Below are 57,671 nucleotides of genomic sequence, written 5' to 3'. Positions count from 1 at the left end.
GGGCGAACAGGTCGTCGTCGATGGGTGGACAGGTGATTCCCGCGTGGGCGAGCGCGCGCTCGGTGGTGTCGACGTCGATGTCCAGATAGAGGCGGGCGCCACCCGCCATGTGTGCGGCGAAGGTGTCGAGCACGGGGAACAGCGCGTTACCGCGGTCGGCGCGTACCGTCGCCGCGAACTCCTCCCATGGCGTCTCCGTCAGGGCGTACCCGGCCGCGCCAAGGCGGTCGACCATGCTCCGGAAGCTGATCGGCGCCGGGTTGTACAGGTGGAACGTCCGGCCCGCCGCCGAATCCTGCTGGGAGAGGGTCACCACGGCGGCACTGGCGTAGTCCACGGGAATCATGGGGAACAAGGTGTCGGCCTCGTCGGGCACCATGCCGGCCTGCAGGATCCCCTTGAGGCTCAGCCAGACGAAGTCACGGGTCTGACACGCGCCGTGCCGCTGGTCACCGCAGACGACGTCGGCCCGGTACACGGACACGGGCAACCCGCGCTCCCTGGCCAGCCCGATGACCCGTTCCGCCACGTACTTGCTTTGGCGGTAGCCGGTCGACAGGTCCTCCGGCGGGCCCGTCGGGTCGTCCGGCGCCATGGGCTGGCCGTGCGTCGCAGGCGTGAAGACGCCCGTGGTCGAGATGTGGTGCACCGGCACGGTGCGGTGCCGGGCGGCGAGGCGCAGCACCTCCTGCGTGCCCGTGACGTTGGCCGCCTTCAACGACGCGTACGGCAGTAGCCAGTTCACGCTCGCCCCCGCGTGGTAAACCACGTCGGCGGTCCGGGCGAGCCTGTTGAAGTCCTCCTCGGACAGGCCGAGACGCGGCGCGGCGAGGTCGCCCACGACGACCGAGAGCCGGTCGGGGACGATCTCGTCCCAGAGCCGGTACCACGTCAGGTTGGCCCGCAGCCGCTCCCGGGCGCTCGCCGCGTCGGCGCCCCGCACCAGGCAGTGCACCGTCGCCCGGGTCGACCGCATGAGGTCGCGCAGCAGGAAGGCACCGACGAACCCGGTCACGCCGGTGAGAAGGACGTGTCCCGGATCGGCGGCCACCCGCAGGACCTCCTGCGCCGGGACGATGTCCTCGGCGAGCCGGATCTCCGCCGTGAAGTCGACGCCGGGCGCCGGGTGATCCGGACCGTCGAGCATCCCGAGGCGCAGCCGGGCGACCAGCGCGGTCACGGTGCCGCAGTCGAACACCACCGTCGCGGGCAGGGACAGGCCCGTCGCCGACGTCAGCCGGTTGCGCAGCTCGACGGCGGTCAGCGAGTCCAGGCCGAAGGCGGTGAGCGGGGTATTGGGGTCCAGGCCGCCGGTGCCCCCGCGACGCAGTACCGCCGCCGCTTCGGTCGTCACCAGATCGAGCAGCAGATTCTCCTGCTCGTCGGCATCCAGCGTGGACAGCCGCCCGGCCGTCAGGTCGGTGCGCCGCGCCCACGCACTGACCTTGCGCCGGACGATCGGCCTGGGGCGCGGGGCGCCGGCCAGCGGCTCCTCGGTCTGCCTGATCTCCCCGGTCTCCTCGGCCTCCTCGGGGGCGAGGCGCAGCACCACCGACCTGGCCTCGGCCACAGGTTGCCCGTACTCGTCGGCCGCCCGCAGACGACAGGCGTCCGGACCGTCGGGCGTGAGCCACACACGCAGCGCTGTCGCACCCGTGGCGAGCAGGCCGAACCCGCGCCAGGACAGCGCCAGCCGACCACCCCGTCCCGCGCCCGTCAGCAGCGGGCGGACGGCCGCATCCAGCAGCGTGGGATGCAGGCCGTACCGCGCCACGTCGTCCGCCGCTGGATCGTCCGCCGGCAGGCGGACGTCGGTGAACAACTCGCCGCCGCGCCGCCACACCGGACCGCGACCAGCGACGTCCACTGGCTCGGCGCCGTCAGGCGGCCATGCCTCCAGGATGAAATCCGCGGCCGGGACCCGGTCGGTGACAGTTCCGGTGGCGTGGCACCGCCACGGCCCCGTCCTGCCGTCCTGATGTGCGCGGGCGTGGATGGTGACCGGACGCGCTGAACCATCGTCGAACGGGGCGCCGACGGCTACCTGGAGCTGGACACGGCCATGCGCCGGTACCCGCACGAGCGCGTGGACGTCGAGGGACTCGACGGTGGAGCAGCCGGTCTCGTCGCCCGCGCGTATGGCCATCTCGACGAGGGCTGCGGTACCCAGGTGACCGGGGTCCGACGACCAGCCGGTGAGGACGACACCCTGGGCACCGGGGAGTTCGAGCGCGGCGGTCAGCAGGGGGTGCCCCGTCGACAGCAGGCCGAACGCGCCGGGTTCGGCGGGGGCGGACGTCGCCGGGGCGATCCAGTACCGTTCCCGCTGGAAGGCGTACGTGGGCAGCTCGACCCTGCGGGCACCGGAGCCCGCGAAGACGGCATGCCAGTTTACCCGTGCGCCGTCGACGTGCAGCCTGGCCGCGGCCTGCACGGACATCCCGGCCTCGGGCCGGTCACGGTGGTCCGGGCCCTGCCGGTTGGGGGCGAATCCCCGCCGTACGTCCGGGACGGGGACTGCCTCGGCGATCGCCCGCACTCCGGCCAGCAGGGCGGGTCTGCCGTCGGCCACCACCACGGCTCGGTGCTCGAACGCCGACCGGGCCGTCGCCAGCGAAAACCCGACGTCGACGACCCGCAGGTCCGGACGGCCCGCCAGATGGGACAGCAGGCGCCGGGCCTGGCCCCGCAGCGCCTCGGGCGTCCTGCCCGACAGCACCCACGGCACCACCGGCATCGGGGAGCCGCTGTCCTGCGGTGCCGGTTCCGGGTCGGGTGCCGGTTCCGGGTCGGGAGCCTGCTCCAGGATCAGGTGGGCGTTGGTGCCGCTGACCCCGAACGAGGACACTCCGGCGCGGCGCGGACGGCCGCTGTCCGGCCAGGGGCGTTCCTCGGTGAGGAGCCGGACGGTGCCCGCCGACCAGTCCACCTGCGGGGTCGGCTCGTCGATGTGCAGCGTACGGGGCAGCACCGCGTGCCGTAGCGCCTCGACCATCTTGATCACGCCGACCACGCCCGCGGCGGCCTGGGCGTGGCCGATGTTCGACTTCAACGACCCCAGCCACAGCGGCTGCCGCGGGTCGCGTGCTTGGCCGTACGTCTCCAGCAGCGCCTGGGCCTCGATCGGATCACCCAGCCGGGTGCCCGTGCCGTGCGCCTCCACCGCGTCCACCTCGGCGGCGGACAGCCCCGCGTCGGCCAGCGCGGCGCGGATGACCCGCTGCTGCGCCAGGCCGTTCGGCGCGGTCAGCCCGTTCGAGGCGCCGTCCTGGCCGAGCGCCGAGCCGCGGATCACCGCCAACACGTCATGGCCCAGGCGTCGCGCGTCGGTCAGCCGCTCCAGCAGGAGCATGCCCACGGCCTCGGCCCAGCCCGTACCGTCGGCGGCGGCGGCGAACGCCCGGCACCGCCCGTCCGGCGACAGTCCTCGCTGCCGGGAGAACTCCACGAAGCCGTCGAGACACGGCAGTACGGCCGCACCACCGGCCAGCGCCAGGGTGCACTCGTTGTTCCGCAGAGCCGCAACGGCCAGATGCGTGGCCACCAGGGAGGACGAGCAGGCCGTGTCGACGCTGATGGCCGGCCCCTCCAGGCCCAGCGCGTACGAGATGCGGCCCGAGGCCACGCTGGTCTGCTGTCCCGTCATGACGTATCCGTCTGTTCCGGCCACCGGCGTCGACGAGCCGTAACCGTCGAACGCCACGCCCGCGAAGACACCGGTCCTGCTGCCCCGCAGCGTGTGGGCATCGATGCCGGCGTGTTCCAGCGCCTCCCAGGAGGTTTCCAGCAGCAACCGCTGCTGCGGATCCATCGCCAGCGTCTCCCGTGGCGAGATCCCGAAGAACGCCGGGTCGAAACCCTGCACGTCGTCGAGGAAGCCGCCACCGAGGGCGTAGAACGTCCCCGGCACGTCGGGGTCGGGGTTGTACCCGCCCTCGAGGTCCCACCCGCGGTCGGTGGGGAACCCGCCGATCGCGTCGACCCCGTCGGCGACCAGGCGCCACAGCTCCTCGGGCGACGACACGCCGCCCGGCAGCCGACAGGCCATGCCGACGATCGCGATGGGCTCGTGCCGGGCCGCCTCCAGCTCGGTGACGCGGGCACGGGTCTTCTGTAACTCGGCGGTGACCCGTCGGAGGTAGTCGAGCAGCTTCTCCTGGCTCTCCATAGTGAGCCCCACCGTGGAGGCGGGCGAGGGCGCCCGCAACCCCTGCGCAACCCCTGCGCTTTAGGGGCTGCTCCGCCGCGCGGCCGGCCGCAGCATGGGCATGGTGCTCGTGTCGCGGGCACATGGCTCGGGTGAGGTGACCAGGATGGCGGCGGCTGGGAACGCCAAGGGCTGGGTGCGCTTTGGGGATTACCGGACGTGGTACCGGGTCACCGGAACCACAGACGAGGCACGGTCGGCGCTGGTGGTCGTGCACGGCGGTCCGGGCAGCACTCACGACTACCTTCTCAGCCTGTGCTGCCTGGCCGAGGACGGCCGGGCGGTCGTGCACTACGACCAGCTCGGCAACGGCGGGTCCACCCGACTGCCCGACGCAGGCCCCGAGTTCTGGACCCCGCAGCTGTTCCTCGACGAGCTCGCCAACCTCGTGCGGGAGCTCGGCGTCGCGAACGACTACGTGGTGTTCGGGCAGTCATGGGGCGGCATGCTGGCCGCCCGGCACGCCGCGGACCGGCCGGCCGGACTGCGTGGACTGATCATCGCCAACGCTCCCGCCTCGTATCCGCTGTGGCGTCAGGAGATGGAGGTGCTGCGCGCCGCGCTCCCACCCGGCGTGGACGCGGTGCTGCGCCGGCACGAGGCGGCGGGCACCACCGACACCCGCGAGTACTTCGAGGCGATGCGCGTCTTCTACGACCGCCACGTGTGCCGGATCGACCCGTGGCCGCGTGACTACCTCGCCTCGTTCATGGAGACCGCCGACAACCCGACGGTGTACGCGGCCATGAACGGCCCGAGCGAGTTCCATGTCACCGGCAGGTTACGGGACTGGTCGGTCGAAGACTGCCTGCCCGACATCGCCGTACCCACCCTGATCCTCTCGGGTCGGTACGACGAGGCGACGCCCGCGACCGTGCGGCCGTTCCACGACCTCGTCCCCGACGTGCGCTGGGAGATCTTCGAGGATTCCAGCCACGTGCCCCACCTCGAGGAGCCCGAACTCTTCCGCACGGTCGTGGCGGACTTCCTCACCAGCCTGGAGACATGACGACGCCATGGACGACCTCGACCGTACCGGCACCGCGATGGTGTTCCCGGGCATGAGCCCGTCCCGTTTCGCGGATGTCGCCCGGTTCATGCTGCTCAACCCCTACGCCAGACGGCTCGTCGCGGCCGCCGACGAACGCCTCGGGTACTCGCTGGTGGACCGCTTCGAGGAGACCGACGGCGACTACTCCGAGTATGCGCAGGTCGCGTTCTTTGTGAACTGCCTGGCGCTGGCCCAGTGGGCGGAGGCCGAGCTCGGCGTCGTGCCGGACGTGTGTACCGGGCCGAGCTTCGGAGAGAAGCCCGCGACCGTCCGCGTCGGCTCCCTGTCGTTCGACGACGGGGTTTCGATGACGGCACGGCTGGCCCGCTGCCTTCAGGAGTACTTCGCGGTCGAACACCGGGACGTGGTGACGCAGTCGTTCGTCCGCGTCCCGGAGGAACGGGTGCGCGAGATGCTGGACGACCTCACCACGCGCGGTGGGTGGAACGACATCTCCTGCCACATCGACCATGACTTCTTCATGGTGTCGCTGCGGGAGCGCGATCTGGAGTGGCTGCAACGAGCGGTGCGGGCACTCGGCGGCCTGCCCCTGTACACCATGCGCCCGCCGATGCACTCGGCCGCGTTCGGCGGACTGCGGCGCAAGGCCGGTGCGGAGATCCTGGCCGACGTGGACTTCGCCGACCCGACGCTGCCGCTCGTGGCGGATCAGGACGGCTCGGTGGTGGGCGACGCCGAAGGCGTCCGCACCATGCTGTTGGACAGCTTCGTGCGGCCGCTGCGCTGGCCGGATGTCGTGGCCGGCCTGCGGCGGTTGGGGGTGGGGACCGTCTGCGTCGCCGGGCCCGACAGCCTGTTCGGCCGGGTGGGCTGCACGACGAGCAACTTCGAGGTGATCGCCGTCAACCCGATGCTCGCCCTGCAGCCCCGGCGAGGAGCCGACCCGCCGGCAGCGTCAACCGGTCGGTGAGCGCATCGTCGACAGTGCCCTCCACAGCAACGCCGGCGTCGCGAACGTCTCCAGCGTCAACGCCTCCTCGGAGAACCGGATCCGATATTCGGCCTCAAGTGTGGAGAGCAGTTCGACCGTGCCCAGTGAATCAAGACCGTATTCGCGTAGCGAGGTGTTGTCATGAAGGGTCTCGTCGGCGGGGAGGAACGGCAGGTGCTGGCGCAGAAGTTCTTCGAAATGGATGTCCAACATGGTGTGCTCCAGGATTGATCGAAACTCGCGTTGACCTGGTGGTGACGCCTGATCCGGAGTATGCCAGTCCGCGTTGGGTTACTCAAGAGAAACGCTCGTTTCCGGACGCAGGAGAACGATGGACGGAATAACCGGGAAGGCGCTGTACTCGCGATTTCTGCGCGGGCTCGCGCTGGCTCCGCACGGCGTGGCGGTCCGGGCCGGGACCGAGTCCGTCACCTACGAGGAGGCGCACGAGCGGGCCCTGCGGTGGGCCGGAGCCCTGGGCCCGGCGCGGCCGCAGGCGGTGGGCGTTCTCGCGGGAAAGACCGTCACCGCGTACGTCGGCATCCTCGCCGCGCTCTACGCGGGCGCCGCCGTCGTGCCCCTGCGGCCGGACTTTCCCGTGACCCGCACCCGGCAGATGCTGGACGCCGTGGGCGCCACCGCGGTCCTGGTCGACGACCGCGGAGCGGCCATGCTGTCGCGGCTGCTGACGGACCGTCGGGATATCGCGGTGCTCGCACCCGACAGCACGTCGTCCACCGGGCTGGACCGGCCCCGGGCCGTCGAGCCGCACGATCCCGCGTACGTGCTGTTCACCTCGGGATCCACCGGGCGCCCCAAGGGCGTGGTCATCACCCACGGTGCCACCGACCACTACTTCGGGCTCCTGGACGCCCGCTACGACTTCGGTCCCGACGACGTCTTCTCGCAGACCTTCGACCTCAACTTCGACTGCGCCCTGTTCGACGTCTTCAACGCCTGGGGCGCCGGCGCGTCGCTGCTGGCCGTGCCGCCGCACGCCTACCGCGAGTTGCCTGCCTTCGTGCGGGAGCACCGGGTCACGGTGTGGTTCTCCACCCCCAGCGCGATCGGTCTGGTGCGCCGGATGGGCGGCCTCGGCCCGGGCACGATGCCGGGCCTGCGCTGGAGCCTGTTCGCCGGGGAGGCCCTGCAGTGCCGCGACGCCGCCGACTGGCAGCAAGCCGCGCCCGGCTCGGCGCTGGAGAACCTGTACGGCCCGACGGAGCTGACCATCACGATCGCCGCCCACCGCTGGTCCGCCCAGCGGTCGCCGCGGCTGGCCGTCAACGGCGTCGTCCCCATCGGCACCCTGCACGCCGGGCACGAGCACCTGCTGCTCGACAGCGACGGCGGACCCGCCTGGCACGAGGGCGAGCTGTGCGTCACCGGCCCGCAGATGAGCCCCGGGTACCTCGACCCCGGCGACGACCACGGCCGATTCGTGGCACGTGGCGGCCGCCGCTGGTACCGCACTGGTGACCGGGTCCGGCGGGTCGGCGGCGGCGAGCTGGCCTATCTGGGGAGGTCGGACTCCCAGGTCCAGGTGCAGGGCTGGCGGATCGAACTGGCCGAGGTGGAACATGCCCTGCGGACGTACGCGCCGGTGCGCGACGCAGTCGCGGTGGGCCTGCCGAGGGGCGGCAGAACGGAACTCGTCGTTTTCTACACCGGCCCGCCCGTGCCGCCCGTGGAATTCGCCAGAAGCCTACGCGAGGTGCTACCCGACGGCGTCATCCCACGCCATTACCACCGGGTGGAGGAGTTTCCCCTGAACGCCAACCGGAAAGTCGACCGTGCCAGGCTCGCGGCGCACGCGCACGACCTGCTCGCGCAGTCCCGGAACTAGCCAGAGAAAGTGGACGATGTGAATCCACCATCGGGTGGCCCGTTCATGCACTCCCTCCTCGACGAGGCGGTGGCCGAACTCCCGGAGTCCCCGGCCGTCCGCGACGCCGGGGGGATGTGGACCTACCGCACGCTCACCGAGTTCAGCCACGCGTTCGACGCCTGGCTCGCCGAGCAGGACGTCAGACTCGGCGACCGGGTACTCGTCCAACTGCCGACGACGCGGGAGTTGGCCGCCATGCTCTACGGCACCTCCCGGCGGGGCGCGGTGTTCGTTCCGATCAATCCGTCGATGAAGCCCTTCCACCTGCGGTCCGTCATCGACAACGCCGAACCGCGGCTCATCGTCGGCACCGACGGCGACCTGCGGCGGATCCGCGACCTGGGCGGACCGCCCTGCCACGGATTCAGCACGGTCTGGAACCGGGTGGAGAAGCTGCGAGAGCACGGCACCCGCGCCGAGCCGGTGGCGGCCCGCCCGGACGACGTCGCCGTGGTCGTCTACACCTCCGGCAGCACGGCCGCGCCGAAGGGCGTGACCGAGCCACACGCCCAGATCATCTTCGCCTCGTCCGCCATCAACGCCGTCCTCGGCTACCGGCCCGACGACGTGGTCTTCTGCCGATTCCCGATGTCGTGGGACTACGGCCTGTACAAGGTGCTGCTCGCCTGCCTCGGACGCTCGCAGATAGTGCTGGCCGGGGACGAGTCGGACCTCGTCCTGCTGCGGCGGATGCGCGAGGTGGGCGCGACGATCGTGCCGATCGTCCCCTCGCTCGCCACGATGATCGCTGCCCTCACCGAACGCGAGGACAGCACCGGCGTGCAGCGGGCGCCGGTGCGCATGTTCACCAACACCGGGGCCGCCCTGCCGCCGACCACCATCGACAAGCTGCGCCGGGCCTTCCCCACGGCCCGCGTGGTCCGCCAGTTCGGCCAGACCGAGTGCAAACGGATCTCCATCATGCCGCCGGAGGAAGACGGCGAACGCCCCGACTCGGTCGGCCGGCCGCTGCCCGGCACCCGGGTCCTGATTCTCGACGCCCGGGGAGACGAACTACCCGTCGGCCGGACCGGCGAGATCGTGGTGACCGGCCCGCACGTCATGCCCGGCTACTGGCGCGCGCCCGAGCTGACCGCCCGCACGTTCCGCCGCGACGTCCGTACCGGGAACCTGCGCCTGCACACCGGCGACTACGGGTGCCTCGACCAGGAGGGCTATCTCTACTTCGAGGGCCGCCGCGACGACATGTTCAAGCGCAAGGGCATCCGCATGAGCACTCTGGAGATCGAGGCCGCCGCCATGGACATCCCCGGAGTCCGCGCCGCCGGCGCCATCCCGCCGACCGAGGACCGCGACCTCGCCCTGTGCGTGGAGGCCGATCTGCCCGCGCACACCGTGCTGCGTGAGCTCGTGCGCCGGCTGGAACCGGCCAAGGTGCCGGCGATCTGCCACGTCGTGGCCGAGTTCCCGCTCACCGCGCACGGCAAGAACGCCACCGCAGAACTGACCCGGCTGCTGGACGGGGCCCGCGCATGACCCGGTTCGCCGAGCTCGCCGAGCGCTACGGCACGCCGCTGTACGTCTACGACCTCGACCAGGTCGTCGCCGCCCGCGACAGCCTTTTCGCCGCGCTGCCCGAGGGATTCGAGCTCTTCTACGCGCTCAAGGCCAACCCGCATCCCGACGTCGTCGGTGTCCTGCGCGAGGGGCCCGGCCGGACCTGCCGGGCCGAGATCAGCTCGACCGGCGAACTGCACGCAGCCCTGGCCACGGGCCACCGGGCGCAGGACTGCCTCTACACCGGCCCAGGCAAGACCGACGCGGAACTGGACGAGGCGATCGGCCGCGGCGTGCGGCTGTTCTCCGTCGAGTCCCCGTCCGACCTGCGGCACGTGGGCGCCGCGGCGGCGCGTGCCGGCGCGGTGGCGCAGTGCCTGCTGCGCGTCAACAGTCCCACGGCGCACGCCTCGACGGGTATCCGCATGACGGGGCGGCCGTCCCAGTTCGGCATCGACGGCGAGACCCTGGCCGACGTCCTGCCCGAGCTGATCCGAGCGCCCGGCACGCGGATCGTCGGTGCGCACTTCTACACCATGAGCAACGCCACCGACGAGGAGAACCTGCTCGCCGAGTACGGGCACGTCGCCGAGCTCGCCGCGGGGTTGGAACGCGACCTCGGGCTGCCGCTGGACCTGCTCGACCTCGGCGGCGGCTTCGCGGCTCCGTACGCGGTGCCCGGTGCCCGCACGCCGTACCCCAAGCTGCGTGCGGAACTCGCCCGAATCCTCGACCGATCTCTGCCGCGCTGGCGGTCGGGCTCGCCCCGGCTCGCGTGCGAGTCGGGCCGCTACCTGGTGGCCGAGAGCGGATATCTGGTGAGTCGCGTGGTCAACATCAAGGTCGGCCGCGGCAGCAGGTTCGTCGTGCTCGACGCCGGCATCAACGCGCTCGGCGGTCTGTCCGGGCTCGGTCGCCTGCTGCCGGTCGCCGTTACGCTCGACCGCCCGGAGCAGGCCACTGAGGCTGAGCAGGCCGCTGAGGCTGAGCAGGCCACCGAGCCGGGCACACTGGCCGGTCCGCTGTGCACGCCGGGCGACACCCTCGGACGCAACGTCGACCTGCCGCCGCTCCACGTCGGCGACCTCGTCACGATCCCCAACGTCGGCGCCTACGGCCTCACCGCGAGTCTGCTCGCCTTCCTGGGGCGCCCGGCGCCCGGCGAGGTGACCGTGCGGGGCGGCGAGGTGGTTTCCGCCTCCCGGCTGGAGCATCGGCGCACGTACCTCGCGGCGGTCGGCCGGTGAGTGCGCTGCGCGCCGCCTCGTACCCCGGCCGCACCGTCATCGTCAGCGGCCTGGCCTCCGACGCGCACACCTGGAACCTGGTCTACCTGCAGCTGCTGATCGAGGAACTGGGCCACGACGTGGTGAACCTCGGGCCGTGCGTGCCGGCCGACCTGCTGGTGGCCTCCTGCGACCGCCACCGGCCCGCCCTGGTGGTCCTCAGCAGTGTCAACGGCCACGGCTACCAGGAGGGGCTGGAGCTGATCCGCACTCTGCGCGGCACGGGACTGCGGGACCTTCCGGTCGTGATCGGCGGGCAGCTCGGTACCCGCGGCGGCCTGAGCGGGCGGCACATCGACGACCTGCTCGACGCGGGCTTCGACGCGGTCTTCGACGATCACGCCGACAGCACGGTGCTGTTCCGCCGGTTCGTCGCCGAGCTCGCCGAGGGAGCGCCCCGTGCACTTCGGTGAGTTCGTCCGCCGGCGGCACGCGGCCGGGGCACTGGTCGTGCAGCCTCGCATGGGCTTCGCCGACCCCGCCCTGATGCGCGCCGGCCTCGTCGCCACCCGGGGGGCCGCCGCCACCACGGTCGGCACGATCACGCTCGACAGCTTCACCCGGCTCGGCGACCCGGCCTCGGCCACCAGGGCACTGCGCGAGGGCACCGAGCTCAACGGGTACCCGATCCTCAGCCACGCCCTGTCCGCCACCCGCCGGGTGCTGGCAGGCGTGCATGACGGCGAGTTCCCCGTCCAGGTGCGGCACGGTTCCGCCCGGCCGCAGGACATCACCCGCGCCACCGTTGCGGCGGGTCTGCACGCCACCGAGGGCGGCCCGGTGTCGTACTGCCTCCCCTACGGCCGCACCCCGCTGACGGAGGCGGTCCGCAACTGGCGGGAGTGCTGTGAGCTGCTGCTCGGCGCCGCCGGAGAACCGCACCTGGAAACGTTCGGCGGCTGCATGATGGGCCAGCTTTGCCCGCCGAGCCAACTTGTGGCGATCAGCGTGCTGGAGGCCATGTTCTTCCAACGCCACGGGATCCGCAGCGTCTCGGTGAGCTACGCGCAGCAGACCCACCCGGCCCAGGACCGGGAGGCCGTCGCCGCGCTGCGACGGCTCTGCGCGGAACTGCTGCTCGGGACGGACTGGCACGTCGTCATCTACGCGTACATGGGGCGATTTCCCCGCACCGCTGACGGCGCACGCAACCTGCTCGCCCGGGCCGCCGAACTCGCCGTCAGCACCGGAGCGCAGCGGCTGATCGTCAAGACGGTGGCCGAGGCCGAGCGCATCCCCACCATCGCCGAGAACGTCGCGGCGCTCGAGCATGCCGCTGCGGCGGCCGACCGGGCTTTCGGGACCTTGGCTGCCGGGACCTTGGCGGGTGGGATCGGGGCGGCCGAACCGGACGGCGGCCAGGTGTACCGGGAGGCGCGAGCACTGGTGGACGCCGTGCTCGACTGCGCCCCGGACATCGGCAACGCGCTGGTCCGCGCCTTCGCGCGCGGTCTGCTCGACATCCCCTACTGCCTGCACCCGGCCAACGCCGGCCGGGCCCGCGGCCGGCTCGACGCCGACGGCAGGCTCGGCTGGGCCGACATCGGTGCCCTTCCCCTCGCCGGAGTGGTCGGCGAGATCCGCGGCCGGACGGTCAGCTCGTCGAGCTTCCTGTCGTCCCTGTCCTACGTCCGGGACACCTACGACACGGCGGCGCTCACCACCGGGACCCTGCCGGCGTTGTCCGCCGGACACCTCGTACAGACAGCGGAGCGTGGCGATGAGCACGACTGACGACACCCTCGCGGACCGGCTCGCCATGCTCCCCGCCGGCGAGCGGGACCGGTTCCTGGCCGATTTCGTCCACACCCGCGTGGCCGCGGTGCTCCGCGAGTTCCGGCCCGCGTCCACGGTTGCGGTGGACCCCGACCGGCCGTTGCGGGACCTTGGCCTGGACTCGCTGGGCGCCGTGGCGCTGCACGGCAGGCTGAGCGCCGACACCGGCCTGGCGCTGCCGGTCACCGTCGCCTTCGAGCACCCCACCCCGGCGGCCCTGGCCCGGCACCTGCGCACGCTGCTGGTCGGCGAGGAGGCGCCGGCTGACTCCACCACACCCCGGCGAGTCGCTGCCGCCGCCGACGACCCCGTCGCGATCGTGGGGATCGGGTGCCGCTATCCCGGGGGCGCGACGTCCCCGGAGTCGCTGTGGCGGCTCGTCGCCGACGGGCGCCACGTCAGCGTCGGGTTCCCTGCCGACCGCGGTTGGGACCTCGACGGGCTGTTCGACCCCGACGCCGACACCCCCGGCAGCAGCTACGTGCGCACGGGCGGCTTTCTGCCGGACGCCGCCGGGTTCGACGCCGACTTCTTCGGCATCGCCCCGCGCGAGGCCGCCGCGATGGATCCGCAACAGCGGCTGGTGCTCGAGACCTCGTGGGAGGCGCTGGAACGGGCGGGCATCGACCCGGGCGCGCTGCGCTCCACCGCGACCGGCGTGTTCATCGGCGCCGAGCCGCAGGAGTACGGCCCTCGGCTGCACGAAGCCCCGGACGGCCTCGAGGGCTACCTGCTGACCGGCAACGCGCCCAGCGTCGTCTCCGGTCGGGTCGCCTACGCGTTCGGCTTCGAGGGGCCGGCGCTCACCGTCGACACCGCGTGCTCCGGCTCGCTGGTCGCCCTCCACCTGGCCGACCAGGCGCTGCGTCGCGGCGAGTGCACGCTCGCGCTGGCCGGGGGCGTCGCCGTGATGGGCGGGCCCGGCACGTTCACCGCGTTCAGCCGGCAGCGGGGGCTCGCCGCGGACGGCCGGTGCAAGGCGTTCGCCGCCGCTGCCGACGGCACCGGATTCGCCGAGGGCGTCGGCGTGTTCGTGCTGGAGCGCCTCTCCGACGCCCTGCGCGCGGGGCACACCGTTCTGGCCGTCGTCCGGGGCAGCGCGGTCAACTCCGACGGCGCGTCCAACGGCCTGACCGCGCCGAACGGCCTGGCGCAGCAGCGCGTCATCCGCGCCGCGCTGGCCGACGCCGCCCTGGCGCCGCACGAGGTCGACGCGGTCGAGGCCCACGGCACCGGCACCCGGCTGGGAGACCCGATCGAGGCTCGGGCGCTGTTGGCGACCTACGGCCAGGACCGTGCGGATCCGCTGTGGCTGGGCTCGGTCAAGTCCAATCTCGGCCACACTCAGGCCGCGTCGGGTGCGGCGGGCGTCATCAAGATGATCATGGCTATGTGGCATGGGCTGCTCCCCGCCACCTTGCACGTGGACGAGCCCACACCCCACGTCGACTGGTCCGCCGGGGCCGTCGAGGTGCTGACCGAGGCGCGCGCCTGGCCGGCCGCCGACCGGCCGCGGCGCGCGGGCGTGTCGTCGTTCGGCATCAGCGGCACCAACGCCCACGTGATCCTCGAACAGTTCGAGCGGGCACCGCATGCCGACCAGGCCCGCACGCAGGTCCCGACCGCACAGCTCGCTGTCGACGACGCGGCACCGCTGCCCCTCGTCCTGTCGGCCAGAAGCGACGCGGCGCTGCGCGAGCAGGCCCGTCACCTCGCCTCCGTCGTCGCCGACGGGACGCCGGCGGTCGACGTCGGCTTCTCGCTGGCGACCACGCGGGCGTCCCTGTCGCACCGCGCCCTCGTCATCGCCGACGATCACACCGACGCGGTGCGCGGCCTGAACCTGTTGGCCGAGCGCGGCACCGGCCCGCGCATCGTGAGCNGCATCGTCGCCCCGGGCGGCCTCGGCCTGCTGTTCACCGGGCAGGGTTCCCAACGCCTGGCGATGGGCCGCGAACTTTACGAGACGCACCCGGTGTTCGCACGGGCCCTGGACGAGGCGATCGACCATCTGGACCTGCAACTCGACCGGCCCCTGCGCGACGTCCTGTTCGGCACCGAGCCGGGCGAGCTGGCGCAGACCCAGTACGCGCAGTGCGCGCTGTTCGCCGTCGAGGTGGCGCTGTTCCGACTGATCGAGTCCTGGGGAGTGCGCCCGGACGTCCTGCTCGGCCACTCGATCGGTGAACTGGCCGCGGCGCACGTCGCGGGCGTGTGGTCACTGGCGGACGCCTGCGCCGTCGTCGCCGCCCGCGGGCGGCTGATGCAGGCGCTGCCCGCCGACGGCGCGATGGTCGCCGTCACGGCCGGCGAGGACGAGGTCCGGCGGCTGCTGACCGATCGGGTGAGCATCGCGGCCGTCAACGGCCCGGCGTCCGTGGTCGTCTCCGGCGCCCGGGACGAGGTGGACGCTCTCGCCCGGCGCCTGGAGTCTGCCGGGCGCACGGCGACCCGGCTGCGCGTGTCGCATGCCTTCCACTCGGCCCTGATGGAGCCGATGCTCGCCGAGTTCCGACGGGTCCTGCGGGCTGTGGCCTACGAACGGCCCGCCATCCCGGTGATCTCCAACCTGACCGGCGCTCCGGCGGCGCCCGAGGATCTCTGCTCGCCCGACTACTGGGTGAGGCATGTGCGCGAGACCGTGCGCTTCGCCGACGGCGTCCGGAGCATGGCCGCTGCCGGGATACGTACAGTCATCGAACTGGGCCCGGACGCGGTCCTGTCGGCCATGGGCCGCGACTGCCTGACCGACGCCTGCCTGTCCGAGGACGGTGTGCCCGACGACAGTGTGCCCGAGGACGTGGTGTTCGTTCCCGCCCTGCGCCGGGACCGGCCCGAGGCAGCCACCCTGGTGGCGGCCGTCGCCGCCGCCCACACCCGGGGCGCCGCGGTCACCTGGAGCGCCTGCTACGCCGGGCGCGCCGCGCGGCGCGTCGACCTGCCCACCTACCCCTTCCAGCACCGACGATTCTGGCTCACCCAGTCGGCGGCCGGCCGGGTCGACCCGGCCCGGTTCGGCCAGCGATCGTCCCGACACCCGCTGCTCACCGCCGTCGTCGGCCTCGCGGGCGGCGACGGGGCCGTGCTCACCGGACGGCTGTCCGTACCGACGCTGCCGTGGCTGGCCGACCACATCATCGCCGGCTCGCTCGTGCTGGCGGGCACGGCGTTCGTGGACATGGCGCTGCACGCGGCGGAACACCTCGACTGCGACCTCGTCGAGGAACTGACCCTCCACGCGCCGCTGCTGCTGCCGGAGACCGAGGGCATCGCCCTGCAGGCCGTCGTCTCGGCCGCGCGCGCCGGCCGCCGCACCGTCGAGTTCTACTCCCGCGGCGAGCGCGGGGACGCCGATGGCGCGAGTGCGGACGGCGCGAGTGCCGGTTGGACCCGGCACGCCACCGCGATCCTGTCGCCGGCGGCGCGCTCGCCGCGGGACGCGCCCGCCGCCGCCTGGCCACCCCCCGGCGCGCGGCCCGTCGACATCGCGGACTTCTACGAGAACCTGGCCGACGAGGGCTACGCCTACGGGCCCGCCTTCCGGTGCCTGCGGGCGGTGTGGCGGCGCGGCTCGGAGGTGTATGCCGAGGTCGCCCTGCCGCAGGACGCGGACGCGGGGCCGCACCACCTGCACCCGGCGCTGCTGGACGCGGCGCTGCACGCCACGGACTTCGCCGCCGGCGAGGCCCGGGATGCCGGTGAGCTCCGACTGCCGTTCGCCTGGCAGGGCGTGACCGCGTATGCCACCGGCGCCACCGCCCTGCGGGTCCGGATCATCTCCCACCCGCGCGGCGGCGTTGCGCTGGAGCTGGCCGACCTCGCCGGCGCGCCGGTTGCCTCCGTCGCCTCCTTCCGGACCCGCCTCGTGCCGGCCGGGACGCTGACGTCAGCGCGGAACGAACCGCTCTACCACGTCAGGTGGCGGTCCGTGCCCGGTGGGACCCACGACACCGACCGCGTCACCGTGGCCAGGAGCCTCGATGACGTCGACGGCGTGACGCCGGTGCCGGACGCTGTCGTCGTCACCGTGGCACCGGCCGACGACCAGCCCGACCGTGCCGACCAGCTCGTTCAGCCCGACCAGCCCGACCAGCCGGTTCCGGCGGTTGCGCCCGTCCAGGCGGTGACGACAGCCACGCACCGGGTGCTGGGCCTGCTGCGGCGCTGGCTGGACGACGACCGTGTCGCGAGATCCCGGCTGGTCGTCGCGCTGGGCGGCGCGGTCGAGCCGGGCGGCGCGGTCGGGTGCGGTGCCGAGCTCGCCGCCGCCGCCGTGCGGGGCCTGGTCAGGTCGGCGCAGGCCGAGCATCCGGGCCGGTTCGTCCTGCTCGATCTCGACGGCGCCACGCCCGCCACGGACCATCAGGTGGCCGCCGCACTGGCCACCGACGAGCCCGAGCTACGCCTGCGCGGCGATCGGCTGTCCGCACCGCGCCTGACCCGGCTCACCCCCGCCGACGTTCCCGGCAGGCCGTGGGAGCCGACGGGCACCGTCCTGATCACCGGCGGCACCGGCGGCCTTGGTGCCCTCGTAGCCCGGCACCTCGCCGCGGCCCACGGCGTGCGGCAGCTGCTGCTCGTCAGCCGCCGCGGCCCGGCCGCACCGGGCTCCGTCGCATTGGCCGAGGACCTGACCGCCCTGGGCGCCACCGTCCGAATCGCCGCGTGCGACGTCGCCGACCGTGACGCGCTGGCGGCCGTCCTGGCCGAGATACCGGCCGAACACCCGCTGACCGGCGTCGTCCACGCCGCTGGAGTCGTGGACGACGCCCTGATCACCGCGCTGACACCGGATCAGATCGACGTTGTGCTGCGGCCCAAGGCGGCCGGAGCGTGGCACCTGCACGAGTTGACCCGCGACCTGGACCTGACGGCCTTCGTGCTCTTCTCCTCGGTCGCGTCCCTCGTCGACGGCTCGGGCCAGGGCAACTACGCCGCGGCCAACGCGTTCCTGGAGGCCCTCGCCGCCCACCGCGCGTCGGTCGGCCTCCCGGCGACCTCGCTGGCCTGGGGCCTGTGGTCAGGGGAACAGGGCATGGGCGCGCGGATGGACACCGCGGCGCGCAGGCGCGTCGAGCGGCTCGGCCTCGCGCCGCTGACCCCGCAGGCGAGCCTGGCCGCCCTGGACGCCGCACTCCGTTGCGGCGAAGCAGCCGTGGTGCCGGTGGCGGTGGATCGCGCGGTTGTGCGCTCCCGCCTGGACGGCGTGCCCGCGCTGCTACGAGAGCTGGTGCCGCAGCGCGCGGCGACGGCGGGCGCGTCCGCGCCTGGCCGGCAGCCGGCCGAACTCGCCGCTCCCGACCGCGACCGGGCCGTGCTGGACCTGGTCCGAACCCATGTCGCCGCGGTGCTCGGACACGACGGCGGCGCGGCCATCAGCCCGCGCCGCGCGTTCGCCGACCTCGGCTTCGACTCGCTCGCCGCCGTCGAGCTGCGCAACGCCCTGCAGCGGCACCTCGGGGTGACGCTGCCGGCCACTCTCGTGTTCGACCATCCGACGCCCCGTGCCCTGGCCGACCACATCCTGGACCGGCTGTCCGGTGAGCGTGCGCCGGTGGCAGCCACCCCCGAGGCGGCCGTCCGGTCCGACGAGCCGATCGCGATCGTGGGGATGAGCTGCCGGTTCCCGGGCGGCGTCGCCTCGCCGGAGGACCTGTGGCGGCTGCTGGTCGACGGCACCGACGCGATCAGCCCGTTTCCCGCCGACCGCGGCTGGGACCTCGGCGGACTCTACGACCCCGACCGTGTCCGGCCCGCCACCAGCTACGCCCGCGAGGGCGGATTCCTGCCCGGCGCGGCGGAGTTCGACGCCGGGTTCTTCGAGATCAGCCCGCGCGAGGCGCAGGCCATGGATCCCCAGCAGCGGTTGTTGCTGGAGGTCTCGTGGGAGGCGTTGGAACGGGCGGGCATCGACCCGCACACGTTGCGCGGCAGCCGCACCGGCGTGTTCGCGGGCGTGATGTACCACGACTGGGCGACCCGGCTCGGCGCCGTGCCCGAGGACCTGGCCGGACACCTCGGCAACGGCAGCCTGGCCAGCGTGGTCTCCGGCCGGGTCGCCTACGCGCTCGGCCTGCAGGGACCGGCCGTCACGGTCGACACCGCGTGCTCGTCCTCGCTGGTCGCCCTGCACTGGGCGATCCAGGCGCTGCGCGGCGGCGAGTGCACGCTGGCGCTGGTCGGCGGCGTGACCGTGATGTCGACCCCGGACACGTTCGTCGACTTCAGCCGCCAGCGCGGACTGGCGGCCGACGGACGGTGCAAGTCGTTCGCGGCGGCGGCCGACGGCACCGGGTGGGGCGAGGGCGTCGGTGTGCTGGCCGTCGAGCGGCTGTCCGACGCCCGGCGGGCCGGCCATGAGGTGCTGGCGGTCGTGTCGGGCTCCGCCGTGAACCACGACGGGGCCAGCAACGGACTGACCGCGCCGAACGGCCTCGCCCAGCAGCGGGTCGTCCGCCAGGCGCTGGCCGCGGCCGGGCTGCGGCCGGCCGACGTGGACGCCGTGGAGGGACACGGCACCGGCACCACCCTCGGCGACCCGATCGAGGTGGGCGCGCTGCAGGCCGTGTTCGGCCAGGATCGGGACCGGCCGCTGTGGCTGGGCTCGGTCAAGTCCAACCTCGGCCACACCCAGGCCGCCGCCGGAGTCGCCGGCGTCATCAGGACCGTGCTCGCGCTACGCGCCGGCTTGCTGCCCAGGACCCTGCACGTCGACGCGCCGTCGGCCCAGGTCGACTGGTCCGCCGGGGCGGTCGCCCTGCTGACCGAGCCGCGTGCGTGGCCGGCCGGAGACCGCCCGCGCCGGGCGGGCGTGTCCTCGTTCGGCATCAGCGGCACGAACGCCCACGTCATCGTCGAGCAGGCGCCGACCGACCCGGACCTCCCCGCCGGGCCCGGCCTCCCCGTCGGGCCCGGCCTCGCGGGTCCGGCGCCGCTCGTGGTGTCCGCGCGGACCCCGGCGGCGCTGCGGGCGCAGGCCACGCGGTTGCGCGCCTGGGTGGCCGAGCGCGAGGACCTCTCCCTCGCCGCGCTGGCCCGGTCGCTGGTGGGTACCCGGGCCGCGTTCGAGTACCGGGCCGCGGTCATCGCCGGGGATCGGGACGCATGCCTGCGCGGACTGGACGCCGTGGCGGCCGGTGCGTCCTCGCCCGACGTCGTGCGCGGCACGGCGCGGGACGGCGGCCGGCTCGCCTTCGTCTTCTCCGGCCAGGGCGCCCAACGCCCGGGCATGGGGCGCGGGCTGTACGAGGCGTTCGAGGTGTTCGCGCGGTCCTTCGACGAGATCACGGACGCGCTGGCCCCCGCGTTGGACCGACCCCTGCGGGACGTGGTGTTCGGCGACCGGGCCGCCGCGGGGCCGCTGCTCGACCGCACGCGCTACACCCAGCCGGCGCTGTTCGCCGTTGAGGTGGCGCTGTTCCGGCTGGCCGAATCCTGGGGGCTCGCACCGGATCTGCTCGCCGGGCATTCGATCGGTGAACTGGCCGCCGCCCACGTCGCGGGCGTGCTCTCGCTCGACGACGCGTGCCGGCTGGTCGCCGCCCGCGGCGCGCTGATGGACGCCCTGCCCGCCGGCGGCGCCATGGTCGCCCTCACCGCGACCGAGGCCGAGGTCCGCGACCTGCTCGCCGGCCGCGAGGACCTGGTCGGCGTCGCCGCCGTCAACGGCCCGAGGTCGGTGGTGGTCTCCGGGGTGGAGTCGGCCGTGCTCGACATCGCCGCCGCCGTGCGCGAGCGCGGCGGCGAGACGCACCGCCTGCCGGTGAGCCACGCGTTCCACTCGCCGCTCATGGAGCCGATGCTCGCCGAGTTCGGCCGGATCGCGGCGGGCATCGAGTTTCGGGCACCGCGCATTCCGATCGTCTCCGCGCTGACGGGCCGTCTCGCCACCGTCGAGGAACTGTGCGCTGCGCAGTACTGGGTGCGCCACGCTCGCCAGCCGGTACGGTTCGCGGACGCGGTGGACGGCCTCGTCGCCGAGGGCGTCGCCACGTTCGTCGAGATAGGCCCCGATCGGGTGCTGTCGATCCTCGGCGAGGAATGCCTGGCCGGCCGGGAGAGCGCCGTCTTCGTCCCGCTGCTGCACCGCGACCGCGACGAGACGGCGGCGGCGATGGCCGCGCTCGGTCGTCTGCACGTCCACGGCGTGCCGGTGGCGTGGCCCGAGCTGCTCGGCCGCGGCGGTGCTCGCCTCGACCTGCCCACCTACGCCTTCGAGCACACGCGGTACTGGCTCGACGCGACGCCCGCCCACGATGCCACCGGGGTCGGCCAGCTCCCGGCCGGGCATCCGATCCTCGGGGCGGTGGTCCCGTTGGCCGGTTCGCGGGAGGTGGTGCTCACCGGGCGGCTCTCCGTCGAGACCCAGCCATGGCTGGCGGACCATGCCGTAGGCGGGGCGGTGCTGCTGGCGGGTACCGGCTTCGTGGAACTCGCCCTGCGGGCGGCCGACCAGGTCGGCTGCGCGACGGTCGAGGAACTGACCCTGGCGGCGCCCCTGATGCTGCCCGAGCGGGGCGGCGTTGCGCTCCAGGTCGTGGTCGGAGCCCCGGACGGCGACCGGCGCAGCCTGTCGGTGTTCTCGCGTCCTGGCGACGCGTCGGAGGAGCAGCCCTGGACCCGGCATGCCACCGGCGTGCTCAGCCCGACGCGGCGCCCCGAGACGTTCGATCTGACCGCGTGGCCACCCGCCGGTGCCGACCCGATCGACGTGGCTGACGCCTACCAGCGGCTACGGACCCGGGGCTACGGCTACGGGCCCGCGTTCCAGGGGCTGCGGGGCGCCTGGCGGCGCGGCGACGAGGTGTTCGCCGAGGTCGCGCTCCCCGACGACGTCGCTGCCGCCTCGTTCGGCCTGCACCCGGCGCTGCTCGACGCCGCGATGCACGCCGACCTGCTCGGTGCCGTGGACGGTCCGACGCTGCTGCCGTTCGTCTGGAGCGGCGTGTCACTGCACGCGGTCGGCGCCCGCGCGCTGCGGGTTCGCATCCAGCGGCTCGACGGCGACGAGGCCAGCGCGATCCAGGTCGCCGATGCCGAGGGCCGGCCGGTCGCCTCGATCGACTCGCTGGTGTCGCGCCCGCTCACCGGCCGGCAGCTCGCGGCGGTCGCCGAGCGGGATGTCCCGTTGCTGCACGTGCAGTGGCGACCGCTGCCGGCGGCCCCGACGGTCGAGACGCCGACCGGGTGGGCGCTCCTCGGCGACGCGCGCTTGGGGGAGTTGGCGCGATACGCCGATGTCGGGGCCCTGGCGCGGGCTGTCGACGCGGGCGCGCCGGTGCCCGAGGTTGGCGTGTTCGCCTGCTTCACGTCCGGGGCCGACGCTGCGGCCGCCGCACGGGCCCTCACCACGCGGGTGCTGGCGACGGTGCAGGCATGGCTGGCCGACGACCGGTTCGCCGAGGCGCGCCTGGTCGTGCTGACCCGGGACGCCGTACCGGTCACGGGCGAGGTGGACCCGGCGCAGGCGGCGGTGTGGGGCCTGGTGCGGGCCGCCGAGGCGGAACATCCCGGCCGATTCATCCTGGTCGACCGGGCGGACGGGGCGTCGCTGGACGTCCTGCCTGCGGCGGTGGCGTCGGGAGAGTCGGAGTCGGCGATCCGCGGCACCACATGTCACGTGCCCCGGCTCGCCCCGATGCCCGGGCCGCAGCGGGATACCCGGCGGCCGTGGCGCCCCGACGGCACGGTACTGATCACCGGCGGCACCGGGGGCCTGGGCGCTTTGGTGGCGCGCCACCTGGTGCGCGAGCACGGCGTCCGGCACCTGCTGCTGGCCGGCCGACGCGGCTCCCACGCGCCGGGCGCGGCGGACCTGCGCCGGGAACTCGGTGAGGGTGGAGCCACGGTCACGCTCGCGGCATGCGACGTGTCTGACCGCGCGGCGCTGACCCGCCTGCTCGCGGACATCCCCGCACGGCATCCGCTGACCGCCGTGGTGCACGCCGCCGGTGTCGCGGACGGCGCCGTCATCGGTTCGCTCACCACCGACCAGCTCGACACCGTGCTGCAACCCAAGGCGGACGGGGCATGGCACCTGCACGAGCTAACCCGCGACCTGGACCTTGCGGCGTTCGTGCTGTTCTCCTCGGCCGGCGGCATGGTGCTCGCCGCGGGCCAGGCCAACTACGCGGCGGCCAACGCGTTCCTCGACGGCCTGGCCGCCCACCGGCGGCGCCACGGCCTGTCCGCCACGGCACTGGCCTGGGGGCTGTGGGCGCACGACACCGGGCTCGGTGGAGCGCTGCGCGAGGCCGACCTGCAGCGCATGGCCCGACTCGGCCTGCCCGCCGTGACCGTCCGGCAGGGCTTGGCGCTGCTGGACGCGGCGCTTCGCGCCGATGAGGCCGTCGTCGTGCCGCTGCCGCTGGACCTCGCCGTGCTGCGGGCTCGGACCGACGCGATTCCGCCGCTGTTGCGGAGTTTCGTCCCGGCCACCGTTCGACGTGCCGCTGCGGCTGCATCCACCGACCCGGCCCTGGCCCAGCGGCTTGAGCGGCTCTCCGAGACCGAGCGGGAGCGCGCTGTCCTCGACCTCGTCTGCACGCATGTCGCCGCCGCACTCGGCTACGGTGCCGCCGACGCGGTCGACGCGAACCGGGCGTTCAAGGAACTCGGCTTCGACTCGCTGTCCGCCGTGGAACTGCGCAACGCGCTCGGTACCGCCACCGGCCTGACCCTGCCCGCCACGCTCGTGTTCGACCACCCCACGGCCCGTGGGGTCGCAGACCATCTCCTCGGCAGGCTGGTCGGCGCCGTCGCGGCCGGCCCCGAGACCAGGCCGGCCAGGGCGGCGACGGCCCACGACGATCCGATCGTCGTCATCGGCATGGCCTGCCGCTATCCGGGCGACGTGGACACGCCCGAGGACCTGTGGCGGCTGCTGCTCGACGGCACCGACGCCGTCACCTCCTTCCCGACGAACCGAGGCTGGGACGTCGACGGTATCTACCACCCGCAGCCCGCCCGGCCGGGCCGCAGTTACACCCGCGAGGGCGGCTTCCTGCACCGGGCCGCCGAGTTCGACCCGGGTTTCTTCGGCATCGGCCCGCGCGAATCCCTCGCCATGGACCCGCAGCAGCGGCTGCTGCTCGAAGTGGCCTGGGAGGCCATCGAGCGGGCCAGGATCGACCCGCGTTCGCTGCGCTCCACCGCGACCGGGGTGTTCGCCGGGGCGATGTACGACGACTACGGCAGCAGGGCCAGGAACCCGTCCGCCGAGGTCGTCCCGTACCTGGCCAACGGCAGCTCAGGCTCCGTGGTGTCCGGGCGCATCTCCTACCTGCTCGGCCTGGAGGGACCGTCCATCACCGTCGACACGGCCTGCTCCTCGTCGCTGGTGACGCTGCACCTCGCCGCCCAGGCGCTGCGCGCCGGCGAGTGCTCGCTCGCGCTGGCCGGCGGCGTGACCGTGCTGTCGGTGCCGGACCTGTTCGTGGACTCCAGCCGACAGGGCGTGCTCGCACCCGACGGCCGGTCCAAGTCGTTCGCGTCGGCCGCGAACGGCGTGGGCTGGGCCGAGGGTGCCGGCCTGCTGCTGCTGGAACGCCTGTCGGACGCACGCCGCCACGGCCACGAGGTGCTGGCCGTCGTCCGCGGCAGCGCGGTCAACTCCGACGGCGCGTCCAACGGCCTGACCGCCCCCAACGGGCCGTCGCAGGAGCGGGTCATCCGCGCCGCGCTGGCCGCCGCGGGACTCGAGCCGTCGGAGGTGGACGCCGTCGAGGCGCACGGCTCGGGCACCCGACTCGGTGATCCGATCGAGGCCCAGGCGCTGCTGGCGACCTACGGCCAGGACCGCGATCCCGGCCGGCCGCTGTGGCTCGGCTCGGTGAAGTCGAACATCGGCCACGCGCAGGCCGCGGGCGGCGTGGCCGGGGTGATCAAAATGGTGCAGGCCATGCGGCACGGCATACTGCCGAAGTCGCTGCACGTGGACGCGGCGTCGCACCACGTGGACTGGTCGGCCGGGGCCGTCGCGCTCCTCACCGAGCAGCGGTCCTGGCCGCGGGCCGATCGACCGCGCCGGGCGGGCGTGTCCTCGTTCGGCATCAGCGGCACCAACGCCCACGTGATCCTGGAGCAGGCACCCGCGCCGAAGCCCGTCCCGGCAGTCGCGGCCGGGCCGACGGCGGTGCCGTGGGTGGTGTCCGGCCGCACCCCGGACGCCGTACGCGCGCAGGCCGATCGACTGCGCTCCCACCTGGCGGCTCGCCCGGACGTGCGCCCCGTCGACGTCGGGTTCTCGCTGGCGACCAGCCGCACGGCCTTCGAGTACCGCGGCGTCGCCCTCGGCGGCGACCGGGAGGAGCTGTTGGCCGGCCTGCGGGGCCTGACCGGCCAAGCCCCCGCCGCTCGATGGGTGACCGGTCTGGCGGACGTCTCCGGCGGCACCGTGTTCGTCTTCCCCGGCCAGGGCGGCCAGTGGGCGGGTATGGCGGCCGACCTCCTCGGCCGGTCCGCGGTGTTCGCGCGGCGTCTCGCGGAATGTGAACAGGCGCTGGCGCCCTTCGTGGACTGGTCGGTCACGGCGGTGCTGTCCGGAGCGCAGGGCACCCCGTCGTGGGAGCGGGTCGACGTGGTCCAGCCGGCGTTGTGGGCGGTGATGGTGTCGCTGGCCGAACTCTGGGCGCACCACGGGGTCCGTCCGGATGCCGTGGTCGGGCACTCCCAGGGCGAGGTGGCCGCCGCGTGCGTGGCCGGAGCGCTGTCGTTGGCCGACGGGGCGCGGATCGTGGCGTTGCGCAGCCGGGCGATCGGGCACCTGGCGGGCGGGGGCGGGATGCTGTCGGTCGGGCTTGCGGCCGACGACGTCCGCACCCGTCTGGTGAAAAGCGGGGAGGACCGCGTCTGCCTGGCCGCGGAGAACGGCACCCGGTCCGTGGTGCTCTCCGGGGACGCCGACGCACTCGACGCACTGGTGGGCGAGTTCGCCGCCGAGGGGGTCCGCACCAAGCGCCTACCGGTCGACTACGCCTCCCATTCACCCCAGGTCGAGGCGCTGCGCGAACGACTGCTGGCCGACCTCGCGCCCGTCGCCCCGACCGAGCCGCGGATTCCCATGCTGTCCACCGTCACCGGCGCCTGGCTCGACGGCCCCGAACTGGACGCCGCCTACTGGTTCGCCAACCTGCGCGAGACGGTGCGCTTCGCGCCCGCGATCCGCGCGCTGGCCGGTGCGGGATACGGCGCCTTCGTCGAGGTCAGCCCGCACGCGGTGCTGACGATGAGCATGCAGGAGACCCTGGATGACATCGACCATCCGGCCGCCGTGACCGGCACGCTGCGCCGGGACTCGGGCGGCATGGCCGCGTTCACCGAGGCCGCCGCCGCCCTTCACGTCCGCGGCGTGCCGGTGGACTGGGCCGCGTTCTGTCCCGGCGGCGAGTCCGTCGACCTGCCCACCTACGCCTTCCAGCGCACGTCGTACTGGCTGGACGCCGCCGCGACCGGCGATGCGACCGGTGACGTGATCGGCGATGTGGCTGCGGCGGGACTCGGAGCCGCCGGGCATCCGCTGCTCGGCGCCGTGGTGGAACTGCCCGACTCCGACGTGGTGGTCCTCACCGGCACCCTGTCGGTCCAGCGCCAGCCATGGCTGGCCGACCACGTGCTCATGGGCAGCATGCTGCTGCCCGGCACGGCGTTCGTGGAGTTGGCGCTGCGGGCCGGGAACGAGGTGGGGTGCGACGTGGTGGAGGAGCTGACCCAGCGAACTCCGGTCGTGCTGCCCGAGCGCGGTGCGGTGGTCGTCCGGGTCGTCGTGGGAGCCCGCGAGGACGCCACGGACCGTCGCCCGCTGTCGGTGTACGCCCGGTCCCAGGACACCCCCGCGGCCGAGTGGACACTGCATGCCGCGGGCGTTCTCGCCCCCGGTGCCCGGCCCGCCGAGATCGACCTGCCCACCGAGATCGATCTGGCCGCCTGGCCCCCCGCGGGCGCCGAACGAATCGACCTCACCGGCGTCTACGACGACCTAGCCGCCCTGGGCTTCAGCTACGGCCCGACGTTCCAGGGCATGCGGGCCGTGTGGCGCCGCGACGACGAGGTGTTCGCCCAGATCGCCCTGCCGCAAGGCGCTGCCCCGGGGGCGTACGGCGTCCATCCCGCCCTGCTCGACTCGGCGCTCGGGGCGATGGACTTCCTCGCGGGTGGCCCGGCGACGTTCACCGAGACGACGATCCCCTTCGCCTGGCACGGCGTCTCGCTGTACCGGGCGGGAGCGGCGGCGCTGCGGGTACGGGTCCGCCGTGCCCCCGGCGACAACGCCGCCGAACTGTTGATCGCCGACGACCAGGGTGCGCCAGTGGCCCGCATCGCGTCCCTGGTGACCAGGCCGGTAACGGCCGATCACCTCGGCGGGCCGCGCCCCTTGTACCGGATCGAGTGGAACCCGCCGGCGGCTGTCCCGTCGGCGTCCCTCCCGGCTGGGTGCGCGGTGCTGGGGGCCGACGGACTGGGCACCGACGGCCTGGGCCTGGGCCTGCCCGTCTTCCCGGACCTCGCCTCCCTGCTGGCGGCGGACCGCCCCGCGGACGTCGTGCTCCTGTCGTGCCCGCCGGACGACGGCGACGGCGACCTGCCCGCCGCCGTCCGCGCCGCCACGCTGCGGACGCTCGACGCCGTCCGGGCCTGGCTGGCCGAGCCGCGTTGCGCGGCGCAGCGGCTCGTCGTGGTGACCCGGCGAGCGGTGGCCACCGGGCCGGGGGAGAGCCCGGATCTGACGCAGGCACCGCTGTGGGGCCTGGTCCGTGCGGCGCAGGCGGAGAACCCGGGACGCCTGCTGCTGGTCGACGTCGACGACACGGACGCGTCTCGGCGGGCGCTGGCCGCGGCGGTGGCCTGCGGCGAGCCGGAGTCGGCCGTACGCGCTGGCGAGGTCCGCGTTCCCCGGCTGCGGCGCGCGTCCGCGACCGGCGCGGCGCCCGGCTGGAACCCGAACGGCACGGTGCTGATCACCGGGGGACTGGGCCTGCTGGGCGGGCTGCTCGCCCGGCACCTGGTGACCGAACACGGCGTCGGGCATCTGCTGCTGGTCGGCCGCCGGGGCATGCGGGCCCGCGGCGCGGCGCAGCTGTGCGCGGAACTGACCGATCTCGGCGCCGTCGTGACCGTCACCGCCTGTGATGCCGCCGACCGCGACGCGCTGGCCCGACTGCTCGGGCGGATCCCCGCGGAGCATCCGCTCACCGCCGTCGTCCACGCCGCCGGTCTGATGGACGGCGGTGTGCTGGACACGCTGACTCCTCGTCAGATCGACTCCGTGATGCGGCCTAAAGTGGATGCCGCGTGGCACCTGCACGAGCTCACCGCAGGCCTCGGCCTGGCCGCGTTCGTGACGTACTCGTCGATCGGCGGACTGGTGCTGGCGGCCGGTCAGGCGAACTACGCCGCCGCCAACGTGTTCCTCGACGCCTTGGCCGCGCATCGGCGGGCCCGGGGCCTGCCGGCCACCTCGCTGGCCTGGGGGCCGTGGCAGGGCACCGAGGACACCGTCGACCTCGACCGCCTGCGCCGCGCGGGCATCGTCGAGTTCACCGCCGCCGAGGGACTGGCCCTGTTCGACGCGGCCATGGATACCGGCGACGCGGTCCTGGTCCCGGTGAAACTGGAGGTGGGAGCCCTGCGCGGCCGATCCGAGCCGCCCGCGCTGCTGCGCGAGCTGATTGCCGGCCACGCGCGGCCCCAGGCCATCGGGCCGACCGACCACCTCACCGCGGCCACGTCGCTCGAAGATCGGCTCGCCTCGTTGTCCCGCAGGGAGCGGGAGCGGGCGGTACTCGATCTCGTCCGCGGTCACACCGCCGCCGTACTCGGCCACGCCGGCGCCGGGGACGTCCTGGCCACCACCGGGTTCACCGACCTCGGCATCGACTCGCTGGCCGCCCTGGAGCTGCGCAACCGGCTCGGTCCGGCCACCGGCCTGCGGCTGCCGGCCACTGTCGTCTTCGACCACCCCGACCCGGTGCGCCTGGCCAGGCACCTGCTGGCCGAGCTGTTCCCCGACGAGGACGTGACGGCAACCCGTCCGGAGGTTCGTCCGGCGGTTCGTTCGGCGATCGAGGACATGGACGTGGACGAGTTGGTGCGCTCGGCCTTCGCGCGGGACGACCGGACGGGAGAGCACGCGTGAACCAGACCACTGGCCGCGACGGAACCGGCCGCGACGGAACCGGCCGCGACAGAGTCGTCGCGGCGCTGCGTCGCACCCTGCTCGAGAACGAGCGGCTGCGTCAGGAGAACGACCGGCTCACCGCGTCGACCGCCGAGCCGGTCGCGATCGTGGGAATGGCGTGCCGCTACCCCGGCGGCGTGGCCTCTCCGGAGGACCTGTGGCGGCTGGTCACCGATGACGTGGTCGCCATCGGCGCGTTCCCGGACGATCGTGGCTGGGACCTCGCGCAGCTGTACGACCCCGAGCCGGGGGTGAAGGGAAAAAGCTGTTCCCGGCATGGCGGATTCCTCGATGGAGCGGGCGATTTCGACCCGGCGTTCTTCGGGATCTCGCCGCGCGAGGCGCTGGCGATGGATCCGCAGCAGCGGCTGCTACTGGAGATCGCCTGGGAGGCGCTGGAACATGCCGGGATCGTTCCCGACGCGTTGCGCGGCAGCCATACCGGTGTGTTCGCCGGCGTCATGTACCACGACTACGGCACCGGGAGCAGCGACGGCAGCCTGGTGTCGGGGCGAATCTCCTACACGTTGGGCCTCGAGGGCCCGGCCGTCACGGTGGACACGGCGTGCTCATCGTCGCTGGTGGCCCTGGACCTCGCGACGCGGTCGCTGCGCCGCGGCGAGTGCACCCTGGCCCTCGCCGGGGGAGTGACGGTGATGGCCGCACCCGACATGTTCGTGTACTTCAGCGAACAGCGCGGCCTGGCCCCGGACGGCCGGTGCAAGTCGTTCGCGGGCGCGGCGGACGGCGTCGGGTGCTCGGAGGGCGCGGGCATCCTGCTGCTGGAGCGCCTGTCGGACGCGCGCCGCAACGGTCACGAGGTCCTGGCGGTGGTACGGGGCACAGCGCTGAACCAGGACGGTGCCAGCAGCGGCTTCACCATTCCGAACGGGCCTTCGCAGCGGCGCGTGATCCGTGCCGCGCTGGCCGACGCCGGGTTGTCCGGCGCCGAGGTGGATGCGGTGGAGGCGCACGGCACGGGCACCCGGCTCGGTGACCCGATCGAGGCCCAGGCGTTGCTGGCGACCTACGGTCAGGACCGCGACCAGCCCTTGTGGCTGGGGTCGTTGAAGTCGAACATCGGCCATACCCAGGCCGCCGCGGGCGTGGCCGGGGTGATCAAGACGGTGCAGGCGATACGGCACGGCGTGCTCCCGCGCACCCTGCACGTGGACGAGCCGACCCCCCGGGTGGACTGGTCGACCGGGGCGGTCGAACTGCTCACCGAACAGCGGCCATGGCCGCGCACCGGCCGTCCGCGCCGCGCCGGAGTGTCGTCCTTCGGCCTCAGTGGCACCAACGCCCACGTCATCCTCGAACAGGCCCCTGATGCGGAAGTGACACCGGACGTCGGTCGGTCACCGCTGCCGATCGTGCCGTGGGTGCTGTCCGGCCATACCGCCGAAGCCCTGCGCGACCAGGCGGCCCGCCTGGCACCGCACCCGGCGGACCCGGCGGACACCGGGTTCTCGCTGGCCGTCGCGCGATCCGCGTTTACGCACCGCGCCGTCATCCTCGGCGCAGACCGGGACGAGCTGGCGGTCGGGCTGCGTGCACTCGCGGCGGGCGCAGACTGCCCGACGGTCGTCCACGGCATCGCTCGGCCGGACGGGATGACCGCGTTCCTGTTCACCGGCCAGGGGTCCCAGCGTGTGGGCATGGGGCGTGAACTGGCCGAGCACCACCCCGCGTTCCGCGACGCCTTCGACGAGACGTGCGCCGCCCTGGACCGGCATCTGGACCGGCCCTTGCGGGACGTCGTGGCGACGGACGCCGCCGCGCTCGACCAGACCGCGTACGCCCAGCCCGCGTTGTTCGCGCTGGAGGTGGCGCTGTTCCGCCTGGTGGAGTCCTGGGGGCTGCGGCCGGACTTCGTCGCCGGGCATTCGATCGGGGAGCTCGCCGCGGCACACGTGGCCGGGGTCTGGTCCCTGGCGGACGCGTGCGCGCTGGTGGCCGCTCGCGGCAGGTTGATGCAGGCGCTGCCCGAGGACGGCGCGATGGTGGCGGTCGAGGCCGCCGAGGATGAGGTACGGGCCCTGCTGCCCGACGACGTGGATGTGGCGGCGGTGAACGGCCCGCGGTCCGTGGTGGTCTCCGGGGCGCGCGAATCGGTGCTCGCCGTCGCCGCCCGCCTGTCGCGAGGTGGACGGCGAACCCGGCACCTGCGGGTGTCGCACGCCTTCCACTCACCGCTGATGGAGCCGGTGCTCGACGAATTTCGTGCCTTGGCCCGAGGGCTGGCCTATGCGGTTCCGCGCGTCCCGATCGTGACGAACGTGACGGGGAAACCGGCCGCGGCGGACGAGGTGTGCGACCCCGAGTACTGGGTGCGGCACGTGCGGGCGACCGTACGGTTCTGCGACGGCATCCGCCTCCTGGAAGCCGAAGGCGTCACCAGATTCCTGGAACTCGGCCCGGACGGGGCGCTGTCCGCCCTGGGACAGGACTGCCTGACCGGCGACCGCGCCGCCGTCTTCGTTCCGCTGCTGCACCGTTACCGTGGCGAGGCTCGGCAGACGGCCACCGCCGTCGCATCCGCGTACGCCCACGGCGCCCCTGTGTCGTGGGCGAAGTTCTTCGCCGCAAGCGGCGCACGCCGCGTCCCCCTGCCGACATACGCCTTCCAGCGGCAGCGCTACTGGACCGACGCCCGCACGGTGACCGATGCCCGCACGGTGACCGATGCCCGCACGGTGACCGATGCCCGCACGGTGACCGGCGGCCTGGCTCGCGCAATCGGACAGGCTCCGGCCGAACACCCGCTGCTGGGCGCGGTCGTCGAACTACCGGACGGCGGCGTCCTGATGACCGGCCACCTGTCCCCAGGTACGCAGCCGTGGCTGGCCGACCACGTCGTCCAGGGCATGGTGGTACTGCCCGGCACCGTGTTCGTGGAGCTGGCGATCCGAGCCGGTGAGGAAGTCGGTTGCGGGCACCTCGCGGAACTGACCCTCGAATCCCTGCTGGTGCTGCCCGAGGACGGCGGCGTGCGCGTTCAGGTCTCCGTCGGCGTCGAGGACGCCGCGGGCAGACGTCCCGTCACCGTCCACGCCCGCGCCGAGGACACCGCGCCGTGGGCGCGCCACGCCGGCGGATTCCTCACCGCGCAGCAGCGGGAACCGGCGCCCGTGTCCACGACCTGGCCGCCGCCGGACGCGACGCCCATCGATCTGACGGACCGTTACGACGAACTCGCCCGGCAGGGATTCGACTACGGCCCGGCCTTCCGCGGCCTGCGGGCGGCGTGGGCCCACGGTGACACGATCTTCGCCGAAGTCGGCCTGCCGCAGGCCGAACAGGACTCCGGCGCGCGCTTCGGCGTCCACCCCGCCCTGCTCGACGCCGCCCTCCACACGATCGGTCTCGCCGGCCCGACCGCCGACCGCCCCATGCTGCCGTTCGCCTGGTCCGGCGTGACCGCGTACCTGACCGGTGCGCCGATGCTGCGCGTGCGGATCGCGCCGGCCGGCGGCGGGAACGGTGAGAACGGTGGGAACGATGAGAACGCGGTCAGCCTGACCGCGTACTCCCCGAGCGGCCAGCTCGTCCTTTGCGCCGACTCGTTGACATTGCGTCCGATCTCCGCAGCGACCCTGACGGTCCGTCAGAAGCACATGTTCCAGGTCGACTGGATTCCCTGGACGGCGAGGCAGATGCCGCCCGCGATCGGTGACTGTGCGGTTCTCGGGCCGGACGTCCTCGGGCTGGCCGCGGCGATTGCGGACGCGGGCGGCGCCGTGCGCCCGTACGAGCAGGGCGTGGCGCCGGCGGTCGTGTTCACCCCCTGCGTCACACCGCACCCGTCCACGGCGGACGTGGCGGGTGCGGCGCGGGAGGCCGCGGACCGAGTGCTCGCCTCGGCCCAGTTCTGGGTGACCGACGAACGCCTCGCCCGCGCCCGGCTCGTCCTGGTTACCCGTGGTGCCATCGCGACGGCAGCGCGGGAGAACATCGCGGACCTGGTCCAGTCACCGGTGTGGGGCGTCATCCGGACGGCGCAGCTGGAGTATCCCGAGCGATTCGTCCTGCTGGACGTTGACGACCACGCCATCCCGATGTCGGCGGTGCTCGCCGCCGTAGGCGCCGGACAGTCGCAGCTGGCGGTGCGTGAAGGCCGGATCCTCGTCCCCCGACTGGCGCGGGCCGCGTCTGTCGAGCCGACCGCCCCGGCCCTGTCGGTCGGCGACGGCACGGTTCTGATCACTGGCGGCACCGGAGGCATCGGCCGACACGTTGCCCGGCACCTGGTGGCCGAGCATGGCGTGCGGCACCTGCTGCTGACCGGCCGTCGGGGCATCGCCGCCCCCGGTGCCGCCGATCTGCGTGCGGAACTGACCGCGCTCGGCGCCCGCGTGACCGTGGCCGCGTGCGATGTCGGCGACCGTGAGGCGTTGCGGCGGCTGCTCTCGCAGGTACCGGACACGACCCCGCTACGCGCGGTCGTCCACACGGCCGGCATTGTGGACGACGGCATCCTCACCGCACTGACCCCCCGGCGCATGGCCGACGTGCTGCGGCCCAAGGCCGACGCGGCATGGCACCTGCACGAGCTCACCCGCGACCTGGACCTGTCGGCCTTCGTCCTGTTCTCCTCCGGCGGCGGCACGCTCGGCGCCCCCGGACAGGCCAACTACGCGGCGGCCAACACGTTCCTGGACGCCCTGGCGCACTACCGCGCCGCACGGGGACTTCCCGCCGTCTCGCTGGCCTGGGGCATGTGGTCCGACGGCGGCATGACCGCCGGCCTCGGCGGAACCGACGTGATCCGGATGGCGCGCACCGGCGTGCTCGGGCTGGCCACGCCGGACGCGCTGGCCCTGTTGGACCGCGCGCTGCGTTCGGACCGGCCGACGTGGGTGCCGATGCGCATGGACCTCGCGACGGTGCGTTCCGGCCCGGATGGCGTCCCCACGTTGCTGCGCGAGCTGGTCCGCACGCCGGCGAGGCGTCGCTTCGACGCGGGCGACACCGACACCCAGCGGTCGCGGCTGGCGCAGCTGACCGGCAAGGACCTCGACGAGGCTCTGCTGGACCTCGTGTGCCGGACCGCGGCCTTCGTGCTGGGCCACGAGCGGCCGGACGCGATCGACCCCGACAGGGGCTTCGTCGATCTCGGTTTCGACTCGCTCACCGCGATCGAGTGCCGCAACCAGCTCGCCGCCGCCACCGGACAGCGCCTGCCCGCCACCCTGATCTTCGACTACCCCTCGGCCACGGCCCTGGCCGAGCGTCTGCGGCTCGGCCTGGCCGTGGACGAGACGGCGGGACCGGCGCGCTCGGTCGAGGAACACCTCACAGCCCTGGAGTCCGCACTGGCCGCGACGCGGCCGGACGGCGCCGACCTGTCCCGCATCGGTGAACGCCTGCGGCTGCTGGCCACCGTCTGGACCGATGCCCGCCAGGCCGCCAGCCATGACGACGACCTTCGCACTGTCACGGCGGACGAACTCTTCGACATCCTCGACGGCGAACTTGGACCGTCCTGACGCACGCCGAAAGCAAGGAGATCGAGATGACTCAGAGCGCCGTCGAGACGACACCGGTACCGGGTTGGCTGCTCGACATCTACCATGACATCGACACCCAGCAGTTCAGCGCCGGTTTCGCCTGCTACGCCGACGATGCCGAGATGTATTTCGGCACAACACACATCCGCGGGGTTGATGCGATCAGGGCGTTCCTGCGCGAGCTCGACACCCCGCTGACCACTCTGCACACCGTGTTCGAGTTCTGGGATCTGGGTGGAGTAAAGATTGTCCGAGGTGAGGCCCTCATCGCCGAGAAGGTCGCGCCGGAGAACGTGTCGACCATGCCCTTCGTTCATTTGTTCTACATGTCTGACGTCGACCCTGCCCTCGTGTGCGTGCACCGGGCCGTTGTCGGCCCGGCGGACACCGACGAATTGACGTGACCGGGCTATTCTTTATAGCTCCCGGGGGTGGTGAACGCGGCCTCACAGTGAGCCTTTCCCGGTAACCGTCCGGTACGCTTCGTGATTCACGGCGATGTGGCCGCGGTGTGGTGGTCAGGTGGTACGGCGGTGCTCGGTGTGGAGGATCACGAGGGNGGCGGCGGCGACCACTTCCCGCTCCTGGCGACCGGCACCGGGAGATCCCCGGCCTGGACTCGTGTCCTCCGATGGACGGGGCTGGCTTGTGGTCGGTGCTGCCGGCCAGCCAGCAGGCGGCGACGGATGTGATCCCTGCCAGGGGCTGGCCGCCGGTCGCCCGAAGAGCCTCGCCTCTGAGCCGAGATCGCCACGTGACGGCTGGCTGCTCGTAGCGCCTCACACACCGGACTCCTTGTCTCCCGTGCGCCAGTGGAGATCCAGGCCGATGGGTGAAACGTGCTCGACATCACCTCCAAGGCGTGCACAGAGAGACATGGCGCACCTACGGATTCCGACCGGCGCGCTATCGGTGTTAATGAGCCGTTGACATCTCCGGATAAGGCGTCATTAGAGCGTTAGTATCGCTGGCCGGCCAGCGCCGACAGCTCCATACTTGCGGCTGCCGCCGGATGGGCGGGACGTATGGGAATGGGTGAGCGGGGGTCCGACATTGTCAGCCTTGTCGGTTGACGCGGGACGACTTCCTGCAGTGTCGTGGCCACGAGTATCGCGGCGTCCTCCACGGTGCGCGGAGCTATTTCCGGAGGCTGGGAGTATGGTCTCCCGCGGATTTTCTCCAGGCGTGGCCGCCAATTCCGATATGATCGATCTTGAAAGTCAGGAGTTCTCGCGTGCGTGACATTGTCTTCGTACTGCTGACCCTCGCGGTCTTCGCAGTACTGGCGCTGGTCGTCAGGGCGGTGGAGAAGCTGTGAGCGCCGAGAACGTCGCGGGTCTCGTCATCGCCGTCGTCCTCACCGTCTTCCTGGTGGTGGCCCTGCTGTTTCCGGAGCGTTTCTAGATGGGCACGAATGCCGCGGGCGTCGTCTTCATCGTCTCGATGGTGCTGGCCCTCGCGCTGACCTATCGACCGCTGGGCGACCACATGGCCCGGGTGTACACGAGCAGGAAGCACCTGCGGGTCGAACGGGGTATCTACCGGTTGGTCGGCGTGGACCCGGACGCCGAGCAGCGCTGGGTGGTGTACGCCCGCAGCGTGCTGGCGTTCTCGCTGGTCTCCATCCTGTTCCTCTATCTCTTCCAGCGTGTGCAGAACCACCTGCTGCTGGCGCTGGGATTTCCGGCGGTCAAGCCGGCGCTGGCCTGGAACACGGCGATCAGCTTCACCACCAACACGAACTGGCAGGCGTACTCCGGCGAGTCGACGATGGGCCATCTGGTCCAGATGGCCGGGCTGGGAGTGCAGAACTTCGTCTCCGCCGCGGTGGGTATCGCGGTGGTGATCGCGCTGGTGCGCGGGTTCGCCCGGAAGAACACCGACCAGCTCGGCAACTTCTGGGTCGACCTGGTCCGCACCATCGTGCGGATACTGCTGCCGATCTGCGTGCTGATGGCGATCGTGCTGATCGCCGGCGGCGCGATCCAGAACTTCCACGGAAACCGCTCCGTGACCACCCTGACCGGCGGCAGCCAGTCGATCACCGGCGGGCCGGTCGCCAGCCAGGAGGCCATCAAGGAACTGGGCACGAACGGGGGCGGCTTCTACAACGCCAACTCCGCGCACCCGTTCGAGAACCCCACCACGTGGACGAACTGGCTTGAGATCTACCTGCTGCTCGCGATCGGGTTCTCGTTGCCGCGGACCTTCGGGAAGATGGTCGGCAGCACCCGGCAGGGACTCGCGATCGTCGCGGTGATGGCGGTCCTCGCGCTGGGCAGCCTCGGGGCGAACGAGGCGTTCCAGGCGCTCCATCACGGTACGGTGCCGACGGCGGTCGGGGCGGCTCGGGAGGGTACGGAGACCCGGTTCGGCGTTCCGGACTCGGCGCTGTTCGCCACGGGCACCACGCTGACGTCGACCGGCGCGGTGGACTCGTTCCACGACTCGTACACCAGCCTCGGCGGGGCGACGCTGCTGTTCAACATGATGCTGGGCGAGGTCGCGCCCGGTGGGACGGGATCGGGTCTCTACGGAATGCTGGTCCTCGCCGTGGTCACGGTCTTCGTCGCGGGACTGATGATCGGACGAACACCGGAATACCTCGGGAAGAAGATCGGCAGTCGAGAAATAAAGTTCGCCTCGCTCTACTTCCTGACGACGCCGACGATTGTGCTGGTCGGCACGGGTGTGGCGATGGCTCTGCCGGGTGAACGGGCGGGGATGTTGAACTCGGGCGCGCACGGCCTGTCCGAGGTGCTCTACGCGTTCACCTCCGCCGGCAACAACAACGGGTCGGCATTCGCCGGCATCACGGTGAACACCGACTGGTACAACACCGCGCTCGGGCTCGCGATGGCGTTCGGACGCTTCCTTCCGATGATCTTCGTCCTGGGTCTGGCCGGGTCGCTGGCCCGCCAGCAGCCGGTGCCCGCGACGGCCGGGACGTTGCCGACCCACCGGCCGCAGTTCGCCGGCATGCTGGTCGGCGTCACCGTGATCATCGTCGCCCTCACCTATTTCCCGGCGCTCGCGCTCGGCCCGCTCGCGGAAGGGTTGCACTAGATGTCCACCACGACCATGGCGCAGGCGCCGGCGCCCGCGCCGAACCCGCCGGCGGCTCCACGTCGGGTCTCCGGCGGCCTGCTCGATCCGAAGATGCTGTGGCGGTCGACCCCGGACGCGCTGCGCAAGCTGGACCCGCGCACGCTGTGGCACAACCCGGTCATGTTCATCGTGGAGGTCGGCGCGGTCTTCACGACCGTGCTGGCGATTCGGGACGAGTCCGCGTTCGCCTGGCTGATCGTCGTCTGGCTGTGGCTGACCGTGTTGTTCGCCAATCTCGCCGAAGCCGTCGCCGAGGGTCGCGGCAAGGCCCAGGCGGACGCGCTGCGCCGCACCAAGACCGACACGGTCGCCCGCCGGCTCGCCTCCTGGCAGCCCGGACAGACCGTGGACCCGGCCCTGGTCGAGCCGGTTCCCGCACCCCGGCTGGCGCAGGGCGACCTCGTGGTAGTCGAGGCGGGCGAGTTCATCCCCGGCGACGGCGACGTCGTCGAGGGGATAGCCAGCGTCGACGAGTCGGCCATCACCGGCGAGTCGGCACCGGTGATCCGCGAGTCCGGCGGCGACCGCAGCTCGGTGACCGGCGGCACCCGGGTGCTGTCCGATCAGATCATCGTCAGGATCACGCAGAAGCCGGGCGAGAGCTTCATCGACCGGATGATCGCGCTGGTGGAGGGGGCGAACCGGCAGAAGACCCCCAACGAGATCGCACTCAACATCCTGCTCTCAGCGCTGACGATCATCTTCCTGCTCGCGGTCGCGACCCTGCAGCCGCTCGCGATCTTTTCCAAGGCGCAGTTGCCGGGGGTGCCGGACACCGAGGCCCTCAACGGTGACGGCGTGACCGGAATCGTGATGGTCTCGCTGCTGGTCTGCCTCATCCCGACGACGATCGGCGCGCTGCTGTCCGCGATCGGCATCGCCGGCATGGACCGCCTCGTCCAGCGAAACGTGCTGGCCATGAGCGGGCGGGCGGTCGAGGCGGCCGGCGACGTGAACACCCTCCTGCTTGACAAGACCGGAACGATCACCATCGGGAACCGGGAGGCGCGAGCCTTCATCCCGGTCGGCGGCACCTCCGAGCAGCGGCTGGCCAGCGCGGCCCAGCTGTCCTCGCTCGCGGACGAGACCCCCGAGGGCCGCTCCATCGTCGTCCACGCGAAGAGCACCTACGGCCTGCGCGAACGTGGCCCGGGTGAGCTCCTCCACGCGCGTTTCGTGCCCTTCACCGCCCAGACCCGGATGTCCGGGGTCGATCTCGACGCCTACGGCGGGGACCCTGCCCGGCTGGTGCGCAAGGGCGCCGCGAGTGCCGTGATCAACTGGGCTCGTGAGCTGGGCGGCGTGATCCCCGCCGACCTCGGGGAGACCGTCGACGGCATCTCGGCGTCCGGCGGCACCCCCCTGGTCGTCGCCGAGTCGGTCGAGGGCACGGCCCGCGTCCTCGGCGTCATCCAGCTCAAGGACATCGTCAAGTCCGGCATGCGCGAGCGGTTCGACGAGATGCGCCGGATGGGCATCCGCACCGTGATGATCACAGGGGACAACCCGCTGACCGCCCGGTCGATCGCCGAGGAGGCGGGGGTCGACGACTTCCTCGCGGAGGCCACGCCCGAGGACAAGATGGCGCTGATCAAACGGGAGCAGGCGGGCGGCAAGCTCGTCGCGATGACCGGCGACGGCACCAACGACGCCCCCGCGCTCGCCCAGGCCGACGTCGGGGTGGCGATGAACACGGGCACGTCGGCCGCCAAGGAGGCCGGCAACATGGTCGACCTCGACTCGAACCCGACCAAGCTCATCGAGATCGTCGAGATCGGTAAGCAGCTACTCATCACCCGCGGGGCGCTCACGACCTTCTCGATCGCGAACGACATCGCCAAGTACTTCGCGATCATCCCCGCGATGTTCGCGGCGATCTATCCCGGGCTGGACAAGCTCAACATCATGCGGCTACACAGCCCGGAGTCGGCGATCCTGTCGGCGGTCATCTTCAACGCCCTCGTCATCGTCGCCCTGATCCCGCTGGCGCTGCGCGGCGTCCGCTACACCCCGAGCAGCGCGGCCGCGATGCTGCGCCGCAACCTCTACATCTACGGCGTCGGCGGGCTGGTCATTCCGTTCATCGGGATCAAGCTCATCGACCTCGTCATCCAGTTCATTCCCGGAGCGCGGTGACATGCCATCAACCCGTCTTCCCTCCGTCGTGCGGCAGCATCTCGCCGCGTTCAGGGCACTGCTCGTCCTGACCGTGCTGACCGGAATCGCCTATCCGCTCCTCATCACGGGGGTCGCGCAGCTGCCCGGCCTGAAGGACAGGGCGAACGGTTCGCTGGTCAAGAACGCGGCCGGGCAGGTGGTCGGTTCGTCCGAGATCGGTCAGCTGTTCACCGACGACAAGGGCAACCCGATCCCGAAGTACTTCCAGTCCCGCCCGTCGGCTGCCGGGGACGGCTATGACCCGACGTCGACCTCGGCGTCGAACCTCGGCCCGGAGAGCATCGTCGACGCCTTCGACGACCCGGCCACCAAGGACACCGACGAGAGCAAGCAGAGCCTGCTCACCCAGGTCTGTGCCCGCAGCAAGGCGATCGGCGACACCGAGGGCGTCGATGGACGCCGGCCCTTCTGCACCGCGGCCGGCGTGGGTGCCGTCCTGTCGGTGTTCCGGACCGAAGGCACCACGGGTCCGATCACCCGGGTCGTCAGCATCAACGAGGAATGCCCTGCAACGCCGTTCATGGCCACCTATCAGGGAGTCAAGGTCGAGTGCGCCGAGTATGGCAAGGACTACTCGGCCGGCATCACCGTCCCGATCAAGGGCCCGGGGCGGGGGACGGGCAACCCGGTGCCACCTGACGCGGTCACCGCCTCGGGTAGCGGCCTCGACCCCGACATCTCCCCGGCCTACGCCTACCTCCAGGTGAACAGGGTCGCCAAGGCCCGCGGTCTCGATCCGGCCACGCTCCACCGCTTGGTCCACGACCGCATCGACGGTCGGGCGCTCGGCTTCATGGGCGAACCGACGGTGAACGTGCTCAACCTGAACAGGGCCCTCGACGCGACGTCCAGGTAGCTGTCGGGCCGAGTGGCCGGTGCACGGACCAGGACCCCGTCCCGTGCACCGGTCGGCCACCTCCGCCGCGACCGCGACCGCGACCTCGACCCCGGCCTTGACCTCGAATCCGATCTTGACCTCGAATCCGACCTCACCCGTACCCTGCCTGGAGCCCTCATGACCGGTCGCCACGATGTCACCGGGAGATCGCGGTGAGCGCCTGGCTGCAGGCGGCTGTCGTGCTGGTCGTGCTCGCGGCGGTCCATGTGCCGCTCGGTGACCTGCTTGCCTGCGCCTTCACCTCGTCTCGGCATCTGCGGGCCGAGGCACTGCTCTACCGGGCGATGCGCGTCGATCCGGACGCCGACCAGCGCTGGTCCACCTACGCCGGCTGTGTGCTCGCGTTCTCCGGGATGTCGATCCTGCTGCTCTACGTGCTGCTTCGGGTGCAGGCGCACCTGCCGTTCGCGCTGGGCCATCACGGGATGCCGCCGGCGCAGGCGTGGAACACCGCGGTCTCCTTCGTCACCAACACCTCGTGGCAGTCCTACGCGGGGGAGGGGGCACTCGGGCACCTGACGCAGCTGGCCGGCATCACGGTGCACTCGTTCCTGTCCGCCGCGGTCGGTCTGACGGTGGCGCTGACGCTGATCCGCGGCCTGACCCGCAGCCGGACGGACCGGGTCGGCAACTTCTGGTGCGATCTGGTCCGCGGGGTCGTGCGGGTGCTCCTGCCGCTGTCCGCGGTGTTCGCCGTCGTGCTGCTGGCCGGCGGCGCGGTGCAGAACCTGCACGGATTCCACACGGTGCCGACGCTGGCCGGTCATACTCAGGCCGTTCCCGGTGGCCCGGTCGCCTCCCAGGAGGCGATCAAACTGATGAGCGGCGACGGCGGCGGCTTCTACAACGTCAACTCGGCACATCCGTTCGAGAACCCGAAGGCCTGGACGAACGTCGTCGAGATCATTTTGATGCTGCTCATCCCGTCGGCGATTCCCCGGATGTACGGGCGGATGGTGCGCGACACCCGTCAGGGCTGGCTGCTCCTCGGCGTCGTCGCGGTGCTGTTCACTGCCTCGTTGGCGCTGCTTTCCTGGACCGAGGCGGCGCACCACGGCACCGTCCCGCAGGCCGTCGGCGCCAGTCTGGAAGGCAAGGAGACCCGGTTCGGGCCCGCCGGCACGGCCCTGTTCGCGAATGCCTCGACCGCCAGCGCGGACGGCGCCGTGAACGGCAGCCACGACTCGCTCACCGCCTACGGCGGGGGCGTGACCCTGGTGAACATGCTGCTGGGCGAGGTGAGCCCGGGTGGGGTCGGCTCCGGCCTGTACGGACTCGTCTCGCTCGCGCTGGTGGCCGTCTTCCTCGGCGGCCTCATGATCGGGCGGACACCCGAGTACCTGGGTAAGCAGATCCGAGCGTCGGAGATCCGGCTGGTGGCGCTGATCACCCTCGCGACCCCGGTCGCCGTCCTGGTCGGCACCGGTCTGACGCTGGGTCTGCCGACTCCCCGACGCTCGTTCCTGAACACCGGCGCGCACGGGCTGAGCGAGGGCCTCTACGCGTTCACTTCGGCCGGGAACACCAACGGCAGCGCCTTCGCCGGACTGTCCGCCAACACCGACTTCTACAATGTCGGCCTGGCGCTGGCGATGCTCGTCGGCCGCTACCTGACGATGATCCTCGTCATCGCCCTGGCCGGTTCGCTGGCCCGGCAGAGCCCCGCGTCCGTGACCCGCGGGACGCTGCCGACCCACACACCGATGTTCGCCGCGCTCACCGCCGCCGTGGCGATTCTCGTCGTCGCGATCACCTACCTGCCCGCCCTCGCTCTCGGACCCCTCGCGGAAGGCGGGACATGACCCGGGGCCGGCTACGCGTGTACCTCGGGGCCGCGCCCGGGGTGGGAAAGACCTACGCGATGCTGGCCGAAGCCCATCGACGGGCCCGACGCGGCGCCGACGTTGTTGTCGGCTTCGTGGAGACCCACGGCAGGACGCACACCGCCGAACTCCTCGACGGCCTTGAGGTGATCCCGCGACGCACGCTGGCCTACCGGGACGGGACGTTCTCCGAGATGGACGTGGACGCGGTCCTCGCCCGCCGCCCGCAGGTCGCCCTCGTCGACGAGCTCGCCCACACCACCGTCCCCGGCAGCCGGAACGCCAAGCGCTGGCAGGACGTGGAGGAGCTGCTCGCCGCCGGGATCGACGTGCTGTCGACCGTCAACATCCAGCACCTGGAATCACTGAACGACGTCGTCGAGACGGTGACCGGGATCCGGCAGCAGGAAACCGTCCCCGACGACGTCGTGCGCCGTGCCGACCAGATCGAGCTGGTCGACATGAGTCCGGAGGCGCTGCGGCGCCGGTTGGCACACGGCAACGTGTACCCCTCGGACAGGATCGACGCCGCGCTCGGCAACTACTTCCGGGTCGGGAACCTCACCGCGCTGCGCGAGCTGGCGCTGCTGTGGGTGGCGGGCAAGGTGGACGAGCAGCTGGCGGACTACCGCAGCCAGCATGGCATCTCCCGGCGGTGGGAGGCCCGGGAACGGGTCGTCGTCGCGCTGACCGGCGGCCGCGAAGGGGAAACCCTCATCCGGCGCGCCGCGCGCATCGCCGCCGCGGCGGCCGGCGGGGAGCTGGTCGCCGTCCACGTCACCCGCAGCGACGGGCTGCTGCCCGCCGATGCCGGGGCGTTGCAGCATCAACGCGAACTGGCCGAAAGCCTCGGCGGCAGCTACCACCAGGTCGTCGGCCAGAGTGTTCCCGACGCACTTCTCGACTTCGCCCGCGGCGTCAATGCCAGTCAGCTCATCCTCGGCGTGAGCCGGCGAACCTGGCTGGGGACTCTGTTCGGTGGGCGGGGCGTGGCCGCGGAGGTCGCCCGCCGCGCCGAGGAGATCGACGTCCACATGGTGTCGCACGAGGCGGCCGGCAAGGGACGCCGACTGTCCGAGATCGGCAGTCATCTGACCCTGCGTCGCCGGCTTGCCGGGGTCGCGCTGGCCGGTGCCGGTCTGCCAGCCCTGAGCGCGGTCCTGACCCAGCTCCGAGGGAGCCTGGGTCTGGCCAGCGACCTGCTGCTGTACCAGCTGGTGATACTCGCCGTCGCTCTCGTCGGCGGGCTCTACCCCGCGGTGGTCTGCGCGGTCGGCGCGGGCCTGCTCGCCGACTGGTTGTTCATCCCACCTGTGCACTCGCTGTTCGTCCGCAGTGCGGAGAACGTCGTCGCGCTCACCGTCTTCCTCGTCATCGCCCTGGCCGTCAGCGGGGTCGTCGAGATCGCCGCCCGCCACATCGCCGAGGCCGCCCGGGCGCGGGCCGAGGCAGCGACCCTGGCGACCCTGTCGGGCAGCCTCGTCGCGGGGGAGGACGCCCTACCCGCCCTGCTCAACCGCGTCCGCGAGACCTTCGCCGTGACGTCGGCGACGCTGCTCGAGCGGCACGAGACCGCGTTGACCCACGCCTCGGACAGCTGGACCATCATCGGCGTGAGTGGATCACCGCCATGCCCGGAACCGGACGAGGCCGACACCGCGGTGCCGATCCGCCCGGACCTCACCCTGGCTGTGTCCGGCCGGGTGCTGCCCGCCGCGGACCGCCGCGTCCTCGCCGCGTTCGCTGCCCAGGCCGCCATCGCGCTGGAACACCGCCGGCTGTCGGCGCAGGCCGCGGACGCCGCCACCCTCGCCGCGACCAACCACGTCCGCGCCGGGCTACTCGCCGCCGTCAGCCACGACCTGCGCACCCCGCTGTCCGCGGCCAAGGCCGCTGTCTCCGGCCTGCGGTCCGCGGATGTCGAATGGACCCTGGCCGACCGGGCAGAGCTGCTCGCCACCGCCGAGGAGTCGCTGGATCGCCTCATCCGACTGGTGGAAAATCTGCTCGACGTGAGCCGGCTGCACGCCGGAGCACTCCAGATCTCCCCTGCGCCCGCCGGCCTCGACGACGTCGTCGCGCTCGCTCTCGACCAGCTCGGCGCGGCGGCCGGCACGGTACGGGTCCGGATTCCCGACGCCCTCCCCGAGGTGTCCGTCGACCCCGCTCTGCTCGAACGAGTGATCGCCAACCTGACGGCGAACGCGCTGCAGCACGCCCCGGCCGGTCAGCCTCCTCTCATCACCGCGAGCGCGATCGGAGACCGCGTCGAACTACGGGTCATCGACACGGGTCCGGGCATCCCGGAAAGTGACCGTGAGCGTGTCTTCATGCCGTTCCAGCGCCTCGGTGACCGGGACAACACGACCGGTGTGGGCCTCGGCCTCGCGCTGTCCCGTGGCGTCGTCGAAGCGATGGCCGGGACCCTCACCCCTGAGGAGACCCCCGGCGGGGGTCTCACCATGGTGCTCGCCCTGCCCACCGTCCCGGACCGTTCGAGTCGGCCGGAGTGAAAACCATGATCGTCAACCTCGGTGTCGCCCCATGACCCGGGTCCTCGTGGTCGATGACGACCCGCGGATCCTGCGGGCGCTCGGCATCACCCTGCAGGCCCGCGGTTACCAGGTCACCACCTCCACCCGCGGCCGCGCGGCCCTCGTCGCCGCGGCCGAGCTGGAGCCCGACATCATCCTGCTCGACCTCGGCCTGCCCGACCTCGACGGCACCGACGTCATCCATGCCCTGCGCGGTTGGACCGCCACCCCCATCGTCGTCCTGTCCGGCCGGGCCGGCAGCGACGACCAGATCGCCGCGCTCGACGCCGGCGCCGACGACTACGTCACCAAACCCTTCCGGGTCGACGAACTCCTCGCCCGGCTGCGCGCCGTCGCCCGTCGTACTCCGGTGCCGACCGAGCCGTGCGTTGTCGAGCTGGGCGACTATGTGATCGACCTGGATGCCCGGCGAGTCCGCCGCAATCCCGCCGCCGCGCACCAGTCGGGCGGCGGTGACCTGCGGCTCACCCCGACGGAGTGGCATCTACTCGACATCCTGCTTCGAAACCCCGAGAAGCTGCTCACCTACCGCCAGCTGCTTCCCCGCACCGGTGGACCCTCGCCCAAGGAACAGAGCCACTATCTACGCCAGTACATCGGCCGACTGCGCCGGAAGCTCGAACCGGACCCGGCCCGGCCGCGCCATCTCATCACCGAGCCCGGCGTGGGTTACCGGTTCCAACCGTGACGCTCGCCGGCGGCCGGGACCTCGGCGGCGGGCAGCGTCACCACCATGGTCAGGCCGCCGCCAGGGGTGTCCTCCGGTATCAGGGTGCCCCCCATCGCCTCGGTCAGACCGCGGGACAGCGCGAGACCCAGGCCGACGCCGATCTCGTTGTCCGTGTCGCCGAGTCGCTGGAACGGTGTGAACACCTGGTCACGATGCTCTCTTGGCAAGCCTGGTCCCCGGTCGACGACCCGCAGTTCGATCCGGTCGCCGAGCGCACTGGCCGCAATCAGCGGCGGTTGATCAGGGGGCGAGAAGCGGATCGCGTTGGCGACCAGGTTCGCCAGGACCCGCTCCAGCAGCGCCGGGTCGGCGTATGCGGAGGGGAGATCGTCAGAAACCTGCACCGCCACGCCGCGAGCCGCCGGCTCAAGGTCCTTCAACACGCCGGGAATCACGTCGTCCAGGCCGACGGGGCCGGGGAACACGCTGAGCCGCCCGGCCTGAAGCCGGCTCATGTCCAGCAGGTTCTCCACCAGCCGGGTGAGGCGCTCCAACGATTCATCCGTCAGGGCCAGCAGCTCCGTCCGCTCGTCGTCGGTCAATGTCACGTCGTCGCTGCGCAGGTTCGCGACGGCCGCCGAGGCCGAGGCGAGCGGGCTGCGCAGGTCGTGGCTGACGGCGGCAAGCAGGGCCGTGCGGGTGCGGTCCACCTCGGCGAGCGGCTTCGCCTCCGCCGCCTCCGCCGCCAGCCGGCGCTGCTCAAGCGCAACGGCTGCCTGCGCGGCGAAGGCGATGAGGACCCGGCGGTCCGCCGCCGCCAGCGGACGTCCCCGCAGCGCCAACGCGAGGCTCTCGCCCACCGGAAGGACCGTGTCGGCCTCCTCCGGTCGGCGGCACGGATCGGGGCCGACACCGTCGACCACCTGCCAACCGCCCCGGTCGGACTCCCCGCCCGGCGGGATCGGCCCGCGAACACCCTCGGTTGCGCGTTCGAGCAGCGCGACCGACGACATCCCGAACGCCTCCCGCACCCGCTCGAGCAGCGCCGGCAACGCCCGCTCGCCGCGCAGCACACTGCCGGCCAACGTCGAGAGCATCTCCGCCTCGCCGGATGCCCGAACTGCCTGGCTGGTCTGCCGGGCGGCAAGATCGACCACACCGCTCACCATCGCCGCGACCGCCAGGAACACCAGCAACGCGAGCAGGTTGTTGCGTTCCGCGATGGTGAGCTGATGCATCGGCGGGACCAAGTAGTAGTCCAACAACAACGAGCCGCCCACCGCGGCGAGCGACGCCGGCAGCAGGCCGCCCACCAGCGCGACCGCGACGACCACGACCAGGAAGGCCAGCGCGTCGCTGGTCAGGTTGAGCGTGGTCCGCGCGGCGGCGAGCAGGAGCGTCAGCAGCGGCAGGAGCACGACCGCGACCAGCACACCGGCGAGCCGCCTGCGAACGGTCAACCCGCGGGTCGGGCGAGGCAGCCGCCGTCCGCTCGCCACCTGCTCGTGGGTGACCGTGAGCACGTCGATCGGACCCGACATCGCGGTCGTGGTGACCCCGATGCCCGGATCCAGCATGTGCGCGAGCCGACCACGGCGGCTCGCGCCGAGGACCAGCAGCGTGGCGTTCTCCGCCCGGGCGAAGTCCAACAACGCCGTCGGAACGTCCTCCCCGACCACCTGGTGGTAGCTGCCGTTACCCAGACCCTCCAGCAGGGCCCGCTGCCTGGCCAAGTGCGCCGACGACGCGCCCGTCAGCCCGTCCGACCGGGTGACGTGGACGGCGAGCAGGTCCGCACCCTTCATCCGGTCCGCGATCCGCGCTGCCCGGCGGATCAGCGTCCCGCCCTCGGGACCGCCCGTCAGCGCGACGACCACCCGCTCCCGGGTCTCCCACAGCCCGGTGATCCCATGGTCGGCACGGTAACGATCGAGCTGGTCGTCTACCTTGTCCGCCAGCCACAGCAACGCCAACTCGCGCAGCGCGGTGAGGTTACCGACGCGGAAGTAGTTGCCGAGTGCGGCATCGATCTTCTCCGGGCTGTAGACGTTGCCGTGCGCCAGCCGGCGCCGCAACGCCTCCGGCGTCATGTCGACCAGTTCCACCTGCTCCGCGGCACGCACCACCGCGTCCGGCACGGTCTCCCGCTGCGCGACCCCTGTGATTGTCTCGACGACGTCGTTGAGTGACTCCAGATGCTGGATGTTCAACGTCGACAGCACGTCGATGCCCGCGTCCAACAGCTCGGCGACGTCCTGCCAACGTTTCTCGTTCCGGCCTTCCGGGACGTTCGTATGGGCCAGCTCGTCGATGAGTACCACCGCCGGCTTCCGCGCCACGATCGCGTCCACGTCCATCTCGCTGAACGTGGCGCCCCGGTACTGCACCGTCCGGCGCGGCACGACCTCCAGCCCGTCGACCAGTGCGGCGGTCCGTGGCCGGCCGTGGGTCTCGATCAGGCCGACGACCACATCCGTACCGCGGTCCCTACGTCGATGGGCCTCGCACAGCATGTCGAAAGTCTTGCCCACTCCCGGGGCCGCCCCGAGGTAGATCCGCAACCTGCCACGCGTCATACGGTCCAGTCTCCGCGCCCGAGCCGCTGGACACGAACCCACCGGCGCGAGACGAAACCAGCCGGACGGATGGCCGAACGGGCTGTCATGGAGCGGCTACCACCACCCTCGTCGCCTGGCCCACCGCAGCAGGCCGGCGGACATGGCCACCATCACCATCACCATCACCACCAGGACCGCCACCAGCGGCACGACCTTCGTGCGGTCGTTGACGATGACGTTCATCCCCGGATCGGTCGAGCAGGCCCGCGAGCGCCTCGACGGGATGCTCCTCGACACCCCCGCCGACAATCAGCCGAACATCCATCGACATCTCTCCCTTCCGGCACCCACCGGCGGGAGCGGTACTGACTGTCGTCTTCGCGTGTGTGGCGGTGGTTGGTATGGAACTGGGTGAGATGGACCGGGTGTGGACGGTTCTCGCCCGCGACACCGGCCTGCGAGCCGGGCAGGGAGAGCTCAGGGAGAGCCCCCGGGGAAGTCTTCCGCCGATCGCAAGGACGCCTGCGTCAAAGAGCTGTGATTATGCGCCGTCAGGGCGTCAACGTGCCGTGAGGTCCCGCCCACCATGCCGGCCGAGGGAGCAAGGTGGACTAGATCTGCTCTGGTGTATGCGCCCGGGAGACACAACCACCGTCGACCGGCCGTCGGGACAGGCAGCAGAAACTCGATGCCCGGAGGTCATGGTGCCGAGGTCAGCACGGCGGGGTCAGGAATGTCGGTCATTGATCCTGCCCTGGGAGTTCGCGTTCTTTGTCGGCTTCTCCGGTCTCCTGGCCCTTGCCGCCATCTTCGTCTCGTTCCCGCCCGGCTCACCGGTTGGGATCGGGGTCCTGCTCGCCTTCACCGCCGCAACGGGATGGTGGACCACCATCCCAGCCGGCTGCTCGGTCGGTGCCATGGCCTGGCCGTTCTATCTGGGATTCGTCATCCATACCGAGGGTGACCTCGGTGTTCACCGACCAGCCGACCTCCTTGTCCTCGCCGCGCTGGCCGCCGTGGGCGCCGGCGCCGCCGCGCTCCGCGCGTTGCTGAGCCGGCGATCGGGAACCAGGTGGGCGAGCCGTGCAATCTCGGAGCCGGCTCAGCCCGAAATGCTGATGATTTTGATCGTTCCGGCTTCCTCCCAGGGATTGCCGGGACGATCTACCCAGGTACCGGACACGTCTGCGACAGCGTTGCCCGTCCCCTCGTCCGCATCGTTGTCCCCGACGGACACGCGACCACATCGAGGCCCCTGCCATCCGACGATTACCCGGTGAACATCGTCATGCGGTCGACCGAACGGGTCAGCCACCTGCTCATCGGAGCCACGCCGACGGTGTGAGGCAGCACGGCCACTCTCGATCACTCCCATTCTCACCGCGACCAACGCGTCGACGGCTTCCTGGCGACTCGCGGGCAGCACGGGCACCTGGTCCCGCACCGTCGGACAGGCAACAGGCTGCCGTGACATGAGCGCCGTCAGCGGTGTGTTAGAAACGGCCCGATCTCCGTTAGCATTCCGTCAATGATCGCGAATTCCGGGGTCTGGTGCGGTTGACTCTGAGGTCAGTCAGAGACAATCGTCGACGTGAGGGCGTTTGCCATGGACACCAAGGTTCGGGTGCCGCCCCGTTCTGGCCGGGCCCACCCGACGGTCCGTCGGTGACATTCTCGCCAACCACCCGGATCGTCTCAGCCCCGTGGGGCCGGCACGCTGATCCAGGTGTCCGGCGGCTGGTGCGCGGTGCGAGGGGATGGGGCTCACGTGAGTCGTCTGCTGTTCGTTGAGGACGAGCCGCAGCTGTTGCGGGCAATGCGAATCACTCTGCGTTCCCAGGGATTCGAGGTACATACGGCGGCAGATGGCCGTCATGCCCTGTCGGAGGCGGCCGCCTGGCCCCCCGACCTGGTCGTACTAGACCTCGGCCTGCCCGATATGGACGGAGTTGAGGTTATCCGCGGACTGCGGGGGTGGAGCGGCGTCCCGATCATCGTGCTGTCCGGCCGGGTCTCGGGTCAAGACAAGGTGGCAGCGCTCGACGCGGGTGCCGACGACTACGTGACGAAGCCGTTCTCGATCGGCGAGCTGCTGGCACGAATTCGGGCCGTGACGCGTCGTGCGGCCGGCGCGGAATCGGTGCCGGTTGTCGAGCTGGGTCGGTACCGGATCGACCTCGCGGAAAGAAGGATCAGTCTGCGAGACGGTATCGGGGATGTCTCCCCGGAGGGGCCGGCGGTGGCCGGAGACGGGCCGGCCGGTCTGCGTCTCACTCCGACGGAATGGCGATTGTTGGAAGCCCTTGCCTGCCGTCCCGGCAGGCTCGTCAGTCACCGACAGCTTGTGCGGCAGGTGTGGGGACCTGGAATAGCCGAGGACAGCTCCTCCCTTCGACTTTATATCAACAAGTTGCGCCGCAAGCTCGAACCCGATCCTGCCCGGCCCCGTTACCTGACCACCGAACCCGGCATGGGTTACCGCTACCAGCCGTGACCGTCATCGGCTAGATCTCGATGTGTGAGCCCATGATGACGGTGCGGTCGCCCGGGAGGCCGAAGTGTTGGGCGGCGTCTGCGGTGATGTGGGACGTGGCGATAAACAGCCGTTTGCGCCAGCGGGCCATGGTCGGCGTGTCCCCGGTCCTGAGCTCGATCTTGGACAGATAGAAGGACGCGTGGTCCAGGTCCAGCCGGCCCTCGGTGGTGTCCGGGTCGAGCATCCGCAGAGCGCCCAGCACGTCCGGTTTCTCCATGTAGCCGAACCGGGCGGTGACGTGGCTGATGCCATCGTCGGCGTAGCCGAGGTCGTCCACGGCGATCCGCTGGTTCGCGGGGGCGCGAGGCACCGGCAGGGTCTCGACGGACAGGATCAGTACATGGTCGTGGCGCACGTGGTTGTGCTCGACGTTGGCCCGCAGCGCCAGCGGCGCGGTCTGCTTGCCCCGGTTGAGGAACACCGCCGTGCCCCGCACCCGAACCGCGCGGAACGTGTTGGTGCGCAGGTGGTCGACGAACTCGCGCAGCGATCCCTCGCGCCGTTGCCGCTGCGCGGTGACGATCTGTCGGCCGCGCTGCCAGGTCGTCATGACCGTGAACGCCGTCAGGGCGATGAGCAGCGGCAGCCACGCGCCGTGGACGAGTTTGGTCAGGTTGGCCGCGACGAACAGGAGATCGACCGACAGCAGCACGCTCGCCCCCAGTCCGAGCAGCCATCCCGGCGTGTGCCACTTCCACCGGGCGAGGTAGAAGAACATCAGGGTGGTGATGGTGATGGTCCCCGTCACCGCCATGCCGAACGCGAACGCGAGGGCCGCGGAGCTGCGGAAGGCGAAGACCAGGGTGAGTACCGAGATCATCAGTAGCCAGTTGATCCACGGGACGTAGACCTGCCCGATCGTGGACTCCGAGGTGTGAGTGACCCGCAGCCGAGGCAGGTAGCCGAGTTCCGCAGCCTGGGAGGCGACCGAGTAGGCCCCGGTGATCACCGCCTGGGAAGCGATCACGGTTGCGGCGGTGGCCAGCAGGACGAGGGGCAGCCGCGCCCATCCTGGTGCCAGGAGGAAGAACGGGCTGCTGACGGTGTTCGGGTTTCCCAGGATCAGCGCCCCCTGACCAAGGTAGCTGAGCGCACACGCGGGAAAAACCAGGAACAGCCAGGCCCGGCTGATCGCCGGGCGACCGAAGTGCCCCATGTCGGCGTACAACGCCTCGGCGCCGGTGACCGCCAGCACGACCGCCGCGAGAGCGAAGAACGCGGTACCGAAATGGTGGACCAGGAAACTGCCCGCACAGGTTGGCGACAGTGCCCGGAGGATGGCCGGGTGCCGGACGATGCCGGACACCCCGAACGCGCCGATGGCGACAAACCACACGATCATCACGGGTCCGAATATCCGGCCGACCGCGGCGGTGCCCCACCGCTGCACGAGGAACAGCACCACAATGATCACTGCGGTGATCGGCACAACCACCTCCTTCAGTGACGGACGCAGCACCTTGACGCCCTCCACGGCGGACAGNACCGAAATGGCCGGAGTGATCATGCTGTCGCCGAAGAACAGCGCCGCGCCGAAAAGGCCCAGGGCGGCCAGTACCGCGGTGGTCCGCGGGCCCCGTTGCGTTCCTAGCCGGCGCAGCAGGGTGATCAGCGCCATGATGCCGCCCTCGCCGTCGTTGTCGGCGCGCATCGCCAGCAGCACATAGGTGACCGTCACAATGATCATCACTGACCAGAACACCAGGGACACCACGCCGAACACGTTGTCCGTACCGACGGGGACGGGATGTGGGTCGCTCGGGTTGAACACGGTCTGCAGGGTGTAGATCGGGCTGGTTCCGATGTCGCCGAACACGACACCGAGCGCGCCGACGACCAGCGCGAGCCGCACCACCTCACGCGACTGCGGACCGTGGGGCGCCGACGTCACCGCCGATCCGGCGGGCGGTGCCGTCCGCCGCTGCCGATCCGTCACGACACCCCTCCCGAGCACCTGCGACCGCACGCCGGAAGCCCAGCGCCCCCACCGGACAGTACCGCCGTGACCTCGACGACCCCCGAGTGGAGTCCACGGACATCGTGTACTGAGTGTGCTGGTCCAGCAACTCGCCGGAGTGGCGGTCCGTGACGTAAAGCGACCACCGCGTGATCCTTTTCGAGAACAGCGAAGAACTCGAGGAAGAGGAGGAAACGCGATGGCCGTGCGTCCGACTGCGACTGACGCCGAGAGGTTCGGTAGGGCCCTCCTGCGCGGAGCCGGAGGTGTTCGGGCGACACTGTTGCATTACGGGGAAGCTGGACATGCCAGCGGCTGGGGCGAGCGCCGGTCAAACGGCTGCGGCGAGTTCGGTGAACGCGGCTGCCAGTCGCAGCGGCGGGTGGGCGTCGATGGCGAGTTCATAGTGGCCGCGGCGGATGTTCTGGATCAGGGCGTGTCCGGCGCTGACGGTCTGGACCGAGCGCAGCCGTTTCAGCCCGCGCCTAGGCCGCAGCCGTGCTTTCAACCGGCCGTGGTCGGCTTCGATCCGGTTGTTCTCCCGGGCGGCGTCGACGTGGCAGGCCTTCGGGAGCAGCTCGTCGAGGACCCGCGGGTAAACGGCGGCCTTGTCGGTGGTGACCTCGACCGGTCGAGGGCCATGAGACAGCGCCCGGGTGAAGAAGCGGCGGGCGGCGGTGTGGTCGCGTCGTTCGCTGGCGAAGACGTCGATGACCTGTCCGTGCTGGTCAACGGCACGGTACAGGTAGGTCCAGCGGCCGGCGACCTTCACATACGTCTCATCCACGAACCACCTGTCGTCCGGCCGATGCCGACACGGCCTGGCCGCCTCGGCAAGCAGGGGTACGAAGCGCTGCACCCACCGGTAGACAGTCACGTGATCAACTTCGAGGCCGCGTTCCGCGAGCAGCTCCTCGACATCCCGGTACGACAACGCGAACCGCAGATACCACCGCACCGCCAGGACGATCACCTCCGGCGGGAACCGGAACCCCGCGAACTCCGACACCGGAACCGGCGGACAGCCACGACGTCGACGCATCCCTCGATCATGACCGATCGACGGCCGCTGGACAGCGGACTCCGCCGATGCAACAGAGCCGTGGTGACCGGGTGGTAGCCGAGGGCCTGAGCAACGACCGGGGCCGGTGCTTGCAGGACGAGTTGGCGAAGCGCGGCGGTGCGTGCGGCCTGGTTCGGGATCCCAAGCGCGCGGATGTGGTCGAGCAGGCTGCCAGGGTGTATCGGTTGGCCGGCGCGGCGGCCGGGGAACAGCCAGCGGCTGTCTGGGTTCGTGGCGGTGTTCATGTTGCTCCGCTGGGCTGCGGCGGCCAGGAGGAGCGCGGCGAACGGTTTGGGCACCGGGACGGGCGGGTCGCCGAGCCGCAGCAGGACCTCGTCGCCGTCGTGGGTGATGTCGTCGATGGTGAGGCGCACAATCCGGCTGGCGGGCTGGGCGTAGAGCAGCATCAGGCAGGCCGCCGCGCGGGTCGCGGCCGACCCGGTCACGCTGGTCAGGACGGCTTTCACCAGGTCGAGGCGGGCGCGCTGGGTGAGCGGCTCGGCGCGCGGGATCCGAAGGTGGGGCAGGTCTCGGCGGGGCAGCTGGCCGCTGCTCATCGCCCAGGTCAGGAACGCCCGCAGGGAGCGTTTCGCGTGGTCGAGGTGGGTGGCGTGCCAGTCGTCGACGTCAGCCTGGGTCACGGCCTCCGGGGTCCGACCGCGCTCATCAACCCAGGCCAGGAAGAGCCGGGCCTGGGTGAACTGCTCGGCCGCCGCCCTGCGGATGTGCGTGGTCAGCGGGCGCGCCGCCGCCCGGCGACGGAGCCGGGGAAGCTGCGACCAGGTCGCGAACTGGCGCAGCAACCGGGCGTGGGGCTGGCCGTCGAGCTCGGCCAACTGGCGGTGGAGCCAGGTCTCGTGGTGCAACAGCTGCTTGGCGCCCCTGACAGTCACGGCCTGTGCCTGGATCCGGGGTGGACGGGGTCGCGGCCGCCGGCGGAGGGTCGCGCCGGCGCGACCGGGGCCGCGACCCGGTGTGGCCGGGATGAGCTGGATTGCCGGGTCCGGGTCGCGGGTCGCGGCGGGCTGGCGGTGTCGCCGGGCCGGGCGCCAGGGGGCGGCCCAGGGCCGGGGATGGCCGCGACCCGTGACCTCCCCGGCGGGCCGGAGCGTCCCGGCCGGCCCGGCGGAATGCGCGGCGATCCTGGTCCCGCCGGGCCCGGGCGGTGTGCACCATGGCGGCGCCGGTGAGGTCCTGGCGGTCGCGCCCGGTGGCATCTGGGCCGGCACGGCGGGCCCGACCAGGNGACGCCGGGNGGGTGTCCGTGGAGACGGGGGCCGGGCGCTACGGGCCGCCGGGACGGCTGTGCCCGAAACCCTCCCGCTCATGATCACCACGGCAGCAAGGCAGGCAACTGCTTATAAAACGGGGCGCTGCGGCGCCCTCGTGCGCCGGGGCGGGTGCACGGCCGGCGGGGGNGTCGACCCCGATCCGTGCGGGCAGCGCGCGGTGACGGGCGCGACCCGCACGGACCTACGTGAGGGCACCGCTCTCAGCGGCGCCGAACGCCGGGCCGGTAGACGCCGCCGGGCCGGTAGACCCGGGGCGGTATGTAGACCGCACCAGGCCGGTACACCCGGTGGGGCGCGGTAACGACACCGGGCCGGTAGACCCTGGCGCCTCCCAGGGGCCGTGCCTGCGCGGCCGCTGGGAAGAGCGCGAAAGCCGCGGCAGCGGCAAGAAACAGGGCGAGCATCGACAACGTCCGTTTGAGGATCATGTTCTGCTTCCCGTCGTTGGGTCGCGACTCGTGGAGACGCCGCTGGACACTGGACGGTGGCCACCTCGTCACGACGATGTCACCCATGGGAGGGATTCGATCGCCGCCGGTTACATCATGGGGGNGGGGNGGNGGGCCCGCCACTGGGGTCGGCCCTCGAGGAACAGCGGAACGAAGAGTCCCGGTAGGGGACCGCTCCTGACGGCACTGTTGCATCGGCGAAGTCCGTCGTCTCGGCCATCGCTCAGTCGTCATCAAACGATGCGTCGACGTCGTGTCCGTCCACCGGCTCCGACATCGGAGTTCGTCGGGTTCCGGTTCCTGCCCGAGGTGATCGTGCTGGCGGTCCGCTGGTACCTGCGTTTCGCGCTGTCGTACCGGGACGTCGAGGAGCTGCTCGCGGAACGCGGCCTCAAGGTTGATCACGTAACTGTGTACCGGTGGGTGCAGCGCTTCACGCCCTTGCTCGTCGATGCCGCGCGGCCCTGCTGGCACCGTCCTGGGGACAGGTGGTTCGTCGACGAGACGTACGTCAAGGTCGCCGGGCGCTGGACGTACCTGTACCGGGCGGTTGACCAGCACGGGCAGGTCATCGACGTCCTCGCCAGCACCCGCCGCGACCAGGCCGCGGCCCGAAAGTTCTTCACCGCGGCACTGACCCACGGCCGCCGGCCGGTCGAGATCACCACCGGCAAGGCCCCTGTCCACCCTCGAGTCCTCGACGAGCTACTCCCCGAGGCCTGTCACGTCGATGCCGCGCGGGAGAACAACCGGATCGAAGCCGATCACAGCCGCCTGAAAGCCCGGCTCCGCCCGATGCGCGGACTGAAACGCCTGCGCTCGGTCCAGAGGATCAGCGCAGGTCATGCGCTCGTCCAGAACATCCGCCGCGGCCACGACGAACTCGCCATCGACACCGACCCGCACCTGCGGCTGGCAGCCGCGTTCACCGAGCTCACCCTCACGATCTGATCACCCGATCGGCGGGGTCAACCACGCCCCGCCTTCCCTCAATGCAACAGACCCCTCTCGATCAATGGCCGGAACCGGTTCGATCACAAGATCTGCGCCAGATCCCGATCTCGCCTACGTAATCAGGGCCATCATCGGTGGGGGAGAGCATTATGTCGATGCCATCGATCCGGGCCAGCGGGTGGGGTTCTCCACCGACGGCCTGATTGTTTCCGGTGTGCCAGCACGGTGCGAGGCGTTTCCCTCCCTGTCCGGCGCCTCCGGTTAGGTGCCCGGGCGGTAGGGGGATGGTCCGGCCCCACGGGGGGCTGGACCTCGGCGTCGAAGTTCCCCGTCAGCCCCTTCCCGCCCGCCGACTGCCCAGCTCCTGACGGATCTGGGCGGTCCGACTGTCCGCATGGGTCAAGATAGTCAATTGTGTTGACCTAGCCCCACGGCACAATTTAAATCATGAAACGAGGGGTGGTGACCACCTCGCCGGCGGTCACCGGTCACCTGCCGGCCGAAGGGCAGGAAAGCGGGTGCGCTGGTCAAGGGCGTGGGCGTAGTGGCCGAGTCCCCCCTCGGACACTCTAAGTAATCAAACAGCTACCAAGGGTAGCTGTTTTTTCTTTGGCATGAGTTCCCCGGCACTGTTACACCCGTGGATTCCATCGTCGCGCAGCTGCCCATCAGTCATGATCGAGTAATGGGTCGGGGTGTGGTCCGTCCGCCAATGCCAGTGCCGGAGTTCGTGGGGTTCCGGTTCCCGTCGGAGGCGATCATGCTGGCGGTTCAGTGGTACCTGCGGTGAGCATTGTCGTACCGCGACGTCGAGGAGCTTCTCGCCGAGCGTGGCATCGGCGCCGGCCGGTCGAGGTCGCCACGGACAAGGCACCTGCCTATCCACGGATCCTCGATGAGCTGCTCCCCGAAGCCTGTCACGTCGACGCCGCCAGGAGAACACCCGGATCGAAGCCGATCATGGCCGGCTCAAAGCCCGGCTCCGGCCGATGCACGGGTTGAAACGGCTGCTGTCCGTCCAGACGGTCAGTACCGGGCACGCCCTTGGTCCAAAACATCCGCCGCGGCCACTACGAGCTCGCCGTCGACACCGACACGCGGCTGCGGCTGGCCGCCGCGTTCACCAAACTCGCCGCCGCCGTCTGACCGGCTCGCCATGACCGCTGCCATGCCGGCTCTTCGAAGTTAGGCGGGGTTGAGGCATCCGCGGGCTCGACGGGTGGTTGCGCAGCGTGTTCGTAGGCGCTGGTTGGTGGGGTTGCGGTATC

General features: G+C 71.8%; 28 protein-coding genes and 2 pseudogenes (1 of these 30 running past the window's edge). 22 read left to right on the top strand and 8 right to left on the bottom strand.

All coding sequences use genetic code 11. From position 1 onward, the window contains the following. A protein-coding gene (locus FF36_RS38655; RefSeq protein WP_052681284.1) for a type I polyketide synthase crosses the window boundary here: on the bottom strand, positions 1-4,168 show its 5' portion. Its footprint begins 53 nt before the window's first position; only the first 4,168 of its 4,221 coding nucleotides appear in the window; the start codon lies at positions 4,166-4,168; its stop codon lies beyond the left edge, outside the window. A gap of 145 nt (positions 4,169-4,313) precedes the next feature. On the opposite strand from FF36_RS38655, the gene FF36_RS21570 reads away from it, so the two are divergent. After that, positions 4,314-5,216, top strand: coding sequence for a proline iminopeptidase-family hydrolase (locus tag FF36_RS21570; protein WP_044886963.1), 903 nt, complete (start codon positions 4,314-4,316; stop codon positions 5,214-5,216). 7 nt (positions 5,217-5,223) lie between these two features. After that, positions 5,224-6,189, top strand: a complete 966-nt coding sequence (locus FF36_RS21565; RefSeq protein ID WP_044886955.1) for an ACP S-malonyltransferase — start codon at positions 5,224-5,226, stop codon at positions 6,187-6,189. Here the strand turns inward: FF36_RS21565 and FF36_RS21560 are convergent. After that, positions 6,175-6,423 (bottom strand): acyl carrier protein, encoded by a 249-nt coding sequence (locus FF36_RS21560; protein WP_044886954.1) that lies wholly within the window; start codon positions 6,421-6,423, stop codon positions 6,175-6,177. The two genes, FF36_RS21565 and FF36_RS21560, sit on opposite strands and share 15 nt — an antisense overlap. 118 nt (positions 6,424-6,541) lie before the next feature. On the opposite strand from FF36_RS21560, the gene FF36_RS21555 reads away from it, so the two are divergent. From FF36_RS21555 to FF36_RS21485, 16 genes and pseudogenes are all read left to right on the top strand, one after another. Beyond that, complete coding sequence (locus FF36_RS21555) at positions 6,542-8,056, top strand: AMP-binding protein (protein ID WP_044886953.1); 1,515 nt, start codon at positions 6,542-6,544, stop codon at positions 8,054-8,056. 18 nt (positions 8,057-8,074) lie between these two features. Beyond that, positions 8,075-9,595, top strand: coding sequence for an AMP-binding protein (locus tag FF36_RS21550; protein WP_220386519.1), 1,521 nt, complete (start codon positions 8,075-8,077; stop codon positions 9,593-9,595). Continuing rightward, positions 9,592-10,863: a type III PLP-dependent enzyme domain-containing protein gene (locus tag FF36_RS21545; RefSeq protein WP_044886951.1), complete on the top strand. Its 1,272-nt coding sequence runs from the start codon at positions 9,592-9,594 to the stop codon at positions 10,861-10,863. The genes FF36_RS21550 and FF36_RS21545 overlap by 4 nt, the downstream gene beginning before the upstream one ends. Next, positions 10,860-11,315, top strand: coding sequence for a cobalamin B12-binding domain-containing protein (locus FF36_RS21540; protein WP_044886950.1), 456 nt, complete (start codon positions 10,860-10,862; stop codon positions 11,313-11,315). The genes FF36_RS21545 and FF36_RS21540 overlap by 4 nt, the downstream gene beginning before the upstream one ends. Further along, positions 11,302-12,636 carry a methylaspartate mutase gene (locus FF36_RS21535; RefSeq protein ID WP_044886949.1) on the top strand — a complete coding sequence of 445 codons (1,335 nt, stop codon included), beginning with the start codon at positions 11,302-11,304 and terminating at the stop codon, positions 12,634-12,636. Before FF36_RS21540 ends, FF36_RS21535 begins: the two co-directional genes overlap by 14 nt. Continuing rightward, positions 12,617-14,560, top strand: a pseudogene (locus tag FF36_RS38650) (type I polyketide synthase); the annotation flags it as partial. The gene FF36_RS21535 and the pseudogene FF36_RS38650, both read left to right, overlap by 20 nt. A 1-nt stretch (position 14,561) precedes the next feature. Beyond that, on the top strand, positions 14,562-28,810 hold a 14,249-nt coding region (locus FF36_RS38645), incomplete at its 5' end, for an SDR family NAD(P)-dependent oxidoreductase (RefSeq protein WP_422615105.1). Next, entirely contained in the window at positions 28,807-34,341 is a 5,535-nt protein-coding gene (locus tag FF36_RS21525; protein ID WP_052681281.1) for a type I polyketide synthase, read from the top strand. The genes FF36_RS38645 and FF36_RS21525, both read left to right, overlap by 4 nt. A gap of 26 nt (positions 34,342-34,367) precedes the next feature. Continuing rightward, positions 34,368-34,766, top strand: coding sequence for a hypothetical protein (locus FF36_RS21520; RefSeq protein WP_044886948.1), 399 nt, complete (start codon positions 34,368-34,370; stop codon positions 34,764-34,766). Between the two features lie 910 nt (positions 34,767-35,676). Beyond that, entirely contained in the window at positions 35,677-35,766 is a 90-nt protein-coding gene (kdpF, locus tag FF36_RS32075) for a K(+)-transporting ATPase subunit F (RefSeq protein WP_063925324.1), read from the top strand. Next, positions 35,767-37,428 carry a potassium-transporting ATPase subunit KdpA gene (gene kdpA / locus FF36_RS21515; protein ID WP_044886947.1) on the top strand — a complete coding sequence of 554 codons (1,662 nt, stop codon included), beginning with the start codon at positions 35,767-35,769 and terminating at the stop codon, positions 37,426-37,428. Then, positions 37,429-39,606 (top strand): potassium-transporting ATPase subunit KdpB, encoded by a 2,178-nt coding sequence (gene kdpB / locus FF36_RS21510; RefSeq protein ID WP_044886946.1) that lies wholly within the window; start codon positions 37,429-37,431, stop codon positions 39,604-39,606. A gap of 1 nt (position 39,607) precedes the next feature. Then, positions 39,608-40,504 carry a potassium-transporting ATPase subunit C gene (locus FF36_RS21505; RefSeq protein ID WP_044886945.1) on the top strand — a complete coding sequence of 299 codons (897 nt, stop codon included), beginning with the start codon at positions 39,608-39,610 and terminating at the stop codon, positions 40,502-40,504. A 194-nt stretch (positions 40,505-40,698) separates the two neighbouring features. Continuing rightward, on the top strand, positions 40,699-42,348 hold the full coding sequence (gene kdpA, locus FF36_RS21495) for a potassium-transporting ATPase subunit KdpA (protein WP_242422698.1): 1,650 nt from the start codon (positions 40,699-40,701) through the stop codon (positions 42,346-42,348). Beyond that, positions 42,345-44,882: an ATP-binding protein gene (locus FF36_RS21490; RefSeq protein WP_044886942.1), complete on the top strand. Its 2,538-nt coding sequence runs from the start codon at positions 42,345-42,347 to the stop codon at positions 44,880-44,882. Before kdpA (FF36_RS21495) ends, FF36_RS21490 begins: the two co-directional genes overlap by 4 nt. Positions 44,883-44,913: 31 nt before the next feature. Then, complete coding sequence (locus tag FF36_RS21485) at positions 44,914-45,612, top strand: response regulator (protein ID WP_044886941.1); 699 nt, start codon at positions 44,914-44,916, stop codon at positions 45,610-45,612. Here the strand turns inward: FF36_RS21485 and FF36_RS21480 are convergent. Both FF36_RS21480 and FF36_RS40080 read right to left on the bottom strand, forming a co-directional pair. Then, entirely contained in the window at positions 45,594-48,170 is a 2,577-nt protein-coding gene (locus FF36_RS21480) for a sensor histidine kinase (protein ID WP_044886940.1), read from the bottom strand. The two genes, FF36_RS21485 and FF36_RS21480, sit on opposite strands and share 19 nt — an antisense overlap. Positions 48,171-48,266: 96 nt before the next feature. Beyond that, positions 48,267-48,395: a hypothetical protein gene (locus tag FF36_RS40080; protein WP_255649454.1), complete on the bottom strand. Its 129-nt coding sequence runs from the start codon at positions 48,393-48,395 to the stop codon at positions 48,267-48,269. A gap of 500 nt (positions 48,396-48,895) precedes the next feature. Between FF36_RS40080 and FF36_RS35015 the strand changes: the two genes are divergently transcribed. Beyond that, positions 48,896-49,432, top strand: coding sequence for a hypothetical protein (locus FF36_RS35015; RefSeq protein WP_128423352.1), 537 nt, complete (start codon positions 48,896-48,898; stop codon positions 49,430-49,432). Between the two features lie 488 nt (positions 49,433-49,920). Next, entirely contained in the window at positions 49,921-50,646 is a 726-nt protein-coding gene (locus FF36_RS21475; protein WP_044886939.1) for a response regulator, read from the top strand. 10 nt (positions 50,647-50,656) lie between these two features. Here the strand turns inward: FF36_RS21475 and FF36_RS21470 are convergent, their stop codons facing one another. The 4 genes from FF36_RS21470 to FF36_RS21460 all read right to left on the bottom strand — a co-directional run bounded on the left by FF36_RS21470 (position 50,657) and on the right by FF36_RS21460 (position 54,601). Beyond that, the gene (locus FF36_RS21470) at positions 50,657-52,171 is read right to left on the bottom strand and encodes a potassium transporter Kup (RefSeq protein WP_242422697.1); all 1,515 of its coding nucleotides are present in this window, start codon (positions 52,169-52,171) and stop codon (positions 50,657-50,659) included. A 1-nt stretch (position 52,172) separates the two neighbouring features. Further along, on the bottom strand, positions 52,173-52,540 hold a 368-nt coding region (locus FF36_RS38640; protein WP_277912959.1), incomplete at its 3' end, for a KUP/HAK/KT family potassium transporter. Positions 52,541-52,976: 436 nt separating this feature from the next. Then, a complete protein-coding gene (locus FF36_RS21465) occupies positions 52,977-53,654 on the bottom strand; it encodes an IS6 family transposase (protein WP_044886938.1) in 678 nt (225 codons plus the stop codon). Next, positions 53,615-54,601, bottom strand: coding sequence for a site-specific integrase (locus tag FF36_RS21460; protein ID WP_052681278.1), 987 nt, complete (start codon positions 54,599-54,601; stop codon positions 53,615-53,617). The genes FF36_RS21465 and FF36_RS21460 overlap by 40 nt, the downstream gene beginning before the upstream one ends. A gap of 1,088 nt (positions 54,602-55,689) precedes the next feature. Between FF36_RS21460 and FF36_RS21450 the strand changes: the two genes are divergently transcribed. After that, positions 55,690-56,400, top strand: coding sequence for an IS6 family transposase (locus tag FF36_RS21450; RefSeq protein WP_044886936.1), 711 nt, complete (start codon positions 55,690-55,692; stop codon positions 56,398-56,400). A gap of 721 nt (positions 56,401-57,121) precedes the next feature. Beyond that, positions 57,122-57,549 (top strand): annotated as a pseudogene (locus FF36_RS21445) (DDE-type integrase/transposase/recombinase). The last annotated feature ends 122 nt before the right edge of the window (positions 57,550-57,671 follow it).

Origin of the sequence: Frankia torreyi (genome assembly GCF_000948395.1) — a bacterium.
Lineage (GTDB): Bacteria > Actinomycetota > Actinomycetes > Frankiales > Frankiaceae > Frankia > Frankia torreyi.
This window is presented reverse-complemented; position numbering and strand designations above follow the sequence as displayed.

Excerpts from the sequence above, each read along its gene's own strand:
- FF36_RS21570 (WP_044886963.1), top strand. The coding sequence starts at position 4,314 with ATGGCGGCGGCTGGGAACGCCAAGGGCTGGGTGCGCTTTGGGGATTAC.
- FF36_RS21565 (WP_044886955.1), top strand. The coding sequence starts at position 5,224 with ATGGACGACCTCGACCGTACCGGCACCGCGATGGTGTTCCCGGGCATG.
- FF36_RS21560 (WP_044886954.1), bottom strand. The coding sequence starts at position 6,423 with ATGTTGGACATCCATTTCGAAGAACTTCTGCGCCAGCACCTGCCGTTC.
- FF36_RS21555 (WP_044886953.1), top strand. The coding sequence starts at position 6,542 with ATGGACGGAATAACCGGGAAGGCGCTGTACTCGCGATTTCTGCGCGGG.
- FF36_RS21545 (WP_044886951.1), top strand. The coding sequence starts at position 9,592 with ATGACCCGGTTCGCCGAGCTCGCCGAGCGCTACGGCACGCCGCTGTAC.
- FF36_RS21520 (WP_044886948.1), top strand. The coding sequence starts at position 34,368 with ATGACTCAGAGCGCCGTCGAGACGACACCGGTACCGGGTTGGCTGCTC.
- kdpA (WP_044886947.1), top strand. The coding sequence starts at position 35,767 with ATGGGCACGAATGCCGCGGGCGTCGTCTTCATCGTCTCGATGGTGCTG.
- kdpB (WP_044886946.1), top strand. The coding sequence starts at position 37,429 with ATGTCCACCACGACCATGGCGCAGGCGCCGGCGCCCGCGCCGAACCCG.
- FF36_RS21505 (WP_044886945.1), top strand. The coding sequence starts at position 39,608 with ATGCCATCAACCCGTCTTCCCTCCGTCGTGCGGCAGCATCTCGCCGCG.
- FF36_RS21490 (WP_044886942.1), top strand. The coding sequence starts at position 42,345 with ATGACCCGGGGCCGGCTACGCGTGTACCTCGGGGCCGCGCCCGGGGTG.
- FF36_RS21485 (WP_044886941.1), top strand. The coding sequence starts at position 44,914 with ATGACCCGGGTCCTCGTGGTCGATGACGACCCGCGGATCCTGCGGGCG.
- FF36_RS21480 (WP_044886940.1), bottom strand. The coding sequence starts at position 48,170 with ATGACGCGTGGCAGGTTGCGGATCTACCTCGGGGCGGCCCCGGGAGTG.
- FF36_RS40080 (WP_255649454.1), bottom strand. The coding sequence starts at position 48,395 with ATGAACGTCATCGTCAACGACCGCACGAAGGTCGTGCCGCTGGTGGCG.
- FF36_RS21450 (WP_044886936.1), top strand. The coding sequence starts at position 55,690 with ATGCGTCGACGTCGTGTCCGTCCACCGGCTCCGACATCGGAGTTCGTC.